Below are 55,876 nucleotides of genomic sequence, written 5' to 3'. Positions count from 1 at the left end.
GGTGTTATGCCGCCAATATTTGCCAGTTCAAAAGAAATATTGCCTGCAGAGAAATTACTCGTACCGTTTGCCAGCGATGCATTTCCGCTATTGCGTATTTGCACGGGTATAGTTTGCCATGCCGTAGATAGAATTCCCGTTAATGGTATTGCCAGTTGTCCTGTGGTGAAAGTAGCGTCATAATTCTGCGAGCCAATTACATTTGCCTCCTGCAATGTCAGCACTACCTGGCAGGCTACCCGTTGAGAGAGTACTAGAAAAAGCAGGGTGATTAATACACGATTCGGATAGACCATCACGTTTAAAATACCAGGCTTTTCTCTCCCACTTTTACATTAGATGCATCACCTATCCGCAAAATTGAAACACCCTTAAACGCGCCTTTCAAATTGCCGGGTACATCAAAATAAATGATCTGGCTGGCGCCAGGCATCATCGATATTGCGACAGGGGTAAGCTTGCTTTCCTGGCCTGTTGTTTTGTGAATAAATTCAAATTCAACCATAGCATCGCTGATAATATTGCCCGTATTTTTCACCTTAACGGCAATTCTTTTGCCTGGGTTATTATTAGGCGAGGATAGCGTATCTATAGCAACAAAATCAAGGTTCTCTGTTTTATTAGCCGCCGGTGTAAAGTATACGTGCAGCGCAAATTCAAAAAGCACTTTGATGCCCACATTATTTTGTTTCAGGTACCGGTCTTCCTGCTTGGCAATCTGGGTGAGCATCAGCATCGAATTGCTGATAGAATCATTTTTGAGGTTTTGAGGTACCTGCATGGTAGCAATCAATTCCTGCGAACCGCCTGGAGGAATATTAATAACATTGGCTGATGTCTTTATCCAGCCGGCATTGCTTCTGCTGGTGCTGTTAGGGGCAAGGTAAACTTTTTGTCCGATCGAGTCCCTGTACCAGTCGTTCATTGACACGTTGAAAGCGACAGCCTCTTTACCCGCATTGGTTATTATAATGGATTGCTTTTGTACAGAGCCGGCTCACCCGAAAAAACAACCGGGTAGGAGATACTGTGATCCCCTGTCCGTGTGTGATGGATGGCAGGCTAAGCATCAGCAGGATGATTACTGCTGATGAGTATAAATGGTTAGGCATATTATAGGGCTTAATGTTGCCTGTGTTAAAATAAGGGGCTAATAAATGTTAGGGCTGAGAGAAAGTATAAACAACCACCTGCTGATAAGTTCCCGATGGTTTCCCAAGAATGCTCGCCTGTGCTTTAGCCGCAGGAATCCGGTAGTCAACACTGATGGTTTTAATACCGGGATCAACGCCGCTTAGAATAACCTGCTCTGCATCGCTCAGTGTAACGGTTGTAGCGGTACCGCTTCCGGGTGCTGTCGGTACAATATCTACTACGCTAACAGGTATTAAGTTGGCGGGAGTAGTGGAGTGAACAAAGTCGGTTCCCATTGCCTTTACTGTAACCTGGAAGGTTTTTGTGGCAGTAACCTTCAGGTGTCCGGGCTGGTTAACTGTTTTAAGAGCCGTGTAAGATGCTGCGTCAGGGTATTCAAACAAAACTTCAGCGCCCGCACCGGGTGTTTGTCCGGCAGTGGTTCCTGCGCCGTTCTCAGTAGTGATAAAATCAGAAAGAACGATCTTGACATTGGTCGATGAGGTGGCCTGCGAAAAAGCAGAACCCGAGATAAAAACACCAGATAGGGCCAGTGCTGATAAAAGGATACATTTTTTCATTGTATTGCTTTTGGTTTTTAAATTATTGAGGACTTATTGTATAAATGATGGTATTGGAATAAACCCCGAACCTGCTTTTACCAGGTATTCCCTCGTGTGCTCAGCAGGAATACTGTAACGGATATCAATAGCGCTTTTGAACAGGGGCTTACCTTCTGAAATAAGCGGTTGATTCAGGGTGCTTAAACTGAGGACTTTTTCTATGGTTGTTCCATTTAATGTAAGGTCGGTGTTTATAATTTCTAATGTTAAAACAGACGAAGGAAAACTCTTCCTGCTCTGCTGATTATAAAATACAGGGAAAGCTGCCCGGGCAAAAAGGTTATATTCAACGGTGGACGTAACCATCAGGTTGGATTTAATTTCCTTATTGATGCCGGTTTCTATATCGTTCTCATTATTGAGTTCCAAAGTAATAATCTGCCCCTGGTTGGCCAGGTTGCTTACCTGAAAAAATCACGTATCAGCACCTGCATATCTGCTTTAGCCTCCACTTGCTGAGACGCAGCTGGCAAAACAAACAGCACACATAATATTACATGCAGAAGCTTAACCATCAGTATTAAAACTTTAAAAGTTATAATTCTAACTCGTTATTGACTACCTAATTAATTATTACAAACCGGTATTTCAAAAAAGGGACAGGCGAATTCAAGGGCTGTATATTTTGAGGGCTTAATAAGGGCTTGTTAATGCAAAGTTAACCTAGTTGGTTGTTAAATAACTACATTGACAGCAAATTTTTTTAATAAGATAGCTGTAAATCAGCAGGTTCAAACCCTTATTTTAAAGTAACTGGTTTAAAATAAATCAACTACTGGTGACAAATGAAAAGGATATAAACCTCTTGGTTTTCTTTTTTATTGATTTAAATTAACCCGGTTAAACGAGGTAGGGCAGCGTATGCAGGAACAGGATACAAAAAAGCCCGTGGAGTTTAAAACCACGGGCTTTTGCTGAATATTATCATGTTTTAGTGTGCCAGATTGGGATAACTTAACTGCTTAAGGTAAGATACGTGAGAAAGTACAGCATCTTTTACTTTTTTGTATTCGATGTATTGTACATCAAATTCTTTGCAGGTAGCCGTAATGATCTTATTGATCCTTGGATAATGTATATGAGAGATCTTAGGGAATAAATGGTGCTCTACCTGGAAATTCAATCCCCCATAAACCAGCATGCTAACCTGTTTTTAGTGGCAAAATTAGCGGTAGTTTTAAGTTGGTGTATTGCCCATTCGTCATCAATTTTATTCGTTTCCACGTTAGGAACGGGGAAGTGCGTATGCTCTACTGTGTGTGCCAGCTGAAATACGATGCTCAATACAAAGCCCGCAAATAAAGCATAGCTTACAAATCCGATAGCCCAGGGACCCACGCCTACCATTACAATAGGAATTACAACAAACAGGCAAATATGCAGTAGTTTAAAACCCCAGAAAGTAAGATGATCATTGGTCGTCATTTTTTTCAAAGGAATATCGCCTACTTTTTTCCTGAAATATTTTTTATAGTCAGAAACAAAGATCCAGAACAGGTAAAGCAATGAGTAAGCTGCCCAAAAATATAAATGCTGGTATTTATGAACTTTATAGTGCTTTTGTGTTTCGCATAACCTAAGGAAAGGTTTGGCATCCAGGTCATCATCAATACCGTCGATATTCGTATAGGCATGGTGAATAACATTATGCTTCATCTTCCACATAAAGGTATTCGCGCCAAGGAAATTAAGAGACGAAGCTGCCACTGTATTTACCCAGGGTTTGCTGCTAAAGCTGCCATGAGCACCGTCATGCATAATATTAAAGCCGATAGCCGAGGTAAAAAGGCTTAAAAGCAGGCATTCAAAAATAGCCCAACCAGCCGGGGGTGAAAAATATAACATGTACGTATAATGCCAAAAAGCCCACTACCAGAAACATAGCCTTCGAGTAAAGCCTGAAATTACCAGTGCTTGGCTTTCCTTGTTGCTTAAAATAGTCATTGATACGCGTTTTTAAAACCGTATGAAAGGAGGGAGGCGGTGGCGTAGCAAACTTTGGTACTGACATTCAATAAAAATTTCTTAGTTGTTAAGATTGCAAAGGTAATTAATTTTGCGCCGCCAATAAGGTAAAAAATGCAAAACTGACGACAATCAGGTTTCCTGTAAAATCAGCCCTTCCAGGTTGTTGAGTCCTATATGTTTTTGAGTAATATAGGCTTCAGCGTATTTAACCCCAATACGTTTGCCCATCATTCGCATTCTGGCTAAGAGACTTTCTTTAAAATCGGGTGTAGATATATAAGTTTGTGGTCCGCCGCTTCACTTTCAGTAGTATGAAACTGAGTAATATACGCATCAATCGACCTCATTTTGGTGTCCACAACATCGCTTACATCAATTAAAAGATCCGGTTCGTGATACCAGTCCTGCATATATTGTAAAAAGTAACGGGGACGCCACTTTTCCTGCGCATTTCCTTCATCGTCAAGGGTTTCTATTTTGGCAAGGCCAGAAAGAAAACAAGCATCATTGATGAGGTTGCCGGCCCGGCCGTGATCTGGATGACGATCTGTTAGTACATTCCCTAAAATAATGTCGGGACGATACTTCCTGATGGCTTTTATTAAAAGCAATTGATGATCTTCGTCATTTTTGAAGAATCCATCGCGCATCTTCAGGTTTTCCCTAACCAAAACACCCAGGACCTTTGCAGCCGCTGCAGCTTCAGTATACCTCGTTTCTATGGTGCCTCTGGTACCTAATTCTCCCTGGGTAAGATCAATAATGCCTGCTTTTTTGCCGCGCTGTATTTCCTTTACCAAAGTGCCTGCACAGCCTAACTCTACATCATCCGGGTGAACCCCGATAGCCAGAATGTCTAATTTCATGATTTAGAAAACAGTTATTTCGTACAAAAGTTTGAATGCCAGAAAAAAGCATATTAAATGCCTATCTCTACCTGCACCATAGCATTAAGCCGGTTTTCAAATGCATCGTCTAGTTCTTCCGATTCACCCTGCCGGTCATCCAGGCCAATATATCCCTGTATTTTAAATTTATGCTTATTGAAGTAATGGGAGTATCCTATAGCCTTGGTATTCAGCCGGTACTGGTAATCTTTAAGCGCTTTATGTGGACTGATAGTTGTGTAACGTATAGTGATCTCGTCTTTTTTGTAAAAAGCTTGCTGCCCTGAAGGTTAACTGCTATACCCGCAGGCATCTTTAGAAAAATGACCTGGTCGTCGGGGCGGGCGCTGAAGTCTGCAACCGAAAAATTATCCACTTTACGGTCATAGTATTCTCCCAAAAATGCCCATCCCTGGTATTTAAGCACGGCATCGGCCATAATAGTGCGTATATTGGCTAGTAGTTCTTCGTCTTCATTATAAGCGCTATACATGGGTTTACCCAGTTGGCCTCCCGTTCGGTTGGTTTTGAAGTTTTTGGTATAGGTAAAGCCCAAAGAAACTTTTGGCGTTTCTTCAAAATCCAGGTCACCTTCAAAGTAATCCCCTTTATTTTTAAAATATCCGAAAGGCATGTATTCAACACGACCTGTATAAGCCAGGCCGTGCACGGTAGCTAATTGTCCGCGTCCATCGCCTGAAGAGATAGCGGTTCTTAACTGGATGACCTGTTTGGCAACTTCAAAATCCTTGTCAATAAATAAACCAAAATCCCTATCAACTGTAAAACGGTTGTTCGCGATAGAGCGATCAGGCATTTGCAATTCTCCCGAAGAGTTGACCCTTTCGCGGTTGCCCGGCAATTTGGTTTGCCCAAACCCAAAAGACCAGGCCTTACCTGGTTTATAGTAAAAAACAGCATCCCGCACAATCTGCGGTGCGCCGCTCTCCAGGTCCATATCGCGGTTGGCAAACCCCAGTTGTAATTTATATTCCAGTTTCGGTGAAATCAGGAACCCTTCAAAGCGAAGACGCATGCGCCTTACCTGGGCTTCAAACCCCGCGCCATCTTCATCATCCAGCCGGCTTAAATAGCCCGCACGCAATTGGGCGCGAAAACGAAAGGTCATCAGGAAGTCGTCGCCTTTTCTAAACTGCAGTCCCTTTTCATTAAAAGCCACGGTTGTTTTTTCTTTCCGGGAAGTGTCCGCAACCATTTCCTGCGCATCTGCGTAAGAACTGAATAGAAGGCCACTGATCCATATTATCTTTTTATGAATTTTCATGGTGCGGCAAAGAAACGAAAGATTACTGATTGAAGTCATATATGGCAGATTTGCAAAATTGATTTTGCAAACTTTTTATTATCTTTCGCCTGATTGCGTTGTCAAAGTTTATGCATTATGAAAAAATATCAGTTTTATTAGCATTGATTGTAAGTCTATACGTTAGTGCGCAGCCTGCAGTTGACCTGAAAGCATTTAAGAGTAATGGGGCAGTAGTAAGTGCTAACAACAAATTGATTACGATAAAATGGCCTAGTGGACCAGCGGTTTTTTCAAAAGTGGTACTTGATTTACAACAGGGACAGCCGCTATTCAATATTGTTGCTGAAGAAGAAACAAAAGGAACAACGGCAGAAATAGTAAAAGGATTGGACCCTGTTTTTGTTTTGCGCCAGGGTAAAAGAACCTTAAGCCCCTCCAGCGGCGGCTGGGATGTGTTTTTGACAGGGTACCTACTCGTCCTTACACTACAGAGCTGCTTGAGCTGAACAAAAGCAATGCAAGCGTTCACACTCATGGTTCATCAACGGTGATAAGGATCAACAGCATGAAGTCGGGTGATTTTACCGGTCACCTGGAACTTACTTTTTATAATGGTAGCCCGTTGTTTAATATAGCGGCTGTAATAGCTACTGGTAAAGATTCTACCGCTATTTTATATGATGCCGGCCTGGTTAATAAAAAATCAATGTGGAAGAACGTTGCCTGGTCTGACGTAAAAAATACCATGCTCAAGATGGAGCCGGCTGCCGGCACGCCATCAACAGATATGGAAGTAAAGTACCGCACCGTGATAGGAGAGAATGCAACAGGAAGCCTGGCTGTTTTTCCGGCACCGCACCAATACTTCTACCCGCTGGATGAAGCATTCAATTTAAAATTTACCTGGTATGGAAAAAACTATCTCGATCTGGTTCCCGATTTTGGAATAGGGATCAGGCAGGAGCCTATAGGAGATAGAAGATTCGTACCCTGGTTTAATGCACCTCCGCAAACGCAGCAGCGATTGAATTTCTTTTGCCTGGCCAGTCGCAAAAATGCAAAAGCTACCTTAGAGCTGGTAAAGCAGTTCACCAATAATGATGTGTTTCCACAATTAGCAGGGTATAAAAGAATGGCTACGCATTTTCACAATGAGTTTATAATGGATGTGGTGTTGAGTGGTAAACCTGTTCCTGAAAAACCAGAGTTTGTGGATGTGCTGAAAAAGCATGGACTGGATATTGTAAAGCTCGCTGAGTTTCATGGCCCGGGGCATCCCAAAGGACCAGACTCAATAAGGTTGGTAGAGCTAAAAGCGTTATTCGATCAAACTCAACGCTTGTCTGACAGTAGTTTTCTTTTATTGCCGGGAGAAGAGGCGAATAATTTTTATGGCGGACACTGGCTGGCGTTTTTCCCAAACCCGTTTACTGGATCATGTCAAGAAAAGATCAGGCGCCTTTTCAAACACAAGACCCTAAATACGGGACCGTATACCGGGTAGGTAATAAAGAAGAAATGCTGAAGTTGCTGGAGCAGGAAAAAGGCTTAGCATGGGTAGCGCATGCCCGTACTAAAGGCTCTACTGGTTATCCTGATAAATACAAAGACGAAGCTTTTTTAAATCGGATACCTACCTGGGGGCCGCCTGGAAGTCCATACCGGCGGACCTTTCATGGCCCAAGCTGAGTGAGCGGGTATTGAAGCTGGTAGACGATATGGCCAACTGGGGGCATAGAAAACATGCAATAGCTGAGTCGGATATTTTTACTATTACGCATCAAAATGAAATGTATGCGCACTTAAACCTCATCTATTTAAAGCTGGATAAAATACCTGCTTATGAGCAAGGTTGGCAGCCTGTTTTGGACGCTATGCGCAACGGAAAGTTCTTTGTGTCGACAGGGGAAGTGCTCATACCTGATTTTACAATCAATGGAAAAGAATCGGGCGATGTATTGAAGTTGCAAGGTTCAAAAAAGGTGAATATCGAAGCAGCGTTGCATTGGAATTTCCCGATGAATTTTGCTGAAATTGTTTCGGGCGATGGAGAGAAAGTATACCGCGAACGAATCAACCTCAATCAAACAACTGCTTTTGGTAAACAACAATTTTCCTGGCCGGTAGATCTTTCTGGTAGAAAATGGGTACGCATCGAAGCCTGGGATATAGCCGCCAACGGAGCTTTTACGCCCATGATCTGGTTGGAATAATGCAATTTCAAGGTGTAAAGTTTAAGGTTGGGAAATTAACATTAAGCCTTAAACTTTAAATTTTAAACTTTTAATGCAGCTTCCCCTTAATCTCCTGTAATTTCAACAAGGCTTCTACAGGCGTCAGCCGGTTAATATCTATATCGGTTAATAACTGGCGGATCTCGTCAAAAGTCTGGCTATGTGCGTCAAAAATAGATAGCTGGAAATTAGGGTCATTTAGGTGTTTTACTTTATTTGAAAGATCGGCTGTCACCGGTTTAGGATTGGTGGATATGCTCTCTTCCGGGCTTTCCACTGGTCCTTCGTCAACATGCTGGCTTTCCAGCTGTGTTAGAATCTCATTAGCCCTTTGTATTAACGAAGCAGGCATACCTGCCATTTTTGCTACGTGGATACCAAAGCTATGTGTACTGCCGCCTCTTGCCAGTTTTCGAAGGAAGATGATCTTATTGCCTACTTCTTTATTGGTGATATGATAGTTTTTGATACGGGGAAATTTCTCTTCCAGCTCATTCAGCTCATGATAGTGAGTGGCAAATAATGTTTTAGGTTGATGGGGTGACTGATGCAGGTGCTCTACAATGCTCCAGGCAATAGAGATACCATCATAAGTAGAAGTACCACGGCCAATTTCATCCAGCAGGATCAAGCTTCGTGGTGTTATATTATTAATGATGGCTGCCGTTTCATTCATCTCCACCATAAAGGTACTTTCGCCGCCGCTTAAATTATCTGATGCGCCAACGCGGGTAAATATCTTGTCGGTTAGCGATATTTTAGCTTCCGTAGCTGGAACAAAACTGCCGATATGCGCCATTAAAGTAATCAATGCGGTTTGCCTTAACAAGGCCGACTTACCACTCATGTTAGGCCCGGTAAGGATAATGATCTGCTGATCTTTTTTATTCAGTTCGGTATCGTTGTGAATATAGCTTTCACCTGCCGGCAGGCGGCGTTCAATTACCGGGTGACGTGCTTCTTTGAGCAACCAGTCATCTCCTTCATGCAATTCCGGCTTGCGGTACTGGTAGTGTATGGCATTATGCGCAAAGCACGCCAGGCAGTCAATTACCGCCAGTAAATTACCATTGGTTTGAACAGGCTGCAGGTACTTAAATAGTTCGTTCAGCAGCTCGTCGTATAACCGTAGTTCGATCGCCAGTATTTTTTCTTCGGCACCGGTTATTTTCTCTTCGTATTCTTTTAGTTCAGGGGTAATATATCTTTCGGCATTGGCCAGGGTTTGTTTTCGGATCCAGTTTTCGGGCACCCTGTTCTTATGGCTATTGGTTACCTCCAGGTAATAGCCAAATACATTATTAAACCCGATCTTTAAAGAAGTGATGCCTGTATTCTCTGCTTCCGCAGCCTGCATTTTAGCCAGGTACGCTTTCCCGCTTTGCGAAATTTCACGTAGCTCATCCAGCTCAGGTTGAATGCTATTATTAATAAATCCTCCTTTAACTGCAGTGGCCGGAGGGTTGTCGGTAATTTCTTTAAAGATCTTTTCTGCTATCTCCGGACATGGATCCAATGCCGCACCAATGCGCTGTAAATAATCATTGCTATGGGCGGTACATAGTTCTTTTACCAGTGTAACCTGCTGTAATCCTTTGGCCAGTTGCAATACTTCCCGTGGATTAATTTTTTTAGTAGGTATTTTGGCTACCAGTCTTTCTATATCTCCACATTGTTTTATAGCCTGTACCAGTTCATTCCTCAGATCCGTATCCTTGATCAGGGTCTCCACCAGTTCCAGCCGCTCGTTGATCTTGTTCATATCGATCAACGGAAATAAAAGCCATCTTTTCAACATCCGGGCGCCCATCGGGGAAGCCGTATTGTCGAGCACTTTTAATAAAGTGTGATCGCCTTCATTATTACCATATATCAGTTCCAGGTTACGAATGGTAAAGCGATCCATCCATAAAAAATCGTTGCGTTGAATGCTTTGCAACGAAGTAATATGTTGCAGGTTGGGGTGCTCGGTATCTCTTAAATAATGTATGATGGCCCCGGCGGCTGTTAAGCCTTTTTTCTGCTCTTCAATGCCAAAACCTTTAAGAGAGTGGGTCTGGAAATGCTTTAGTAAAATATCCTGTGCGTAATTCTCGTCAAAGATCCACTCGTCCAGCGTATACACATACATTTTGCCACCAAAAAACTCTTTGAATTTCTTTTGTTGATGGCGTTGGAAAACCACTTCCGAAGGGGAAAAGCTTTGTAATAATTTATCAGCATATTCCCTGTCGCCTTCGGCTATCAAAAATTCACCGGTTGACAGATCCAGAAATGCCAGGCCAAACTGGTTATCATCTACAAAGTGTATGCCTGCCAAAAAGTTATTGCTTTTATATTCGAGCAGTTTATCGTTAATGGCAGTACCAGGCGTGATCATTTCAGTTACGCCCCTTTTTACCAGGCCTTTTGCTTGTTTGGGGTCTTCCAGCTGATCGCAGATGGCAACCCGGTAACCGGCTTTCACCAGTTTATGCAGGTAAGTGTCTAATGCATGATGTGGGAACCCCGCCAGGTCTAAAGAAGCTGCGGCGCCGTTATTTCTTTTGGTTAGGGTGATACCCAAAACCTGCGAAGCGATCACTGCGTCCTGCCCAAAAGTTTCGTAAAAATCGCCTACCCGAAATAGTAATATGGCATCAGGATATTTTTGTTTAATAGCCTTATGCTGCTGCATCATCGGGGTTTCTTCAATATTCTTTTTCGCCTTAGACATGGGCGACAAAAATAGGTGAATTGAACATCCCTGTCAATAGTTGTACCTGTTTGGTTGAAAGCTTGTGTAAAAACTAGTTGCCGCTGTTGTATTGGGAGGGGAAATCCCTATTTTTGTGCTATGTTCGTTAAAACGGAATATCCATCCAGGTATCAGTCAGCAGCCATTAAGTGCAATGGCTTGTGGAACAATATTATCCGCCGCCCTTCTTAAGTTTTATTTCCTGTTACTTTTTTATCTCCCTGGCTATTCAGTAGTCATGGATACTGTTGTCTATACGTCAAATTTCCTGACGGCATCCCGGCATATTCGTCTTATTTATATAAAAAACAATCATGAAAACAATTATAGAGCCTTTTCGCATTAAGTCGGTAGAACCCATATTTGTAACTACTCCGGAAGAAAGAAGAACAATCCTGGAGCAGGCATTTTACAATCCTTTTTTAGTGAATGCCGAGCATGTTTTAATCGACCTGCTTACGGATAGTGGCACCAGTGCGATGAGTAGCCATCAGTGGGCCGGCATCATGCAGGGCGATGAATCTTATGCAGGAAGCAGCAGCTTCTTCCATTTTGAAACTGTGGTAAACTCCATAACAAGTATGCCATTTATTATTCCTACACACCAGGGACGTGCTTCTGAAAAAATACTGTTTAGTATACTGGGCGGTAAAGGAAAGTTTTTTGTAAGCAACACTTTATTTGACACTACGAGGGCTAATATAGAATTTAGTGGTGCAACCGGTGTAGATTTATTGTGCGAAGAAGGCAAGCACCCGGCTATACCCGCGCCATTTAAGGGTAATTTGGATACAGTGGCTTTGGAGCAGTTCATCACTGAGAAAGGTGCTGAGAATATACCGGCGGTTATCCTTACCATTACCAATAACTCGGGGGCGGGCAGCCGGTAAGTATGCAAAATATCAAAGCAGTAAAAGCTATATGTACCGCCCATCAGATACCTTTTTATATCGATGCCTGCCGGTTTGCAGAAAATGCTTATTTCATTAAATTAAGGGAGGATGGCTATCAAAATGCCAGCATAGAAGACATTGCCAAAGAAATGTTTTCCTATGCGGATGGAGCTACTATGAGTGCCAAGAAAGATGCATTTGCTAATATTGGCGGTTTCCTGTCGCTGCATAATGAAGAGCTGGCGCGGGAATGCCGTAATCTTTTAATTATTACAGAGGGATTCCCGACCTATGGCGGTCTTGCAGGAAGAGACCTGGAGGCTATTGCTATCGGATTGAAAGAAGTGATGCAAGAACCCTACCTGCAATATCGTATCCGTAGTATAGAGTACCTGAGTGAAAAGCTGCATGCAGCAGGTGTTCCGGTAATGCGCCCTGCCGGCGGGCATGCTATTTACATCGATAGCAAAGCTTTTCTACCGCATATACCGGTATCACAATATCCCGGGCAGGCACTGGTTTGCGAACTGTACCTGGCGGGTGGCATCCGGTCGGTAGAGATCGGCTCCTTAATGTTTGGTAAATATGATGAATCGGGCGAGCTTATTCCGGCGGCCATGGAGCTGGTACGACTGGCGATCCCGAGAAGAGTGTATACCCAGAGTCATATTGATTATGTAGCTGAAGTAGTGATAGAAGTGTTTCAGCGCAGGCAATCTATCAGAGGCTTGCAGATTACAGAGGAAGCTCCTTTGCTCCGGCATTTTACGGCCAGGCTTCAACCAGTGATTTGATCGGGTACAAGTGGGGCAATACGAGTGTTGCGTTAATGTTGTTTGTAGCGTTATATAGATAAGGCTCAATAATTTGGGCTTATCAAAATATGCTTATGATTACATTGAGAGCCGCCATACTCGTTGTATTGTGTTTTATTGTTGTTGTAGGTACCAGGTGTTCCTGTTGCAAATGCGATGAGATAGATGTAAAATATACATCTACTTTCGAGAAAATGGAGCTGGTTAGTCTTGATAATTCGGGAAAAGATACCGTTCAAGCGATAAGTGGCACTGTGAACAGGAATGCTTATGCTATCAAAATGAACCTGTTTTCGTCTATTGGCGCTCAAATGGTTCATCAACCCTGCAGAAACCTTGACCTGTTTATCAGCAGTGCGAATGCTATGGGATGCCGCTGCCCGGGCTCAGGGAAATATATTCCTACTGATAGCATCCTTTCTATTTCAATCATCGATCTGGAGCATTTTGATACGGCTATGCCTGCCGGTTCGGATGTAACTTCCAGGTTTCGATTTTATAAAAATTATGGAGGCACTTATATAAAAATAGAGGAATTGCTTAATAGCTCTGAACACAATTTATTCTATCCTAACGTCTATTATTCGAGTGCTTTCGATCCAATGACATTACTGCAAACCAGTGCGGTTTTTATGTTGATGCAGCCTCCGGCTACGTCGGGAATACACCGGTTTAAGTGTACTGTACTTTTAAAATCGGGTTTACAAATAGAGCAAACTACTTCAATTATAACGCTGCAATAATAGCCCATGAAAACTATAACTGTTCTGTTTCTGTTTTTGTATAGTAGCCTTCTCGTATCAGGGCAGAATCTTTTCGATTTTAAAGGAAAGGTATTTGTGTATGCAGGCGCAGGTTACCGTACGCCTTTAAAAAAGTATTTTAGGGGTGAGCTCTTAGATGATATGCTTAGCTTAAAGAATAATGACATTGTTATCGACGTAACCCATTACTATTTTATTAAAAATAAATGGGGCGTATTTTTTAATATGGCATTTGCGCCTTCCAGGCCTAAGAACCGGTCGAGGAGTGATCTGCTGAGATTTGCCCGGTATGAAGATGGCTATTATTTTGATAACAGTGGAGGAAGATCCAGCGTAAGCAATGCCGATGACCGCTACGTATTCGGTGGTGCTTATCGTGTAGAAAAGGGTCGGTGGCGTTTTTTGCATCATTAGGGGCGGGTGTAACAAAGTTTCGGGCCATGGAAGATGTAAAACACCTCAAAGAGAAAAACAGTAATGTAAACTACACGGCTGAATTGCTTTGGAACCGGAAAATAAATGATCCTGATACGCACACTGCTTTCATCAGTACCGCCGGTGTTTTAACAGGTTACCGGCTTAATAAGCGCTTTACAGCAGTTCTTAATTTGAAGCTATCACATATTGCCACTAATTTTGAGTACCGGCTGCAGAGAACCAACCAATTTACAGGAGAGCAGTTCATTGATGATGCCTATAGTTATAAAAGGAGTTCGGTAGATATAACGGCTTCTGCCGGTATCATGTTTACACCGAGTGTAGACCGGCCCTTCAGGCGATAGTTAATTGATTTTATTAATTATCAGGTTTATGTTGCGTTTTGGTTTGTGGCTCCGTTTAATCAGAATAAACTAAAAATAACGCAGATGAAATCTTACTGGATTGCTTGCTTGTTGCTTACTGCATTGATGATCGACTTTGCCGGGTGCCGTAAAAAGCCTGATGATGATCCTAAGAAATGTAAAGATTGCATAGTAGTTTATAAACCCAATATTTATATCTATCCTAAACAAACCCTTAATATAAGTGTGGCGCTGGATTTTCCCAAAGGCGGCAACGTAGTGGCATCTATTCCTACTTACAGATCAGGATGGAATGTAACCGTAACCCCTGAAGGAAAAATCAATAATCAGTATGATTATTTGTTTTATGAAAGTGAGCAACCGGATGAGTGGCAATATAAAACCGGCTATACCATAGCCCGCGATAGTCTTGAGATTTTTTTAAGGGTAATATGGCGGCTTACCATTTCAAAGCCAACGAGATCAAAGACTTTATTGATTACTGGATCCCGTTATTAACCAACCATGATTATTACCATATTTATCCGCAGGAGCGACCAGTGATCGAAGAATTGATCAAAGTGCGTTTTTCATCGGCACCGGAGCATTTTTTAAGACTGTTTTATGTGGTAAGAGGTACTAACGCATCTGCGCCATTAAAGCCACATGTTATTGGTAATACGGTTCCACGAACCGGCTACCATGCAGCGGAATGGGGAGTGGTTTTATAAACTACCTTAAAGAAACAAAAATCTATCGGTCTTAGATAGACCCAGATCGTAAATAATGAGCGCCAAAAATGATGGCGTAGATCCAGCAATTGTACAGGGTAGTATAAATTAATGCAATGCCCATACTCTTAGTGAGGTTGTTTTTACATCGGGGTGAATTCAGGAATATTAACCGGTAGGCGCGGAATAGAATCCAGTAAAGCATTCCGGCAATTACAAGAACGATTGCCCATACCATAGCGCCTATAGCCCAAAGTATGACAGAACCAAAAACTGCAAGTATCAGCCATATTAAGAATGACAGGATACAACCAACTGGTTCAATGCTATCTATCTCCAGGTCCGGGATCTCCAGGTTGGGTGAGTCAGGTTTTTCCATCGGGAGAGCTTTTTCATGAAATTACCATAGCTATCTTTTAGTTTCCAACCGTTATATAAGCCGACAGTAATAAAAATAAAAAATGTTAATGAAAGAATAGTGGTGGAGATTAACGAGTTCAGATAAAGAGACCGATGACTTTGCAACCCTGCCAAATAAACAATAAGTGTGAGCACCGGGATGATAATTACAGTACTTACAAAAACAGTCCGGCTATTAATGAGTTTCAGCTTTTTCAAAATATTAAAATTACCCTAAACCTATATAATTAATCATCATGATCCCTTATTCTTACTTGAAATTTCTGCCATCATGAAACACTTTGGATGCAGCCTGAGTGTCTGTAGCTATTTTGTCTGGTTCGTGACCATAAGGCCCCAGCAGATTTCTTCCCTCCAACCGCGGCAGCACCAGGTTAGTAAATAAACCCGACAAATTATAAAAGCTACCGGCTACTACATGTATCACCTGGCCTTCTCTTTGTACGGTGCCCGATACCATCAGCAGCTTTGATCGCAGGATCTCTTTCCTGAACTGGTCAAACACCTGTTGAAAAACCACCAGGTTGGCGGTACCGGTTTCATCTTCAATAGTGATAAAGCAAATGCCGCTGGCCGTGCCGGGTCTTTGTCTTACCAATACCAGTCCGGCTACCTGTACCGCTGATCCATTTTCCATGCTATTCAGGTTGCTGGCGCTTACAATATGCAGGGAGCTTAACTTATTACGTAAAAACTTACGGGGTGCGCCTTTACCGAAAGACCGGTAACACTATAGTCCTGCATAACATGTTCGGGTAAGGCCATCAGGGGAGCTGTACTGCATGCTCATGAGGGGCGGCTGATGCTTGTCCTTTGAACATACCGGTAGCACTATCACTTAAAGAAGACACTTCCCATAGGGCCTGTCTTCTGTCCAGGCCCAGGCTTCTGAAGGCATCTGCATCAGCCAGTCTTTCTAATGCAGGTACACCGATGCCGGCATCTTTTAATGAAATAATGCTTGTGACAGCACCAGGTTTCCGGGTGTTGATGAGGAGCTGCATCTCTTCAGGGTTCAAACCTTTTACCAGCCTGAATCCCAGGCGTAATACACAGAACTTGCCTTGTTTTTCCTCCAGGGTATGATCCCAGTCAGAATGATTGATATCCACAGGTTTTACCGTAACACCATGCTTTTGCGCATCGATCACCAGCTGGGCAGGTTGATAAAATCCCATCGGTAAACTATTCAATAGTGCGCAGGCAAATACATCCGGATAATACCATTTAAGATAAGAAACATATACCAGTAAAGCAAAACTTACCGCGTGGCTTTCAGGAAATCCATAACTTCCAAATCCTTCCAGCTGCCGGAATATGCGACGGGCAAAGTCTTCGCTATAATCTTTCTTTAGCATTCCTTCAATCAGCATCTTTTCATAATCGCTTACTTTTCCTTTGGCTTTAAAAGTAGCCATACTGCGTCTTAGACCATCTGCTTGTGCTGGTGTAAACCCTGCAGCTACTATAGCGATCTCCATAGCCTGCTCCTGAAATAAGGGAACGCCCAGGGTTCTTTCAAGTATACCTTTTAATGCTTCCGAAGGATATTCAACCAATTTGGGATTTTGCCTTCTTTTTAAATAAGGATGTACCATATTGCCCTGTATAGGACCTGGTCTTACAATGGCTACTTCTATTACGAGGTCATAGAATTTTTCCGGACGTAGCCGCGGCAACATGCTCATTTGCGCCCGGCTTTCGATCTGGAATACACCAATCGTATCGGCATTGCTGATCATTTCATAAACGGGCTTATCGTCAGGTGGAATGTTGGCCAGTGTGAATTGTTCACCATGATGATCTTTGGCCAGGTCAAAAGCTTTGCGTATACAGGTAAGCATCCCCAGGGCCAGCACATCTACCTTTAAAAAGCCCAGTGCTTCAATATCGTCCTTATTCCATTCAATACAGGTGCGGTTTTCCATACGCGCATTCAGTATAGGACAAAGCTCTGCCAGGTTGCCTTGCGTAATAACAAAGCCGCCGGTATGTTGGCCCAGCTGCCGGGGAAAACCTACATACTGTTCTGTTAGTGCCAGTATTTTTTGCAGGTGCTGATCGGCAGGGTTAAAACCTTCTGAAGAAAGAGCAGTCCCTTGTCTCCATTCAGCAGTCAGTTCCCACATCGATTTGGCTAAACGGTCTACCGCATCAGCCGAAAGGCCCATGGCTTTGGCCACATCACGCACAGCGCCCTTATGATGCACTTCGGTTACCGTTGCTACAATACCTGCGCGGTTCCGCCCGTATTTCGTATAGATGTACTGGATTACTTCTTCCCGGCGCTCGTGCTCAAAGTCTACATCAATATCCGGCGGCTCATCCCTGGCATCCGACATAAACCGGGCAAAGAGCAGGTCAAACTCCTTGGGATCTACCGAAGTAATACCCAGGCAATAACAAACTACCGAGTTCGCAGCAGAGCCGCGTCCCTGGCATAAAATATCCTTGCTTCTTGCAAAGCGAACAAAATCATATACCGTTAAAAAATAGGAGGCATAGTTTTTCCGCTTCATGAATTCCAGTTCGAAATCCAGGCTGTCCTTCACCTTATCCGGAATATCATTGTTGAACTTTTCCCTGGCGCCCTGCCAGGCCAGCATTTCCAGCTCTTCCTGGGGACTACGCCCACCGGTAGTGATCTCTTCAGGATACACATATTTAAGACTGCTCAAGGAGAATTGGCAGGCATCAGTAATTTCCTGTATCCGGGCTAATGCATCAGGGTAGTGCCGGAACAGGCGATACATTTCTTTGGGTGTTTTTAAATGCCGCTCTGCATTTTGCCATAGACGATACCCTGCATTGTGTATGGTACATTTTTCGCGGGTACAGGTCAACAGATCCTGCAGCTCTCTTCGTTCCCGGTTATGATAGTATACATCATTGGTGGCTACCAGCGGCACTTTATACTCTTTGGATAATTGCGTCAGGCGGTAAAACTTTTTATCATCATTAGCCTGGTAAGATCGTATCATCGCTAAATACAGGTCGCTGCCGAGGTATTGACTATATTCCCGGAGCGCATTTTTGAAGCTGGTGTCAAAATCAAAATGCTCGTCAAGTGTATAAGGAGGGATTGCTATAAATTTTAATCCTTTGCAGTATTTATAAACATCTTTTTTATACAGTAAGCATTGCCCTTTCTCTGTTCTCAGGTTACCTTCGGATAGCATAGTAGAAAGCCGCGCATAGGCTTCTTTGTCGGTAGGATAGGCGAGCAGGTCAGGACCATCCTGCAAAACCAGGTGGCAGCCAATAATCAACCGAATGCCCACTTTTTTGCTGCTACATGGGCCCTTACTACTCCTGCTAAAGTATTGTGGTCAGTGATGGCAACACAGGGATGTCCCAAAGATGCTGCTGCCTGTACCAGCTCTTCAGGGTGTGACGCACCTCTTAAAAAACTGAAATTACTGGTCACCTGCAGGTCTGTATACAATAACATGATTGTTGTTTTAATAGCTCAGGCAAAAAAGCCATGAATAAACCATTCCGGTTGATGATGGTCGTAATGTCCTAAACGGAAGATCCAGTAACGCGCGCCTGTCTCGTTCTCTATACAGTAGTAGTCCCGGTAATGCCCCTGCTGCAACCACCATTCCTGCTCAATACGTTCTGGTCCATCGGCTTTGATCACTTTATGCAATTGCCCCTGGTAGCGGAAAGACTTGGGTGGGTAGTCGGGCAGCAACACCATTACTTCGATCAATACAGGTTTTGCCAATAAGTGCAGGGGACGTAATCCCGCAGGCCATTGTGCATTGCTGCTGTCCTGTGGCGATACTGCTAAACGCACCGATCGCTCGGGCCAGTAATGTTCATCAGGCAGGTATCTTTTAATATTTTGCTGTCCTATGCGATCTGCGATCCGGTCGAGTAATTCTGAGAGTTTCAAATCATCCTGCATTACAGTAGTGTGCCATAAAGCGTCTTGTGAAGGAGCCAGGGGCATTAGCTGGGTCACTTCCAGGGTAAACACTTCAATGCCTAAACCCGGTTCAATCGTAGGCAGCTTATGTTCAAACAATTTCGTCAGGTGCGCTACATTTACCGAAGGACGACCGGTGCCAATTTTTAGCTGCTGTTGTTGGCCGTCTACGCGGTGAGTAGTGAATATACAGGCACGGATACCCATTTCTTCTTTTTTCAACCGCTGACAGATATCTTCCAGTAATTGCTGAAGTGCTATTTCGATGGCTTTGGCCGTTCGCACCGGTTCCAGGCAAGGCAGGTGCAGGAAGTAAGGAGTGGTGGGTTGCAGGGGAGCTATAAATTCTGGAGCTAAACCCAATGCCTGGTGAAGTCTTTGTAAAAAGGTTTACCAAAACGCCTGCGAAGCGCTGACCCAGGTATGTTGATAAATGTATCAATACGTTGCATGCCTAGTTTGGAAAGTTTTTCCAACACCGCTCTTCCAGTCTCAATGCTGCTGATGGCAAAGACTGCAGGGCCATTTTTTCCTGCTGTGGAGGTACGATAAAGGTTGAGGTACTATGCCGGGCAATGCCCCACGCCGTTCCAATTGTACCGGCAATGGCAACTCTTACCTGGTAACCCATCCTGGAAAATTTTTGTACAATATCCTGCAGGTATGCCTCTTCTCCTCCCCATAAATGAGTGCATCCTGTCGTTTCAATGAGCAATCCATCCGGCAAATCAATGGCCACTACCGGACTGAACCGGATACACCATTCTCCTAGTGTTTTCAGTAGTTGATGTGCTGAGTTTTCTTCCCATTTAAAAACCTCCAGTTCAGGTAAAATTGTTTTGCAATCTGCCACCACCATATCCGTTCTAATGCCTTTGGCCCTGGCTCCGGGTGATATGGCTTTCACTACCATTTTTCCATGTGCCGGCGCTGCTATCACAAAGTCGGTATGTGCCAATGCAGGGTCTTGCCGCACTTTACGATTAGCCAGCAGACAGGGAAACCATATAGCGGCATAGCGCTTTTCCATATTATCCCGTTTGTAGTTGCCGGTAAGATGGTAGAGCGGGGCGCTGTTTTTCCAGGAGGCAGAACTGGCCTGATTTCCATTGTAACTGCCATTGCCCGGTTTGACCATTACGTACTTTAATCAGCTCTACATTCCATTGGGGAAATCCTACTCCCGGCAAATTGTCTTCTGCTATACTTGGTAAAGGTTGAATACGCCAACGTGCTGCACAAGCCACCGTTTCCTGTTGCCTGGGTGATACCCGGTGAATAAAACCCGTAACATGGCTTTGTTCTACTGCCAGCTGTAACCGCCTGGACTCAGTAAAACCCATGTGATCGATAGCACCCACCACAGCCACCAGGGTTTCACATTTTAAAGATTCTTCAATGATCCAAAGCAGATCTTTTGATTTCCGTGCTTCCACAAAAATGATCTGCTCCGGTTCAATGCCAAAGCTCTTAAGAGCCGGGGGATAAATCTGTTGCTCTTGCGAAATCCAGATGCACTTTTAGACTGATGGAGTAAATTACCCAGCAAAGCAGCGATGAACCCATTGGTGGCTGCCGCCTCGTTTTCAGTATAACTGCTTAACTCATGTATAACCCGGGTAGGGAAAACTTTGTAAGGAAAGGCCGACTCAATTGGCCCTAATCCTATTGAGGAGCGGGCCTGGACAGGAGGGGGCTTGTAACCCTGCAGAGAAAGAATTTCCTGCTGTAATGTATGTAGCACATTTGTATCCATTATCCATCATTAATACAAAGATAGTGAAATACTAAAATAATTAGTAATTAAAACTAAATATTTTGGTGATGTTTCCCACTTTTATAAAAACCTGTTGCGAAGTATTAGTTTTAATCGTTTATACATAATAAACCAAATTAATACAGGCCTATGATTACTTTAAGAGCTGCCATCCTTACGGTATTATGTTTTACCGTAGCAGTAGGTACACGTTGTTCCTGCTGCAAATGCGATGAAGTAAAAACCCAGGTATTCTATCGTTTTAAGGAGCTCCATATACAACATTTAGATAATGCTGGTGTTGATACCACGCTTTCAGCCAGTAATATTATAGATAAGGATGCTTATGCTATGCGGATAGACTTTTTATGCCTTATTAGCGGCTCACCAACCTCATCCTGCACATTCCCTTCCTTTTTTATTAGTGATGCCCGGGCTTATCAGCCGGGGTGTAGTTGCGATAACTACGAAACGATGCCTGTGCAAAAAATTAAGTCGATAAAAATAGAAGACCTGGAGAAATTTGATGAACTACCTGCAGGTGCTGATGTAACCGGCAGGTTTAAATTTTATACAGGATTTAAATCAGTAGGTAGCGAAAAAGATATATATCGCCTGTTGATTATATTCAGTCTTACTATCCCTATGTTACTAGAAGTGGAGTTTCTCTCAACAGTGTTTCTTTTACAAACGGAGTAGTATTTTTCCTGATGGAGCCACCTGCAGTTTCCGGACCTCATCGCTTTAAAGTAATCCTTACATTGGAAGATAACTCGGTTGTAGAGCAAACGACTGAAACTGTAACCCTGCAATAAAATATTATATGTATATACAGATAAGAAACATATTTTGGATAGGATTATTGCTTCTTGTTGCGGGAGTTGTCAGTGCCCAGAAAAAATGGCTTACCATGGGCGGTTATTTGTAACCACCAACTTGGGGTATCGTATGCCATTAAAGGACTTTTACCAGGGTGGGGTGTTGGATAATGATATCTCACTGGTGAAAACAGGAGGCCTGGTTGGTATTATGGTGCAATACTTTCCAACCCGTAACTGGGGCCTTTACGCCGACTTTGATTACCAATCGGGAGAAGTAAATTCTGAATGGAAAAGCTCTGGGGAGAAGCTGATAGCGGATTCCTATGAACAAGGCTATTTTTCAGAACCATTGGATGTTAAGTATGGCACATCTCATAAAAATGACTGGAGGGCTACATTGGGACCAGTGTATAGCATGGAGAAAAACAACTTTCTGATGCGTGCGGGCTTGGGACTGGGTATCACAAAATTCCGGGCAACGCGTATTTCGGGTTATTTAAAAGAAAAGAACAGTAATCGGCAATATCTGGTGGAGTTGTTGCCGGAAGGGGCAGCATTAAAACCAATGCCTTTAACAGCACAGGCACATTTGCAATTGGGCTACCGGTGGCATCGTTTATGGGCTACAACCATTACTGCCAAATACGCCAGGTTCAATCCGGGTTTTGAGTACCAGCTAAAAAGAACAGCTTTATACACCGGAAACACAATAGTGGACCAGCGTTTTGATTACAACCGTTCTGCCAGTGATCTGGTTATTGCTTTAGGAATGGTATGGATAATCGCCAATAAAAACAGGTAACACAAAATAGCCTGTACCAGGTACGGTTACCGACCCTTAAATAGTGTAACTTACGGTCATCAAAACTATTTTTATGCACCGTAGAGAATTATTAAAGCAAAGCGTCCTGGCTGTAGCTGCATTCGGTTTTAGCAGAGATCTGTTTGCCGCAGAGTCGCCAGGGCCAAAGTATAATGACCAGGTTGCTGATCTCATAAAGCTAAGCTCTAATGAAAATCCCTATGGCCCATCTCCCAAAGCACGAAAGGCGATGAGTAAGGCCGTGAATGGTTGCAATCGTTATCCGTGGGAAACCACCACTTTGTTAAGAGATAAAATCGCCACAGCTTATCAGCTAACAAAAGACCATGTAATAATAGGAGCAGGGTCTTCAGAACTGTTAGGCCTGGCTTCGGTTCTGGCCGCTTTAAAGAAAGGCAATATCGTAGCTCCCGATCCAACGTTCAGGTTATGGATGCCTGCAGCTAAGAAAATAGGAGCGCCGGTTAAACTGGTACCCCTAACACAAGAAAAAGGAGTAGATCTTCAACGTTTAAAGGAAGCGATTGATGCCAATACCCGCATGGTGTATATCTGCAATCCCAATAATCCTACAGGTACCGTTATACCGGCTGATGAGTTGGAAGGCTTTATAAAAGGCGTTTCTCCTTCCGTTACTATATTATTGGATGAGGCCTATACCGAATTTGAAGATACGCCCAGTGTTACGCACCTGGTAAAGGATCATCCCAATTTAATAGTAGCTAAAACATTCTCTAAAATTTATGGAATGGCAGGAGCGAGGGTAGGCTATGCTTTGGCTCATAAAGAGACGATTCAACAGTTGAATGACCTGCAGCCCTGGGCTAATGCAGGTGCAGGTGGCATCTCCCTGGCAGGGGCCATTGCTTCATTGGAGGATGCTTCATTTACAGCAATGTGCAAAAAGAAAATGCAAAAGCACGTAATATTTTTACCGGTCACTGGATCGTAATGGTATCCCCTACATACCGTCGGCTACCAGTTTTGTATATTTTGATACTACGAAATACCCCAAAGACTTTAAAGCTGTTTTGGAGTCAAATAATATTATCGGGGCCAGGAGCTTTGAAGAAAACTCCAGATGGCTGCGCCTGAGTATAGGCACCAGCCGCGAAATGGAACAGGTTGCAGAGGCGATTCGCCTGTAATCTTCTTATAATCGACAGGAATATTACCAATAATTCTCAGGCGCTTATCTTCAGGCGCTTGCACAGGTATTGCAATTCTTCAATATTCCTGATGCTGTTTACCTTAATATTGGTTACAAATACATTGGTTACATTATTGTCTTCCAACTGAACTTTTACGAGGCCATTTACATATTCATTTACTGAAATGGAATTGGCTTTCTGGAAACCGAGGCTGATTATTTCGTGAGTAGTCATACGATTGTTTTTCTTATGAAATTCAAAACAAATGCCATTTCGGGGAAAATAAAAGCCAATATCGGTGAATGGGGCTTATAATTCGATTGATCATAACCTGTATTCGTTCAATCAGCGGGTTGTCTTAAAACACTGATTTTTTAAGTAGCGAATTGTAAATGGTTTAAAGCGGATTGTAACTTCATTTTTTCATTATGGCGGCTATACTATTTATTTGGTGTTGAAAAGGCAATTCCTGCTCGGGAAATCTCGTTTAGCAGAATTTTGTTCAAACCCCCGTTTACCATTAAAACAAATCAAAATGAAAAAAACAAACCTTATCGCTACTGTGACCGCAGCCCTTTCTATTTCACTCTTTTCCTGTAGTAATGAATCTGTAGAAATGGCCAAAAAACTCCAAAACAGCTATGAGTATGAGGGTAAAACAATCGAACTTGTAGGAGAGTTTGATGCACCATTTTTTACGTTTAGTTCCGGGCAGTCGAAAACAATTCCTATGGCTTTCGTTGTTAAGCCAAGCGCTATGAGTTCCGAAAAGGAAAGCATTTCTGATATTGTATTGCCATTGGGAGCTGATAAAAATAGTGTGACATTGGATTTAGAACCCGATCAAAGAAATATACATTAAAGAATTTTAATGTGTATGATGGGAAAGGTGAAAAATATAACCTTGATCAGCATCAGTCATTTAAGATCAAGGGAAAGGTTCATTATGCCGAGTTTGATAAACCTGAAGCGGATAGGAGGCCAGATAATTTTGCCATGCAGATAACAGACGTCACCATTGAAAAAGACTAAAAACCAGGCATAATTATGAGTATTGAATTAGGAGGAGCTTCCGCATTTGGCTGGTTTATCATCGCTATCGCCCTTATCATGTCGGTAGGTATTATTTATACTTACAGGAAAAACCAGGCGATTAAACTGAAATACGTTTTTGCTGTAATCATCATGTTTGTGGTAGGTATTAAATGGTTGTTAGATCATTAATCCCATTTACCAGTCAAGGATATTGGATGAATAAAAACAAGCCGGAAAGTTTTTTACTATCCGGCTTGTTTGTTATAAGATGTGCTGGTTGTACCAGTAAAAGTGCGGCTGTCTACTTCTGATGCAGGTATTTCTGTACCACATCCCTGATAGAAGGGTAGGCCTGGGGTAAATATTGGTCCAGTTGACCCTCTTGCACCCATTCAATTTCATCAATATCTTCATCAGTTTGAGGAACCAGCTTTTCATCCAGGCTGCTTTTCATTAAATACCAATGAGATTCTTTCATAATATGATGGGTGCCCTGCTCATAACTATGAAAAGTGGTGGTCAGAAACCGTCCTAATTCTACGTTTTTCAAACCGGTTTCTTCCTGCACTTCACGCACGGCACATTCCTCTATGGTTTCGCCCTTATCTAAATGTCCCTTGGGCAAATCCCAGGCGCCCCGGCGAAAGATCATTAACAGTTCACCGCTTTCGTTGATCACCAATCCGCCGCCGGCTACATGCACTTCAAATTTTTTAAAAAACTGCTTTTTCAGCTCTTCCAGGTCCGGGTGCAGAAAAATACCCCGCCTGATCTCCGGCAGGTTGATTTCTTTTAGCATGGCTTTTATGGTATGGTTATCCAGCTCGTCTATAAAAATAGTGTCGGGCTGATGATGCAATTTTTCAAGATGTTCGTCCAGGATATCGCATAAATGGACAGGTTTATTGTGAATGTAAACGGTAATCTGCATAACTATGTGGATTATAATAAGTGGCGTTTCGAGGCCGGGTATCGGGAAATTTTTATTTTCGCAACCTAAAAATAGGTAGTAGGTATGAACGATGCAAAAGTTGTGGCCGAAAAATTATTGCAGGCCAACGCGGTAAAATTAAGTCCGGAGAATCCCTTCACTTGGGCCAGCGGCTGGAAAAGTCCCATTTACTGCGATAACCGCAGTATCCTGTCTTACCCCTTTATCCGCGATTTTATCAAGAGTGAAATGTGTAATGTGTTGTTCGAAGAGTTTGGCGAAGCTGACGCTTTGGCGGGTGTTGCTACCGCCGGGATCGCCTGGGGAGCCCTGGCTGCGGATCAGTTAAAGCTTCCCTTTTATATGTACGTCCAAAACCCAAAGACCATGGTTTGGGAAACCAGATCGAGGGCAGGTATGAGGCCGGGCAAAAAATTGTGGTGATCGAAGACCTGGTAAGTACCGGAAAAAGCAGCCTGCAGGCGGTAGATGCTTTGCTGGCGGCCGGACTGGAAATTGTGGGAATGGTATCTATTTTTACCTATGATTTTTCTGTAGCCAAAGAAGCTTTTGAAGCCAGGGGATTAAAATACCACCCGCTTACCAGCTACCCGATGCTCCTGGAATTAGCCCAGGAAAAAGGAATTATTCAACCGGAACAAGCCGGGCAATTATTGCAATGGAGAGAAGATCCTGCCAATTGGACAGGTGTCTAATAGCACACCAGCTTTCCTTTTGAATGCTTGAATTGACGCATTCACCTCTCTTTTATAAAAATTTATTCATCCCTGCAGGTAGTATATAAACTATAGCAGGGATTTTTTGTAGCCACTAGTTAGATAGATTTTTGTCAGTTTAAGAAAATGAATTTTTCATAACTGTATCACTTAAATACAAGCAGGAGCTGGCATTGTTGTTTATATTCTACACGGTTTAAAAATAACAGAAACACTTAAGTTCTACTAAATAAATTAGTAATTTGAATTTTGCAATTAAAAAACATGTCAACTAAATAAATTAGTATTATATATTTTATAAAACAATTTATTTTCAATTTTTTATATAGATTATATCTAATAAAATTAAATAAAAAATTGGCCTTTTTCTACTGTATTTCTGGAGTATTTTGATTGTTGGCAGTTAATAATCAATTTTATACCTATTGATTTGATAATTAATAAATTACAAAATTCTATTTGTAGTGGGACAAGCGATAAAAAGAAATGACCACAAAATCATATCTGTTGTGGCTACCTTAACCAACGGTTGAGCATGTTTTGTGTGAATTTACGAATTTTTAAGAAGGGCTTTAAAATTCAGAACGAGGGTTATCTCTAATTTAATTGTAGGTATAATGAGCCGCTTCATTTTTATACTCTGGATCTGGAGCTCCACCGTAGGATCTCCCACCCTTCTATAGTGGACCGTTTAAAGTGTTGAGAATAGTACTTGTTCTTCTATAGTTGTCCCTAATGTAAATAATAAGATAGATGTCTTTATGGCAGCTATAAAATTGGGTTCAGTGTTCCAAGCTATTGTTGAGGTAGTAATTGTTAGGAAGAATAATTCATGACTTGTAGCGCCATCATACCATTCATTTTGGCGGTTCGAATATCCTCGGATGGTGGGAGGTTACTGGTTAATTTAAAAATGTGGTAGAATCTCTATGCGGCATTTTAATTAACAATAATCACGTGGCCGGGTTAGAGGTATAAGGTATTGGGTGCTGAACACCCATCCTGGTAACCATATCCGGGGATGTTGTCTGCTGGCATCCTTAACCCCGCTATCCAGGATCCGTATTAATTCACCTCTATTTTTACCAGGGCATTTTTATCGAGCTTGAAGTTTTTCCATTTAGCTTTTTTAATAAACTCGATCGCTTTTTTGCCATAATGGCATCCGGGCTCTCTACTACTTCAAAGTCTACCGGGTCGCCGTTATCGTCTACGGTAAATTTGATCTGGAGGGTTTTGGTCTTTTTGCCTTTGTCTACTCCCAGGCTGGTGCCCAGTTCTTCATAAAAATGGCTCCAGCCTTCTTCCGGGTAAATGACCTCATTGGCACTCACAGCCAATGCTTGCGCTTTACGGGCATCTTCCAAAAATGCAGCCTTTTTCATCCGGTGTTTAACGTTATCGCCGGCGACTACTATTTCATCAAGATTGACAGGTGTTTTATTTAATACTATTTTATTGGTTTTGCCAGGGCTGAGCAATGCTGTCGCATTCTGGTAGCCAAACCTGTTTACCGACACACCAAAGCTGCTGTCGTAAACGGGTAATACAAAGCTGCCATCATTATTGGCAGTAGTTTTATTACGACCAGGTACTGAAATAGATGCGTTGGCCAGTGGCGCCCCATCTTTATCAACAACGAGCCCCTCGATATAAGCAACGGGTTGGAGGCTCGTAGCGTTACCGAACCCTGAAGTTTTTATATTAGGTGTTGGAGCGGCTGGCGGTGCAGGTGCAGCGATCATGGATGACACATAATTGTCGCTCACCTCTTTTCTTTTCAACGCCTTGAGTTCGAAATTAGATTCGTTTTTATGAGGAGCAGTGGCCTCATCTTCCATTACTTTTTGAGCTATAGGTGCTTGCAATGCTTGAGTCGGAGCCGGAGCCGAAACCTTGGCCGATATCGCCTGTTCTTTCTTTAATCCAGGTTTTACGCCGTCAGTTTCCTTGTTTTCAGCAGCGATAACCTGATCCGTTTCGGCCTTTTCTTTAACGACAGACGCGGTATGATCAGCAGAAGCTGGCCGGATCGAATCACCCAGGGTGGCGGGCACCTGCTCGTTTTTAGCCAGGGGTTGAATGGCTCCGGGTTTAATATTTTCTATAACCCACCATGTTGCGCCGGCTATAATGCCAAGGCTGCAGGCTGCGGCTACCCAACGCCACCAGGATTTTTCGGGGAAGGGGTTAAGGGAACAACCAAGGGTTTTTCCTGTAATGATAAACCCAAAATAGAAGCTTTTATAGCATTTAAATGGGTATCAGTAACTACCGGGTCTGCATTTCTGAAGCCGTCAATAGCATCAGCAAGCAGCGGATCTTTTAATGCAGCTTTTTCCATATCGTGCATTTCCTGCGCGCTCATGCTGCCACTGAGATATCTTTTGATATCTTCAGGCCCATAAAACGGATATGTAGTATTAGTTTGCTGCATTTTTTCCATACAAATTTTAAGATTGCGGCGGCCGTTCTGTATCAGGCTCCGCACTTTATTCCAGTCCATGCTGGTAGTTTCGGCTATTTCATTATAGCATTTACTCTCATAATAAAATAACTTAATGCTTTGTTGCTGTTCATCCGGAAGCTTTTCAATACATTTTTCAAGCCGTTTAAACGCTTCCTCTTTTTCAATTACACTATCCAGATGCGAGAAATCATCCGATTGCACAGGGTGCTGTTCTAAACTTACCGTAATATTTTTTTGGCGCTGCGCAACTGCATCAGGCAATGATTTTTGGTAAGCACATATACCCAGCTTTTAAAGTTCTGAATTTCATGCCGGGGCACTTTTATCAATAATTCCTGGTAGATATTCATCACAGCATCTTTGGCTTCCTCCGCATCTTCCAGGTATTTTAAGCACACACCATACAATAATTCGCTGTAGCGCAGGTATAGCTCCGCCAATGCCTGCTGATCACCTGTTTGCTTAAATTGTGCTAACAGTTGTTCGTCGGTGGCTTCTTTTAAAGATGATATTTTTACAACCAGCGCCAAATAGAGTGTTTAACCTGTAAATTTATACTAATATACTATGATTTTATTATTGTATAATTTCTCTGCACTTTTTCATACATCCATTTCGAAAAACTGCTACTTGCTATAAATTTTTGCAATTCATTTTCTCTGGCTCTTTGCAAAAAATAGAACCGATTGGCTTCTTTATCGTATTCGCTCATAGAAAAAACACGGATAAAACCTTTAATCCCCGCTTTAAATTCTTCAATATTTACCTGGTAGGGATACGAATGTTTAAAGATATGATCAGGACTTTCGTACATTAATGTCACTTTACCATCAATAACCGGCAATTCCCCGGTACTGCCGTTCACGATTTCATATTTGCCATTTATCTTTTTTAAAAACAGAAACAATTGTTGCCCTTTTGCTGCTTTCGCATAACGAACGTCGCACTCCCACTCGCTGAATTGCTGTACCGTTATCAACCCGACACTTTTTCCTTTTATTGTTTCTGCTATTTTAAATTGATAAGTACCGTTTTCAACCGAGATTATCTTCCCGGTAACAATCAGATCGGCAATGCTCGCCACATATTCGACCGGACGTATCATCTTTTTTGCCGAGCCGGCAGCCGACAGAGATAAGAAAATGGATATCAGAAATACATATTTCAACATAACAACTATTAAATATTAAAAGTGCTGGTTGTGTGTTTATATAAGTAAGATGCCTTTCTTCAGAAAAATACACACGCCATTTAAATTTTTTATTTTTTATGCATTTTACGATTTACCGTCATCTTTAACGCAACAGTACTCCTGCAACCAATAGTAAGATGTATTGACAAGGCCAGTCGATCATCTTTCCTGGGTTGTTATTAATCACCCCTTAAAAATTAAAATAATGAAATGGATAAAATGGATGGTTTTACCCTTATTAATAATAGTGTTAGTAGCTTTTACCCAAAAGCCTGTTACGATAACCGGAGTAGTTACCGACATTGCCGGTATACCTATTGCCCATGCTGCCGTGCAGGAAAAGGGCACTTCTAATTCAACCAGCGCCGATGACCAGGGGAATTTTACTATTGAAGTTAAAAGCAGGGATGCGTTATTAATTATTACATCTGTTGGTTTTAATCAGAAGGTTGTGGCAGTAAAAAATGCAACAAAGCTGAAAGTGGTGCTGGAAGCTATTAGCCAAACTTTAAATGAAGTGGTAGTGGTAGGCTATGGCCGGCAGGAGAAAAAAGCATTGGTGGGTAGTGTCGCCGGCATCGTTCGCCAATCATCACCCCAAAACATCTTAATTCGAGGAATTGCCACAACATCGGCTAATAATTATGACGTTGCATCCAGCCCATCTTTTAAATATAAAGTGTCTGCTCAATCGGAACTAAAAAAGTTGACCGGCATCGTATTGAATCAGAGGCGCGGGAAGGATATGATCACATTACCGAAAACCCCTTCCTGAAATCGACAGATAATCCTTTGTCTACCTTTTCAATTGATGTGGATGGAGCTTCTTACAGCAATATACGCAGGTTTATTAATAGCGGACAATTACCCCCTGATGGTTCGGTTCGTATTGAAGAAATGATCAATTATTTCAGCTATAGATATCCGCAACCTGCCGGAGACGCGCCTTTCAGCATTAATACAGAATATGCGGTTTGCCCCTGGAATGAAAAACACCAATTGGTATCCATAGGTTTGCAAGGCAAAAAAATAGCTACTGAAAATTTGCCGGCCGCCAATATTGTTTTTTGATCGACGTAAGTGGCAGCATGTCTTCACCCGATAAATTACCACTGGTACAGTCTTCCATGAAATTGCTGGCCGATCAGCTAAGGCCACAGGATAGAATGGCCCTGGTGGTATATGCCGGTAATGCTGGAGTGGTGTTGCCCTCCACCGAAGGAAATGAAACTATAAAAATAAAAGATGCGATAGATCGTTTACAGGCAGGTGGTTCAACAGCCGGTGGAGCCGGCATACAGCTGGCATATAAAATGGCCCAGGAAGGCTTTATTAAAAACGGGAATAACCGGATCGTGCTTTGTACAGATGGAGATTTCAATGTAGGGCAAAGCAGCGATGATGAGCTGGAAAGAATGATTGAAGAAAAACGAAAAAGCGGCATATTCCTTACAGTTTTGGGGTATGGCACGGGTAATTACCAGGATGCCAAAATGCAGAAGCTGGCGAATAAAGGAAATGGTAATCATGCCTATATTGATAATTTAAGTGAAGCCCGTAAAGTATTGATCAGCCAGTTTGGAGGCACGATGTTTACCATTGCTAAAGATGTAAAGTTGCAGGTAGAGTTTAATCCTGCCAAGGTACAGGGATACCGCCTGATCGGTTACGAAAATCGTATGCTGGCCAAAGAAGATTTTAATGATGATACCAAAGATGCCGGGGAGTTGGGTAGCGGTCATACGGTTACAGCTTTGTATGAGATTATCCCGGCAGGCATTGAAGCCGCCGAATTAAAAAAGGTAGATGGACTGAAGTATCAGAAAACCCAGGGTTCTGTATCCGGTTTTAACAATAGTAATGAAGTGATGACGGTTAAATTCAGGTATAAAAAACCAGATGGCGATAAAAGCCTGCTTTTGGAGAAGATCCTTGCCGGTACGCCTGTATCTGTAAGCAACTCCGGTGAAAATATACAGTTGGCTGCCGGTATAGCACAATTTGGTATGCTATTAAGAAATTCTGAGTACAAAGGGACGGGTGGTTATCAACTGGCAATAGATCTGGTTAATGGCGTAAAAAACAATGATAAAGAAGGATATCGTAAAGAATTGATACAGTTGATGAAATCTGCATCTGGTTTCCGCGAAAAAGAAAAACAGCAACCAGCAATATCCTACCAGCAAAAATAAGTATCGAAGAAATATGCTGTTGCAATAGTTTGGCAGACAATTGTTTTTGCGTTTTATAGTAAAAGTCTCTTTGTAAAAGGCTTTTTGGCACAGTATTTTAAGGGGTAGGGCAGAAAAACAATCTGATCCTAAGTAAACTTAAAATGAAAGATTATGAAACGTAAAATGATTATGGGAGCTGTAGCATTATTGGCTACCGCCGGCGTTGTAAACGCACAAGGCTTTGCTGAAGCAAAATTTGGTGTTAAGGGCGGATGGAACTCTGCTAATATAACTAATACAGGCAGCGGTGAAACTGACGACTCTAAACGACTGAATACATTTAATGCGGGTGTAGTAGGGGCTATTCCTTTAGGTTCTACCTTTGAAATAAGAACCGGGCTTGACCTGCAATCGAAAGGTACAGAAGTGAACTGGGACAATGCAGCCGGCAAGGGCTTTGCCAAGACAAATCCGCTCTACCTGGAGTTGCCGGTAAACCTTGCCATTATGCTGCCGTTTAATGAAAAAGTTAAAGCTTATATTGGTGCAGGTCCTTACGGCGCAGTAGGAATAGCCGGCAAAAACAAATGGGAAAATACCGTAGCTGGTGTAACAACATCTTCAGAAGATAAAATTAAATGGGGTGATGATGATTTGAATACGGAAGGAAATCGTGGGTCGGGCCAGTTTAAAAGGTTTGACTTTGGCGCTAATATTATAGGGGGTGTGGATTTCGGTAAATTCGGTGTGCACGCTCAATATGGTTTGGGATTAACCAATACAACTCCTGGTGAAGGAACGAATGATAACGCCAATAAAAGTAACCAACACCGGGCACTGGGTGTGAGCGGCGTATTTTATTTCTAAATATATTATCAGATTTTTACAAAATGAGCGCTTCTTTACGGGCGCTCATTTACTTTTGCAGCCATGAATCGTTCCTTAATTTTTACACTGTTAGGTATTATAGTATTAGTGACTGCATGTTTTATGCCCTGGATGAGAATTGAAGATCCGGCTTTGACGATAACGGGTGTGGATACTACAGGAACACGTTATGGCAAACCTGCCCTGGCTCACTTTGTATTAGCGTTCTTTATATTGATCTGCGCTTTCGTTCCAAAAATCTGGGCCAAAAGATTAGGACTTTTATTTGCAGCCTTAAACCTGGCCTGGGGTATCCGGAATTTTGGAGTAGTGCCGCATTGCGAAGCCGGTGTATGCCCCGAAAAACTGGCGGGTATTTACCTGCTCTTAATAGCAAGCATCACTTTGATGATTACAGCACTTTTTCCTAAAGAACCACCCGTTAAAATAGCAGAACCCGAAGCTTAGAATAAACCACCGGCATACCAGGCTCCTATAGCCGCTGCCATACCCGACAAAGAGATCAATAACATACCATTGACCGGCTTTTGGTTGGATAGTTTGTATTTATAGAATCCCAATATTGCCAGTAACAGAAAAGGTATCAAGAGTGCCGCATAATTGGGTAACTCCACCAGGTAATTATTGATCAGTATGATGATACCGCCAGTTAAAAATCCCCAGAATACAGACAGGGCGTATTGTTTAGGCATCAGGCTGCTGGTGGCATTACCGCCTTCCTGCCACTCTTTTTCCCACACTTTGTTTTCCTGTAAGGTGTCATCCACCATTGCCTTTTTTAAGTGGTCATCAATATCCAGGGATTGATAAATCTTCAGGATCTTGCTTTCGCCCCCGCTATTGTCCATTTCTTCTTTGCGGGTATAATAAGCGCCTACTGCCAGCAGGCCGGCAATAAATACAACGGCAATGCCGGTATAAATATATATAAGGCCCGCATCTACACCTCTCGCCAGCAAAAAACAAAAAATGGCCAGGATAACGATCAGGCCTTCAATAGCTCCCACAATAAATGCAGGCAGCGCATTATAAAAATGTTTAGGACCGCTCAAAGGATTGTAAAGTTTGTTGAATGATAACAATGCACTCTTTTAATTGTTCTTCGGTGATTACCAGCGGAGGGGCGAATCTTATTTTATCTCCATGCGTGGGTTTCGCCAGCAAACCTTTTTCTTTCAATGCCAGGCAAATTTCCCAGGCCATATTTTCATCGCTGCTGTTGATTTCTATTGCATTCAACAGTCCTTTTCCGCGTACGGTTTGTATTAAAGGAGAACCTGTCTTTTTTAATGCCTCCCTGAAATAAGCCCCCAGCTTTTCTGATCGCTCGGCCATATTTTCGTCCAGCAGTACCTGCAAGGCCGCAATAGCTGTTACGCTGGCGAGTGGATTGCCCCCATAAGTAGAACCATGTTCTCCCGGTTTGATCGTTAACATGATTTCATCATCGGCCAGCACGGCACTAACAGGCAGCATACCTCCGCTGAGCGCCTTGCCCAATAACACGATATCGGGTCTTACATTTTCATGGTCGCAGGCCAGCATTTTACCGGTCCGGCACAAACCTGTTTGTATTTCATCTGCTATAAATAAAATATTATGTGCTTCGCATAATGTTTTACACTGGCTAAGATACCCGTCTTTGGGAACAAAAACCCCTGCTTCTCCCTGTATCGGTTCTACCAGGAAACCTGCAATATTTTCTTCAGACTTCAGTACATTATTAAGCGCCGCTATATCATTATAAGGGATGCTGATAAAACCTTTGGGAAAGGGGCCGAAGTTGTTTTTTGCGGAAGGATCGCTGCTAAAAGATATCACAGTAGTAGTACGGCCATGGAAATTATTATTGCAAACAATAATTTTCGCCTCGTTTTCGGGGATCCCTTTTACTTCGTAAGCCCATTTGCGACAAAGCTTAATAGCTGTTTCTACCGCTTCTACACCCGTGTTCATCGGCAATACCTTGTCATAACCTAATAGTTGCGTGATGTATTTTTCGAATTCCCCCAACTTATCATTATAAAATGCACGACTGGTTAAGGTAAGGGTTTGGGCCTGCTCCATAAAAGCTTGCACGATCTTAGGATGGCAATGCCCCTGGTTAACGGCCGAGTAGCCGCTCAGAAAATCGAAGTATTGGCGGCCTTCTACATCCCATACATAAACGCCTTGTCCTTTGGACAAGACAACGGGTAAGGGGTGATAATTGTGGGCGCCATATTGCTCTTCCAGTTCAATAAAATAGGAGGATGCTTGCTTTGTAGCGAAAGACATATCGGTTTCTTTTTAAAAATGAGTAAACAGGTTGCGGGTAAAAAAGATCAACCGTCAGTGGTTCAGCAGATCAAGATGCTGTTGTAAAAAGAAGATATGTTGTACAAATTTTTAATAAAAATTGCTTTGTACAAAGTAACGCGAAATTGGCAGAAGTAGCAAATACCATTTAGAGCGTTAAAAAAGCCTAAGTTTGGGGCGTATTTTGAAGAATTTTCAAATGAAAACCCATCCTTATATGAAACAATTATTTGCATTTCTGATAGCCATAACAATTTTTTCCTGCGGGAAAGATGATGACTTTAAGCCAGATGAACCGAACATTACGGTAGAGGCGCAAGCACTAACAAATGTTGCTTATGGCAGTGATAATTTACAGAAGATGGATTTTTATCTCCCAGCTAACCGTTCCACAGCCTCAACAAAAGTTATGATTTTATTACATGGAGGCGCCTGGGCAGAAGGCGATAAAGCAGATTTGAATAGCATTATCGATTCGCTACGCAGACGCATGCCTGATTGGGCTTTTTTAATTTAAATTACAGGTTAGCAGGTTTTTCAAGTAATAAGTTTCCAACACAGGAAGAAGATGTAAAGTCTGCTGTCAAATATATTTACGATCGACGCCAGAGCTTTAATATATCAGACAAATGGGTAATAGGCGGAGCCAGTGCCGGAGCTCACTTAGCAATGTTGCAGGCATATAAAAATAATCAAACCATTACTCCCAAAGCAGTGGTGGATTTTTTTGGTCCTGTTGACATGGTATCGTTGTATAATTTTTATGCAAGCACTGATCCCGGTACAGGGCTTCTGGTAAGCGTTTTGATGGGTGGGTCTCCAACTTCAAATGCTTCTATGTATCAAGCCAGTAGTCCCATTAATTTTGTTTCGGCTCAATCACCACCTACTATTATTTTGCAGGGGGCTAGATGATGTGGTTCCTGAAGAGCAGTCTTATGCGCTGGAAGCAAAATTGAAAAGTGTTAATGTGAAGAATCAGCTGGTATATTATGCTAATCAAACGCATGGATGGTCTGATCCAGCTATCTGGAATGATTGTCTTAACAAAATTCAAAACTTTCTTACTGTAAATGTGCCATAAATTCGTGGCATGATTCCTTTAGCTGAACGAATAAGACCCCGCAGCCTGGATGATGTTGTTGGTCAGCAACATTTAATAGGGAAGGGAAGTGTATTGCGTAAATCGGTAGAAAACAAATCCCTGGGCTCTGTTATTTTCTGGGGGCACCCGGAACGGGTAAAACTACCCTGGCCAATATTATTGCGCAGGAGCTTTCCATGTCTTTTTTGCATTGAGTGCGGTAAATGCCGGTGTAAAAGAAGTACGTGAGGTAATAGAAAAAGCAAAGCACGAATACCAGAGTATTTTATTTATAGATGAGATCCATCGCTTTAATAAAAGCCAGCAGGATGCCTTACTGCATGCTGTGGAGAAAGGTATTATCACGCTGATTGGTGCAACTACGGAAAACCCGTCTTTTGAGGTTAACAGCGCTTTGCTCAGCCGTAGCCAGGTATACGTGTTGAAGTCGCTCGAAGAGAAAGACCTGATAGCCTTACTTAATAAGGCTATAAAAGAAGATGAGGTACTCAAAAAGAAAAAGATCAGCTTAAAGGAAACAGCTGCTTTAATAAATATCAGCGGCGGCGATGCGCGCAAGCTGCTGAACTTACTCGAACTGGTTTGCAATACTTCGAGAGATAAAATAGAAGTAACGGATGCGCTGGTGATGGATATAGCCCAGAAAAAGTAGCTTTGTATGATAAAAGCGGGGAGCAGCATTATGATATTATATCAGCCTTCATTAAATCAATGCGAGGCAGCGACCCTAACGGCGCCGTGTATTGGCTGGCCCGTATGATCGAGGGAGGAGAAGATGTAAAGTTTATTGCGCGAAGAATGTTGATACTGGCCAGCGAAGATATTGGAAATGCCAACCCTAACGCGTTGTTGCTCGCCAATGCCACATTCGATGCGGTTAATAAAATAGGCCATCCTGAGTCGAGGATCATATTGTCGCAATGTGCGGTTTACTTAGCTACTTCTCCCAAAAGCAATGCTTCCTACGCAGCTATTAATGATGCAATGGCATTGGTAAGCCGAACCGGGGATCTGCCAGTCCCTTTGCATATCAGGAACGCGCCAACCAAACTCATGAAGAACCTGGATTACGGAAAGGGCTATCAATATGCCCATAGCTATGACAATAATTTTTCGCAGCAGGAATATTTACCCGAAGCTATTGCAGGAACCAAAATCTATGATCCTGGAAATAATCCACGCGAGCATGAACTACGCAATTACCTGAAAAAGCTGTGGAAGGATAAGTATGGATATTGAGGTGAATAGTGAATGGTGAATAGTAAGTAGTGAATAGGGCTTAGAGTTTATCGAAGTGTAGGAAGAAGTGTGAAGTTGCGATTCCATTCGAAATATTACATGAATTCTGCGATTGTTGGCGTTTTGAATGCATGAGTATACGTCTTAATGTTTCTTCCCGTCTTAATGGTTCAAAAAACTGATTGATGGTAAATAGTTACCCATGAGTTTTAAGTAAATCATGAAGGAGTTAACGGTAGTTAAGGGTCTGCTTGCCTTCAGCATTCAAAATGTTATAGGAGCGGAAGCGACCAGAACTGTCTTTTTCTGTAAGCTTGTTATTAGAGATTTGTCTTAATGTTTCTTGCCTTAATGGTTCAGAATACTAGCCGATAGTAAATAGTTACCCATGAGTTTTAAGTAAATCAAGAAGGAGTTAACGGTAGTTAAGAGTCTGCTAGCCTTCAGCATTCAAAACGTTATAGGAACGGAAGCGACCAGGACTGTCTGTTTCTGTAAGCTTGTTATTAGAGATTTGTCTTAATGTTTTACCCAACCCCAACTAATTAGCCAGATCTACTTGTGCATAGCCTCTATTAGGTATTGTTACACCCAGGTTGGTTAGGGTATATTTGTATGTACAAAATTCCCGGAGTAAACATCATACTCTAAACATAAAAACACCCTATATGGCAACCGTTAAAATACCGGTGCAGTTTGAGAAATCACTGCAGGAGCCGGTAAATCTTTCTGTAATCCTTGCCGATGCGCAGGGAAATATTTTCCAGCAGTCTCCTGTAGATGAAAAAGGAGATGCCAGCTTTGATGAAGCTTTTTTGAAAAGAGGCAACCTGCAGGTGATAGTGCTTCCTAATGTGGAAGACAGCCTGGATGGCGTCACGCATCTGCAACAATTAGAGCGCTTCCGGCCCTACGTTTCATCTATCGACTGGCGCGATGGTAACCGCCCCCTTATTAAACCTATTCCTCCGATATTCACGGAGTATTGGTTGCTTCGCTTTTGCAGGGTATTAGGGCGTTTAACCAAAACATACCTTATTGGTAATAATCAGCTGCAGTTGCCTGTTTGTAAAGCAAGGGTAAATATTTGTGAAGTAGATAAAATATTCTGGCTGATCAGGAAAATTCCCGATCCCATTATTCTGAGGATACCAGAACTTTTCAGGATAGCTCCCAAACTCAATATTCCTAAACCTAATGTATTTACTACCACTTCCATCATCAGGCCCAATATCTTAGTGAGGCCTACTAATACAGCGCCTGCCGCTGAGCCGATCATTAAGCTGGATCCTGCCATAGCAGCTAAGTTCAATACCACTAATATCCCGGTATTGAGAAATGAATTGGTCAATAATTTTAAACTCCTCATACCTCATTTTTGTCGTATTCCCTGGTTATGGCCTTATTTTTATCGCTGCGATAAAATAAAGACCACCTATACCGATGAGAATGGTCGCTTCGATACCAATATTATTTATTTTACCAATGGAGATAAGCCGGATATTTATATCTGGGTAGAATGTTTGATCAATGGGGTTTGGGAAACCGTGTATCGTCCGGCTATAGCCTGCAATACCCGTTGGGACTATGTTTGCGGATCGGAGATCAATATCAGTATTACAGATCCTCGGGTAACACCCAACTGCGGCCCGGTACTGGGTGGTGAAGCGGTATGGATACGAACTATAGGGAATTTTTCGGTAAGAGATGTATTACAAACTTCTAATAATACACCTATACAGGGTGTGTCTTTTGAAAGAAAAGGTTTGTTCCGGTATGGCGCTGATCATCGCTCTCCCTTTGCAACAACCGCTACCAGTGCAAAGCTGAATTTTTCTATCATTTTTGGAAGTGGACTTCCTTTATCGGGTGCCAAATATTTTAGATGGATGTGTAGAAAAACGCATAATGAAGCTATGGTGCCCGAATCGGGTGCTGATATTGCTTTGACAGCGGATATACATCGTCCTTACCTGGTGGAACGGATGGAAGGTTTGACCAAACATTTTGATGTACGTTCGGTACTGCTGGGACCTTTTACAGTTAATAGTAAAGCATTGTACCTGATCCCGCCAATTAATCCTGTAGGCTTTGAAGGGATCACCGATTCTGTAGGATGGATGAGCATGGGTGTATTTACTACCGACCTGGATACCAGGACGCTTGCCGGAGATGGGTTGTATGAGTTTTGGCTGGAGATATTCGACCAGGCAGGAAACCGGGTGAATCCACCACAGGCTTTCTTCCAGATCCCTACCGTTGCCAACTTTAATAGCAGTGAAACCGCTTCTGCTGAATATTTTGGTATTCAGAATGGCATGAATGCGTTCAAAATGCTAGTAAGGGTGGATAGCCTGAATAATAAAACAGTAGCTGAGATATATCCTGTAAGACTCACCACTGGTCCTGGAGGCCCCTACAGGGTATCCAATCCATGTGGCTTCCTGGATTATTCAAACGGCGGAGAGAAAAACATATCCATTCCGTTTAAGGCTTACCAGGCGAATAATTTTGCAGATTTTTCGTTCAGTGTGGGCAGGGGTAATGCAGGTACAGGCGCGTTCCCAACTGTAGCCAGCATTAGTGGTATGGTGATAGGAGATGCCGGGCGGTATGTAAGAGATGTAGACGGTGTATACATGCCGGATGATTCACCAGACCTGGAATTTAGTCCTGATGAGTTAATGCAAACATGCGCTGCCGGTGGCAGAGCTGCTTTTACCGAGAGCCTCTATGTAAATGCGCTGCATGTGGATGGTTACCGGCAACTGGATGAGCTGGATTCCAGCGCCAGCGCTGCTTTTGCTTTAAGCAGGCTGACCTGAGACAAGCCGGCCTTCGGTTTCTTAGACATATCCTTTTAATAATAGCCAGTGGTTTGAACCACTGGCTATTATGGTAGCAGAAACATTCTTAGCAAGCCAACGGTTTAAACCTTTGGCTTGTGTTTTATATAAGAGCCTCTACCATGCTATTTCTTCAGCACCGTTTCAAATAATTTAAAAATTCTTTTATACTCGTCGGTCCAGCTGCTGGGCTCTACAAATCCATGATCTTCCATAGGGTAGCCTGCCAGCTCCCAATTATCTTTGCCTAGCTCTATCAGGCGCTGTGCCAGTTTTACCGCATCCTGGTAATGTACGTTTACATCTACCATACCATGACAAATCAATAGATCACCTTTTAATCCCTTGGCAAAATATAAAGGCGAACTGCGATAATAAGCCAGGCTATCGTTGTAAGGCTCGTTTAATATATTAGAAGTGTAGCCATGATTGTAATTGGCCCAGTCCGTAACTGGTCTTAAAGCGGCTCCTGCTTTAAAAACTTCCGGTTGGGTAAACATGGCCATTAATGCCATAAAGCCTCCGTAAGATCCTCCATACAAACCTACATGCTGTGGATTTACTCCATAACTATCTACCAGATATTTTACTGCATCTACATGATCACTCAGGTCTTTACCTCCCATGTGCCTATAGATCCCGGTACGCCAGTCGCGGCCATAGCCGCGCTACCCCGGTAGTCAATATCCATAACATAATAGCCATTGTCAGCCAGCATATTGTTAAACATAAACTCCCTGAAATAACTGCTCCACCATTTATGCGCATTTTGTAAATAACCTGCACCATGTACAAATAAAACAGCAGGTTTATTGGGATGTGGATTGGAGGGTTTATAAACTCTTGCATATACCAGGGCACCATCGGCAGCTTTAAAAGAAATAACCTCCGGCTCTCTCCAGGCATAAGATTTAAATTCTTCACTCTGAGATTTAAAGGTGATTTGTTGAGCAGCAGTGCCAGCTTTAACCGGTTGCAGGTAGAGCTCCCAGGGTTGGTTGGAGTAAGAATGTAATACCGCAACATTTTTCTCGTCCGGCGCAAGGCTGGTTTCATTAGCGCCTGTCATATTGGTGATACGTTCTTTTGTACCTGTTGCAATATGGAGTTTGTAAAAATGCTTTTCGCCCGGGTGCACTTCGTTTGTGGTAAGGTAGAAAGATTTTTTATCTTCTGAAAGAATGGCTTCCTGTACTTCATACTTACCGGAGGTGAGTGCTTTCTTTTCACCGTTTTGCAGGTTAACGGTATACAAATGAGCATAACCCGTAGCTTCAGATTGAAACCAGAACAGATCTTCATTGATCCAACCCATACTGCTGCTATTGATGCCCGGGCCGCCGATCCAGGCTTCATCCCGCTGGCGATCGAGTAGGCTGAGCTTGTTCAGGTTGATGTCCCATTGCATGAGCCAACGGTCTTTATTATCATCAGAATGAATCTCCAATACCAGGTGTTTTCCTTTGGGCGACCAGGATACACCATAAACAGAAACAGCTCTTTGTGCGCTGTCTTTTTCTTTTATCAAAAGCTTTAGGATAATCCTTTAAATAATCAGGTAAATCCCTGATGCCCGGGATGGAACCAATGGGCAATGTCAATACGCTGTCACGTTCTCTGTCATACACATAAAATGCGGAGCTCCCCTGTTCGGCGCCTACTTTATTTCTTCCGGAGATATCGGTGGTATAGCCACTTTCAGTTACATAATCGGGTATAATAGTATTTTTGGTAGTAACGGGTTTAAACGTACGGTAACTTACAAACCGGCCATCGGGACTAATGTTCAGGCCTCTTACCGAACCCTCACGCACCAGCAAATAACGTAGTTCTTTTTCTTTGGGCAAGGCCTTACGGTATGCATCGCTGGTGTCATTTTTAGTTTTTCTTTCCCGCAGCACATCAAAGTTTACGAGCTGGTCATTCTTTAACCAATCTTCTTCTTTGCCTGCAGATGGCTTGCTGCCGAAATTGTTATTGTTAGCGCCGATATTGGTAAGTTGCTGGGTTTCGCCGCTAATAATATCCCAGGCGTATAAGTTGCTGTTTCGGGTATAGACAATCTTTTTCTCTCCAAAACTAAATTGCGGAGTTGTTTCAGTTTCGATGGTGTTGGTGATGCGCCTGGTAGTACGGCTGGGTATGTCTGTAAAGAAAATGTCACCATTCTTTTCAAAAACGTAACGGGTACGGCCAAGGTTATATACATAGCTGCCTGGTCTTGATAATAGCTGTCTTTGTGCTACAGGAGCTTTTTGGGGTGTACGATTTTTGAGGGTAATGAAGTAAAGAGAATCTGCCGGCTTGTGATCGGGGTTCCATAGGAAATATAAAGTGTCCCCGGTTCGGTTCCATTGTGGTTGTGAAGGCGAACTGCCCATCCACTTTGGATCACGCATTATTTTTGCACCGTTAAGGGTGCCAGCTTGTTTTGGGCCTGAATACTTACTGCGAAACAGGAAAAAAGAGAAAGAAAAAATATTTTTTGCATCAAATACACTTTAGGGTATAAATTTACTCGTTTGCGATTTATTTTTTATGTTGCCAGCAGACAATTAAAAAGTCAACCTGAATTTATGATCAATTGGATTTGCAAGTCGTTTAATGAGCTTACGCTGGAAGAGTTGTACCTGGCTCTGCAATTGCGTAGCGAAGTTTTTGTGGTAGAGCAGCATTGTTATTACCAGGACGTGGATAACAAAGATGTTAAGAGCTACCATCTGATGGGATGGCAAGATGGCGTGTTATTAGCCTACGCTCGGTTGTTGCCTCCCGGTGTAAGTTATGCCGAACAATCTATAGGAAGAGTGGTGTTGAAGAAAGAGGCTCGCAAATCCGGAACAGGTAAGTTGTTGATGAACGAAAGTATCGGGCGAAGCTACCAGATATTCGGAAAGGCGCCTATAAAAATAGGAGCGCAATATCATTTGAAGAAATTTTATGAGCTGCTGGGCTTTGAACAATGCAGTGATATTTATGATGACGCAGGTATTGATCATATTGAAATGGTAACTTCCTGAAAAGTCTTCTTGAACCAGGTTAAGTAGTGTAGTTAATCTACCTTATTTCATAGCCACTGTTATTGTCTCAATTTTGTGGAACAATTAAAGACAGTAATTATGGACAATAAAATATTAGGACTGCATCACATAACTGCGATAGCAGGCAACGCACAGGAGAATTTTAATTTTTATACACAGGTTTTAGGATTGAGGTTGGTGAAAAAAACTGTCAACTTCGATGATCCGGGAACTTATCACTTTTATTATGGTAATGAAGAAGGTGCTCCCGGTACCATTCTTACCTTTTTCCCATGGCAGGGAATACCTAAAGGCAGGACAGGGGCAGGTATGGCAACAGAGATCGCTTATTCCGTTCCCGAAGGAAGCCTGGAGTTCTGGAAAGAAAGACTGAACCGTTACCAGGTAGCAACCGGTGAGGTGGTTGAGCGCTTTGGAGTACAGTACTTACCTTTTACCGATCCTGATGGACTTAATCTGAGTCTTTTAACACCGAAATCTGAGGATAACCGTAAAGGGTATGCAACATCTGCCATAACACAAGATGTAGCTACTAAGGGTTTCTATAATACCACGCTTACGTTAAACAGGTTGGAGCCAACGGCTAAAATTCTTACGGATATATTCGGCTATCAACAAACTGAGCAGGAAGGGAATCGTTACCGGTTTGTAACTGAGGCGGTGAATGAAGCAAACGTTATAGACATACTGTTAGATGAATCGGCTAAACCTGGCTACAATGCAGGCGGTACCAATCACCATATCGCATTCAGGGTGAAAGATGACGAAGTGCAAATGAATTTTCGCGAAAAGATCTTGAGTGCAGGTCACCAGATCACACCTAAAATAGACCGCGACTATTTTTATTCCCTTTACTTCCGTGAGCCAGGTGGAGTACTTTTTGAAATAGCTACCGATAACCCTGGCTTTACAGTAGATGAACCTCTTACAGAATTAGGGTCAGCACTGAAATTACCTAAACAGTATGAGCCTTCCAGAAGCGAGATAGAGAAAGTATTACCGGTGTTGAGTTAGTATTTAACCGTCAGGACGCCACGGCGCAACGAACAGTGCGGAGATCTTTTAGCATGACTTGGCGCAATCAGTTTATAGTACCAACGCTGATTTTTCCAGTTAGTTCAATAAATTTTTAAAAATGGAGTATATTATGCATTTAGAAAACATCATAACATCGGGCAATATTAATAATCCATCAAAGGCGTTGATACTCTTACACGGCAGGGGCGCCAGGGCGGAAGATATCTTGTCACTGGCCAATCATCTCCATGTAAAAGATTATTTGCTGCTCGCGCCACAGGCTACTAATAACAGCTGGTATCCACAGTCATTTATAGCTCCTCTTGGGCAAAACCAACCCTGGCTGGATAACGCTTTGTTGTTGGTGGAAGATACAGTGGCTACGGCTATGGCTAGGGGTATAGCGAAGGAGCATATCTATTTTGCAGGATTCTCCCAGGGAGCCTGTTTGACATTGAATATATAACACGCAACGCTACAAGGTATGGTGGCGCGGTGGCTTTTACCGGCGGACTGATCGGTGACCGTATTTATAGCGATCACTATAAAGGCAACTTTGCTCAAACGCCTGTTTTTATTGGTACCAGCGATCCCGATTTTCATGTGCCGGTGGAGCGGGTTCACGACTCGGCTACAATACTTAAATCAATGGGCGCTGAGGTGACGGAGAAAATATATCCCGACATGGGACATACGATCAATAGCGACGAGATCAGCCTGGCAAATAGCCTGGTTTTTAAATAGGTTGGCCGTGGCCTGTTTTATTAACGACTTAAAAACTTCAAAAAATAATTATGCAAACAATTCAATACCCTTTAGCAGATCGTGGTACCAAAGATATCGGTTGGTTACGCAGCAATTTTGTTTTCAGCTTCAGTAATTACTATAACCCGGTAAAAAGCAGTTTTGGAACTTTATTCGCTTTTAACGATGATTACCTGGAAACAGGTAAGGGATTTGGTATTCACCCTCATATTAATATGGAAATTATATCCATACTACTAAAGGGAAAGATGAATCATAAAGATACCATGGGATATAGTACCGTAATTGAAGAAGGTGGTGTGCAAATTATGAGCGCGGCAGCGGGCTGAAGCATGAGGAGTACAATATAGGAGAAGAAGAAGTGAACTTCCTTCAGATATGGATCTATCCTAAACAGCAAAATATTAACCCACGTTACCAAACCCGTAGTTTCCCGAAAGCGCAACGAAAAAATCAACTCGTTACCATAATCTCCGGAGAGGAAGGTTTAGCTCATTGCTGGATCAATCAGAATGCTAAATTGTCTTTAGGTTATTTTGAAAAAGGTAAGCAGGTTAATTACCAGTTCCGACCTGAAAATATGTGCCTGTTTGTATTTAATATTTCGGGCAGTATTACCGTGAATGGTCAGCAGGTGCCCGAGCGTGATGCTATCGGCATCTGGGATACTGACAATGTATCTATTGACAGTAACGAGGAAAGTGAGTTTCTGATTATTGAAACGGTGATCAACCAAAAATAGTGGCTGTGGGGCTGTTTATACAAATAGCCCCCAGTCATCTGTATACTCATCTTTTTCAAAAGTGCTGATCCATGCTTTAAACAGTTCTCTGAACTGATCAATCTCAACCCTTATTAAATCTACATATTGCTCTTCCGTTTCGTCTTCAGCGCCTAATGTAAGCAGGGAGCTGGCTACATGTTGCGCATTCTTGCGAATGATAGCTGCATTCTCCATGCGAAGTACATACATGCTGCCTACTTCCGAGCTCCTGATCTTTACACCTACTTCGTAGGCATCACCCAGCACCATGTATTTCAAATCGTCGGTATAGGAAATGTTTTCCGCTTCTTCAGATTTAGTAGTGTCTAAAGCCCCTTTGAGCATCAGCATAATCTCCTTCCATTTCTGGTAAAGTGCTTTACATGCCTCACGGGTGGGATTAGGTTTCCACTCTTCACCTTCTTCATCATCCAGCGGAAGTCTGTCGTCATCCCAGTCGGGCAGGTCGCTTAGGTTGTCGATATGCATAGTGTTTAATTAAGTTCGGTTTTAAGAAAATGGCCGGTATAGCTCTCTTTACAGTCTACCAGTCCTTCAGGTGTGCCTTCAAATAATATCTGTCCGCCGCCATCACCGCCTTCAGGTCCCAGGTCGATAATATGATCTGCAATTTTTATTACATCCATATTGTGCTCAATGATCAGTACCGTATTGCCCCTGTCTGCCAGCTTATCCAAAACGTCAATGAGATGTTTGATGTCTTGGAAATGCAAGCCCGTAGTCGGCTCATCTAAGATATAGAAAGTTTTACCAGTATCTTTTTTAGAAAGCTCAGTACTGAGTTTTACTCTTTGTGCTTCACCTCCGCTTAGCGTTACAGCACTTTGCCCCAGGGTGATATATCCCAAACCTACGTCCTGTAAGGTTTTTATTTTCCTGAATATATTGGGCACTGCCTGGAAGAATACGACAGCGTCATCCACCGTCATGTCTAATACATCAGAAATGGATTTGCCTTTATAGCGTATCTCCAGGGTTTCACGGTTATATCTCTTACCGTTACACTTTTCGCAGGGCACATAAACATCGGGTAAAAAGTTCATTTCAATAACACGCATACCACCGCCTTCACAAACATCACAGCGACCGGTTTTTACATTGAACGAAAAACGTCCTGCATTATAGCCACGGATCTTAGCTTCGGGTACTGAGGCAAACAAAGTCCTGATATCTGTAAAGAATCCACAATAAGTAGATGGGTTACTACGTGGAGTACGTCCTATAGGGGATTGATCAATTTCTACCACCTTATCAATATGCTCTAACCCTTTGACCGACTTATGTGGCATAGGGTGCATTTTGCTGGCAGGAAAACAATGGTTGCTTAAAATGGGGTACAGGGTTTCATTAATTAACGTAGACTTACCACTGCCACTAACGCCTGTAACAACAATCATTTTACCTAGCGGAAATTTCACACTTACGCCTTGCAGGTTATTGCCTGTAACGCCTTTCAACTCTACAAACTTACCATTGCCCTTACGCCGTTCTTTGGGTGTTTCAATTTTTAGATGACCATTAAGGTATCCGGCTGTGATGGTATCCAGCTTCAAAATTTCTTTAGGAGTACCCTGCGCCACTACACGTCCGCCATGGTGGCCTGCACGCGGACCAATATCGATCAGGTAGTCGGCGGCCAACATAATATCTTTATCATGTTCCACTACCAAAACGCTGTTGCCTATATCGCGCAGGTTCTGCAGTGAATGAATCAGTCGCTGGTTGTCTCTTTGATGTAAACCAATCGAAGGTTCATCCAGGATATAAGTAATACCTTGTAATTGCGATCCTATCTGTGTGGCCAACCTTATTCTTTGTGACTCGCCGCCGCTCAGCGTGCGGCTGGGACGGTTAAGCGATAGGTAGGTGAGGCCAACGTCCAGCAAAAAGCCCAAACGTTCTCTTATTTCTTTAAGGATATCTTTAGCAATAGCATTTTGCTTTTTGCTTAAACGAAGTTCAATGCCATCGAGCCATGCGGCAAGATTGTCAAGATTAAGATTACTGAGGTAAGCAATATTTTTATTGTCGATCTTAAACCAAAGGCTTTCTTTCTTTAAGCGTTCGCCATTGCAGGATGGGCAGGGTTGCAACTCCATAAATTTCTCTACCCATTCTCTTAGCCCCTCATTGCTTTGCGTAGAAAGATACCAGCGTTTCAGCATGGGGATAATACCCTCGTAGCTGCCCGTGTAATAATCAGGAATCGATTCATCCGTGCCGTCCAGGTGCAATGACTGGGTGGCTTCGCCATCTCCATACAATAGCAGGTCAAGCTGTGCCTGTGGTATATCTTTAATGGCTTTGTTCAGATTGATTTTGTGCTTGCGTGCAAAAGCTTCCACCTGTTTATAAACACTGGCTTCTCTCTCTTCTCCCAGGGGCGCTATTCCTCCCTCCTTAATAGTTTTAGAAGGGTCAGGCAACACCAGGCCGATATTAATTACTGAGCTGGTACCCAAACCACGGCAATAGGGGCAGGCACCGTAAGGTGAGTTAAATGAAAACGAATTAGAGAGAGGGTTCTTCGTAACTGATGCCGGTATCTTCACACATCAGCATTTTAGAGTATTGGGTGATTGTGGCTTCACCATTTACCAATACAAACATGAGGTCCTTACCTAATTTTAAACCCTGCTGAACGCTTTGGCTTAATCTTGCCTTAAGATCGTCTGTCACCTGCAATCGGTCAACAACCAATTCAATATCGTGAATTTTATATCTATCTACCTGCATTTTAGCAGTAATATCTTTTATTTCCCCGTCTACCCGAACCTTTAAAAAGCCTTTCTTTCGTACATCCTCAAACAGTTCGCGATAATGGCCTTTGCGTCCTCTAACCAGCGGAGCCAGCAGGTTTATTTTTTACCCTGGAACCGCTCAAAAATGTTTTCCACGATTTCTTCCTCACTCCATTTTACCATCTTTTTGCCCGTGTTGTAGGAGTAAGCTTCGCCTACACGTGCATAAAACAGCCGGAAGAAATCATACACTTCTGTAACAGTACCCACCGTAGACCTTGGGTTTTTATTGGTGGTCTTTTGTTCTATGGATATCACAGGGGAGAGTCCTGTTATCTGGTCTACATCGGGACGCTCCATATCGCCTATGAACTGGCGTGCGTAGGCTCCAAATGTTTCCATATAGCGACGTTGTCCCTCAGAATAAATAGTGTCAAAAGCCAGAGAGGATTTTCCGCTACCACTAATTCCGGTGATAACCACTAACTCGTTTTTGGGTATAGATATATCAATGTTTTTCAGGTTATGCACCCTTGCTCCGGTTACATCTATCGTATTTAAGTCTTTATTTTTCAATTTGTTTCCCCTGTTTTTTGTGGATTCAGTGTGTGCAAAGTTAGTGCGGATCTAAATCATAACTAAAATCTAAAATAAAGGTTTAATCAACGGTAAATAAATTTTGGCATAATAATTTCTTTTTAGAAGCATTGATTCCGGTAGGGGTGTACAATAATGAACTACTTCAATTGGATTTTATATTTATCAAACACCGGATCCTGTTTAAAGGCAGGGTTTTAGGGTGTGACCATTAAAACAGTAAAAAAATCTACAAATGAAAAAGAATTTTCTTTTAATGGTGGTGCTCTCTTTATCTATAGCTACCACTTCTTTTGCCCAGTCATCTGCCACGCCAGAAGTTCCTAAAAATTATAAGCCTCAGCCAAAGGAGTTGGCGCCAATGCCAGGGGAATTAACAGACGAAATGATTTTTCCGGTTTTAGGAAAGTATGATTATGTAAATCAGGAAGGTGAAGTAGCCAGCGTAACAGTGAGTAGAGATGCAGAAAATAAAGGTGTGGTATGGATTAACGGTATGCCTCAAGGTAAGTTTAAGGCAGACCTCAAACAATCTCCGTGCACCTATAAAATACCGGTTCAGAAAACTTTGCAAAATGATGTAGACGTTGTTGCAACAGAAGATACACAATCAGGAGCAGAAAAGGTAGCACCCAGATACTCAGGTAAGTCTTTGAAAGAAGGCACCCTGATCTTTGACTCGGCCAGCCAAAAGTTATACGTTAATGTAGGTGCTAAGTTTGACGAAGAAAATCCTGCAGCGATTTTCCCGGAAATGACAGCGGCGGATGAAAGCCTTGCTACGGCTACGCCTGTAGAAGAAGTTGATGCCACTCAGGAAAATGTAAAAAAGCAGAAAAAAAGATAAGAAAAAAACTTCTCTTGCGAAAGGCACCAATTATGTGCTCACAAAAGTTGTAGAAGTAGCTGCAGCACCTGTTAGCACACAGCAGTAAAACATGTCCTATTAAAATTTATGTAAAAGGTTGCCTTTAAGGCAACCTTTTTATATGTTCATTTGTCTATATTCAAAATTCGCTGGCACGTAGTTTGTTAACTGCCTGTTAGCAATCTGAGAGGTTAAGGTTAGGTAGAAATAAATATATATATGTTTGGTCTTACATTTATTTTTGTGCCTTAATATTTTAAAATTTAAAAACTTATTCTGATGAAAATCGTTAAAACAACATTATTCGCTACTGCTTTTGCAGGTTTAACATTGGCAGGTTGCGAAAGTGCAACCAGAACTCAAAAAGGTGCAGCCATTGGTGTTGGTGGGGGTGCCGCTATAGGAGCAGTTATTGGTAAAGCAACAGGAAATACAGCTTTGGGAGCTATTATCGGTGCTGCTGTGGGTGGTACAGCTGGTGCCATCATTGGCAAAAAAATGGATAAACAGGCCGAAGAGATCAAGCAGGAAGTTCCGGGCGCTAAGGTGGAAAGGGTAGAAGAAGGTATAGTTGTAGAGTTTAGTAGTGCTGTACTATTCGGCTTTGATCAGGCTGCAATAACAAGTGCATCTAAATCTACATTAGATGACCTGATCAAAATTCTTAACAAATATCCTGATACAGACGTGGAAATACAAGGGCATACAGACAATACGGGGACTGAAAAGTATAACCAGGCTTTGTCTGAGAGAAGAGCATCTGTTGTATCCAATTATTTAGCCGATAAAGGAATTGGTCTTCAGAGATTAAGTACGATCGGGTATGGTTTAAGAAATCCAAAATACTCAAACGATACGCCGGATGGACGTTCACAAAATCGTCGGGTGGAGTTCCTGATCACAGCAAATGATAAGATGAAATCTGACGCTGCTAAAGAAGCCGGCACAAAATAATCAGAAAACTTTAAGGTAAACGGGTTGGTTATCCGTTTACCATATAAATCAATTCGCATTTTTAATCCGTATCTTATGGAACTACATTTACGAAGAGTATATACAGTTCCGTCAGATTATTTAGTACATAAAATTTTATACTGATGAAACTCAAAAAATTATTATTTGGAGGTTTGTTATTCACAGCTTTTAGTTTAACAGCTTTACAATCGAATGCGCAGGCTGGCCGTTTTGGTATCAATGCAGGCGCTAATTTTTCAAATATTACAGGAAAAGACGCCCCCGATGCGTATAAATTGAAAACAGGATTTCAAGCCGGCGTTACTTATGACATTGGTATTGCTGACGACTTTGTAATTCAGCCAGGGTTAAGCTACGTTCAAAATGGAGCTAAAATTGATGGTTTTGATGCCAAAGTTCAGTTGAACTATCTGCAGTTGCCGGTTACCTTTCAGTACCAGCCGGAATTGGGATCAGGTCACCTTTTGCTGGGCGTAGGACCTTATGTTGGAATGGGTATTGGCCAGGTTAAAGGCACTGGTGGAGACTTAACGTTGAAAAGAGATTGGGATGAAGCTGGTTTAAAGAAAATCGATGCTGGTGGAAAACTGTTAGCAGGTTACCAGTTAAGTAATGGTTTGTCTTTAAACCTGAATGCAAACCTTGGATTGCTTAAATTGTATGATGTAGATAATCCTCCAACGGTTAACAACACTTCTTTTGGTGTTACCGTAGGATATAAATTCTAAAAAAGAAAATATACCATGAGTCGCCTCCACAAACCCTGTGGGGGCGATTTTTATTAAGTAACTGTTGCGTTTATGGAGCATGTCACGTCTTATGTGGGAACATGAACTATATTTGCGTTTAATTTAAAAACAAAAAGCTTATGAGATTAAGACCTTTTTTGGCGGCCGGAATGGTAGCTGGCCTTTTATGTAACCTAAACCAGGCTGAAGCACAGGTTCAGTTTGGTGTGAGAGCAGGTGCCAACTTTTCAAACGTTATTTCAAAAGACCCTGATGGTAATAAAGCTGATTTTACTTTAAATCCGGGTTTTCATGTGGGTGCAACCGTTGATATTGCTATTGCCGACGAATTTGCCTTACAGCCCGGACTGTTATTTACGCAGAAAGGGTTTCAGTCGGAAGTAATTACGCCCATTGTTACAACAGCAAGTACTGCAACATCTCACCATATAGAAGTTCCGGTAAATTTGATTTTTAAGCCAGAATTAGGTGGGGGCAAGCTCCTTTTAGGAGCCGGACCTTATGTAGCGTATGGCGTAGGAGGAAGGTTTATCAGGACTCGTAAGGAATGGTATAAGCCAGTGGAGGATGCAGATCCTGTTATTTTAACTAATAAGGAAAATATAAGGTTGCAGTTTCTTGAAGATGTAAACGACCAGGATGCTAATAAAATCAGATATAGCAAGCCTTTTGACTATGGAGCGAGTCTTTTGGCTGGTTATGAATTGAAAGGAAAGTATTCGGCTCAATTAAATGCACAGCTGGGATTAGCAAACCTAGAACCCACTTCTAATGGTAGCAAATTAGGAAGTAAATTTAAAAATGTAGGCTTTGGTATCTCTTTAGGGTATAAATTTTAATAGGAAAGACAATTGTTAGAGCCGCATCTTTTATGATGCGGTTTTTTTGTTGGCGTTGGCTTATTGATCAGGAATAATCCTCTATAATAAAGAGATGTATTACTATCAACTTTTTTATTTGTCAAATCTAACCTATATTTGCGCTTCGTTCTTTTATATACTTATCAAGAAAGGCAGAGGGTATGGCCCTGTGAAGCCTTGGCAACCTGTTCCGGCTCTAATGGAACAAGGTGCCAATTCCAACTCCGGAAAGTTTTCGGAGAAAGATAAGCCGGTAGTTTCAGATCAACACATCTCATTTATATATGAAGCCCGCCTGCCTATCTGGCGGGCTTTTTTATTGTCCTTTCTTGCTGAATATATTCGTGAATCGAAAGCCAAAATGAATTTTATTTTGTAATAACAAAAAATGGAAATATTTTAGAGGAGATGTTTCAACACCCGCATATCAATTCTTGTGCCATTGCCACTGCAATGTGTTATTGTATGCGTTGTATGCCCCCGCGGGCATAATATATCTTCCAGGGCTCCGGCCTTTCCAATTTTTTTACGGTTATTTCATTTTATTACTTCATTCTTATAAACATTTTTATGAGTCAGAAACTACATTTCGACACTTTACAATTGCATGCAGGTCAGCAACCCGATCCCACTACCGGAAGCCGGGCTTTGCCGATTTACCAAACAACTTCTTACCAGTTTAAAAACGCCGAACATGCTGCCAATCTTTTCGGATTAAGAGAATTTGGGAACATCTACACCCGTATTATGAACCCTACCACGGATGTATTTGAACAAAGGCTGGCTGCCCTAGAAGGCGGGGTGGCTGCTGTAGCTACTTCATCAGGACAGGCAGCTCAATTTTTAGCTATTACCAATATCCTGGAGGCGGGAGATAACTTTGTTAGTACTTCTTTCGTATATGGCGGCACTTATAACCAGTTTAAAGTTGCCTTTAAAAGATTAGGCATTGAAGCCCGGTTCGCCGAAGGCGATAATGTTGATAGCTTCCGCACTAAAATCGACGGTAAAACCAAAGCTATTTACCTGGAAACAATTGGTAACCCCAAACTCAATATCCCCGATTTTGAAAAGTTTGTAGCGTTAGCAAAAGAGTTTGAGATTCCCTTGATTGTGGACAACACATTCGGTGCTGGCGGTTACTTATTTAAACCTATTGAGCATGGAGCCAATATTGTAGTGAACTCTGCTACCAAATGGATTGGCGGACATGGAACCAGCATTGGTGGTGTGATTATAGACGGCGGTAATTTTAATTGGGGTAATGGAAAATTTCCTCATTTTACAGAGCCGTCGGAAGGCTATCATGGCCTGAAGTTCTGGGATGTGTTTGGAGAAGGTAATCCCTTGGGCTTGCCTAATATAGCTTTTGCTATACGGGCGCGTGTAGAAGGTTTGAGAGATTTCGGTCCCGCTCTTAGCCCCTTTAACTCCTTCCTGCTATTGCAAGGTATTGAAACCTTATCACTACGGGTACAACGCACGGTAGATAATGCATTGGCTTTAGCTAAATGGTTAGAGGCGCACGATCAGGTCGAATTTGTATGGTATCCTGGTTTGGAAAGTAGCGAGTATCATGAACTGGCAAAAAATACCTGACCAACGGTTTCGGAGGTGTGTTACAGTTCGGTATTAAAGGCGGCATCGAAAACGGAAAGAAATTTATTGACAGTTTGAAATTGGTGAGTCACCTGGCTAATGTGGGTGATGCCAAAACACTGGCCATACATCCGGCATCTACCACGCACGAACAATTAAGTGATGAAGAAAGAAAAGGAGCTGGTGTATTAGACAATCTGATACGCATCAGCGCCGGTATTGAATATATAGATGATATAAAAGCGGATTTTGAGCAGGCTTTTGCTGCCGTATTCGCATAAATAAAATTAAAACTGTCTCAGGTATTGATTGGCTTGAGACAGTTTTTTATCAATATGAAGCAAGAGGTTTTTAAGTATAACGGGTTATTTGTATTGGAGAGTGGGGCAGTTTTGAAAAATCTGCACCTGGCTTATACTACGTATGGAACGTTGAGTAAAGAACGCGATAATATTGTATGGATATTTCATGCTTTAACAGCTAATAGCTGTCCACACGAGTGGTGGCCTGAAATGATAGGTGAGGGACGAGTATTTGACCCTGCAAAGCATTTTATTATTTGTGTGAATATGCCGGGTAGCTGCTACGGCAGTATTAGTCCGCTGGATGTTAATCCTGAAACAGAAGCCGCATACTATCATCAGTTTCCCTTTTTTACTATCAGGGATATGGTGCATGCTTATCGCCTATTACAATCGAATCTTGGCATTACGAAGATCAGAGTAGGAATAGGCGGAAGTACAGGTGGGCAGCAGTTAATGGAATGGGCTGTTCAGGATCCCGGGCTATTTGAATACATTTTCCCGATAGCCACCAATGCTGTGCATTCGGCATGGGGAAAGGCTTTTAATGCTTCGCAGAGATTGGCTATAGAGGCCGATGCTAGCTGGTTGAACCAGGCTGATGATGCAGGGAAAAAGGCCTGGAGGTTGCCAGAAGCATAGCATTACTGTCTTATAGGACTGACATGGCTTATAATAAAACCCAGTCTGAAGCCAGTGATGACCTGATCGAAGGATTTAAAAGCGAAAGCTACCAGCGCTACCAGGGATCGAAACTTTCGGCAAGGTTTAATGCCTTTAGCTACTATGCCCTGACTAAAAGTATGGATTCTCATAACCTGGGCAGGGGAAGAGGCGGCGTAGTTGCGGCCTTAAACAGTATTAAAGCAAAAACGCTGGCGTTAAGCATGGAAGGCGATATTTTGTTTCCTCCCTACGAGCAG

At 42.4% G+C, this 55,876-nt stretch carries 70 protein-coding genes, 3 pseudogenes and 1 riboswitch (2 of these 74 running past the window's edge); of the genes and pseudogenes, 42 read left to right on the top strand and 31 right to left on the bottom strand.

Annotated elements, in window-relative coordinates; genetic code table 11:
• From MKP07_RS33335 to MKP07_RS33305, 7 genes and pseudogenes are all read right to left on the bottom strand, one after another.
• Positions 1-296, bottom strand: the beginning of a protein-coding gene (locus MKP07_RS33335) for an autotransporter outer membrane beta-barrel domain-containing protein (RefSeq protein WP_240852375.1). 1,162 nt of this gene lie to the left of the window's left edge; the window shows 296 of its 1,458 coding nt (coding positions 1-296); its start codon is at positions 294-296; its stop codon lies beyond the left edge, outside the window.
• A 5-nt stretch (positions 297-301) separates the two neighbouring features.
• Complete coding sequence (locus MKP07_RS33330; RefSeq protein WP_240852374.1) at positions 302-925, bottom strand: hypothetical protein; 624 nt, start codon at positions 923-925, stop codon at positions 302-304.
• 235 nt (positions 926-1,160) lie between these two features.
• Positions 1,161-1,715 (bottom strand): hypothetical protein, encoded by a 555-nt coding sequence (locus tag MKP07_RS33325; protein WP_240852373.1) that lies wholly within the window; start codon positions 1,713-1,715, stop codon positions 1,161-1,163.
• 33 nt (positions 1,716-1,748) lie between these two features.
• Positions 1,749-2,126: a hypothetical protein gene (locus tag MKP07_RS33320; RefSeq protein ID WP_240852372.1), complete on the bottom strand. Its 378-nt coding sequence runs from the start codon at positions 2,124-2,126 to the stop codon at positions 1,749-1,751.
• Between the two features lie 562 nt (positions 2,127-2,688).
• A pseudogene (locus MKP07_RS33315) lies at positions 2,689-3,515 on the bottom strand (fatty acid desaturase family protein).
• A gap of 452 nt (positions 3,516-3,967) precedes the next feature.
• Complete coding sequence (gene bshB1 / locus MKP07_RS33310; RefSeq protein ID WP_240852371.1) at positions 3,968-4,591, bottom strand: bacillithiol biosynthesis deacetylase BshB1; 624 nt, start codon at positions 4,589-4,591, stop codon at positions 3,968-3,970.
• A gap of 211 nt (positions 4,592-4,802) precedes the next feature.
• The gene (locus MKP07_RS33305) at positions 4,803-5,936 is read right to left on the bottom strand and encodes a porin (protein ID WP_240852370.1); all 1,134 of its coding nucleotides are present in this window, start codon (positions 5,934-5,936) and stop codon (positions 4,803-4,805) included.
• Between the two features lie 71 nt (positions 5,937-6,007).
• Here MKP07_RS33305 and MKP07_RS33300 point away from each other — a divergent pair, with 71 nt between their 5' ends.
• The 4 genes from MKP07_RS33300 to MKP07_RS33285 are packed head-to-tail and all read left to right on the top strand — an operon-like array spanning position 6,008 to position 8,092.
• A complete protein-coding gene (locus tag MKP07_RS33300; protein WP_240852369.1) occupies positions 6,008-6,385 on the top strand; it encodes a hypothetical protein in 378 nt (125 codons plus the stop codon).
• A gap of 59 nt (positions 6,386-6,444) precedes the next feature.
• On the top strand, positions 6,445-7,383 hold the full coding sequence (locus MKP07_RS33295) for a hypothetical protein (protein ID WP_240852368.1): 939 nt from the start codon (positions 6,445-6,447) through the stop codon (positions 7,381-7,383).
• Positions 7,384-7,397: 14 nt separating this feature from the next.
• Positions 7,398-7,568: a hypothetical protein gene (locus MKP07_RS33290; protein WP_240852367.1), complete on the top strand. Its 171-nt coding sequence runs from the start codon at positions 7,398-7,400 to the stop codon at positions 7,566-7,568.
• 11 nt (positions 7,569-7,579) lie between these two features.
• Positions 7,580-8,092 (top strand): CehA/McbA family metallohydrolase domain-containing protein, encoded by a 513-nt coding sequence (locus MKP07_RS33285; protein WP_240852366.1) that lies wholly within the window; start codon positions 7,580-7,582, stop codon positions 8,090-8,092.
• Positions 8,093-8,162: 70 nt separating this feature from the next.
• On the opposite strand, the gene mutS is transcribed toward MKP07_RS33285, so the two are convergent.
• Positions 8,163-10,829: a DNA mismatch repair protein MutS gene (mutS, locus tag MKP07_RS33280; protein ID WP_240852365.1), complete on the bottom strand. Its 2,667-nt coding sequence runs from the start codon at positions 10,827-10,829 to the stop codon at positions 8,163-8,165.
• 335 nt (positions 10,830-11,164) lie between these two features.
• Between mutS and MKP07_RS43325 the strand changes: the two are divergent.
• The 6 genes and pseudogenes from MKP07_RS43325 (at position 11,165) to MKP07_RS33245 (ending at position 14,835) form a co-directional block, all read left to right on the top strand.
• Positions 11,165-12,537: pseudogene (locus MKP07_RS43325) on the top strand (tryptophanase).
• A gap of 95 nt (positions 12,538-12,632) precedes the next feature.
• On the top strand, positions 12,633-13,301 hold the full coding sequence (locus MKP07_RS33265) for a DUF5034 domain-containing protein (RefSeq protein ID WP_240852362.1): 669 nt from the start codon (positions 12,633-12,635) through the stop codon (positions 13,299-13,301).
• Positions 13,302-13,307: 6 nt separating this feature from the next.
• Complete coding sequence (locus MKP07_RS33260) at positions 13,308-13,736, top strand: hypothetical protein (RefSeq protein ID WP_240852361.1); 429 nt, start codon at positions 13,308-13,310, stop codon at positions 13,734-13,736.
• Positions 13,715-14,104, top strand: a complete 390-nt coding sequence (locus tag MKP07_RS33255) for a hypothetical protein (RefSeq protein ID WP_240852360.1) — start codon at positions 13,715-13,717, stop codon at positions 14,102-14,104. Before MKP07_RS33260 ends, MKP07_RS33255 begins: the two co-directional genes overlap by 22 nt.
• 84 nt (positions 14,105-14,188) lie before the next feature.
• Positions 14,189-14,623, top strand: coding sequence for a hypothetical protein (locus MKP07_RS33250; protein ID WP_240852359.1), 435 nt, complete (start codon positions 14,189-14,191; stop codon positions 14,621-14,623).
• On the top strand, positions 14,557-14,835 hold the full coding sequence (locus tag MKP07_RS33245) for a hypothetical protein (protein ID WP_240852358.1): 279 nt from the start codon (positions 14,557-14,559) through the stop codon (positions 14,833-14,835). Before MKP07_RS33250 ends, MKP07_RS33245 begins: the two co-directional genes overlap by 67 nt.
• A 31-nt stretch (positions 14,836-14,866) precedes the next feature.
• Here MKP07_RS33245 and MKP07_RS33240 read toward each other — a convergent pair whose 3' ends face one another.
• The 8 genes from MKP07_RS33240 to MKP07_RS33205 all read right to left on the bottom strand — a co-directional run bounded on the left by MKP07_RS33240 (position 14,867) and on the right by MKP07_RS33205 (position 20,945).
• Positions 14,867-15,214 carry a hypothetical protein gene (locus tag MKP07_RS33240; protein ID WP_240852357.1) on the bottom strand — a complete coding sequence of 116 codons (348 nt, stop codon included), beginning with the start codon at positions 15,212-15,214 and terminating at the stop codon, positions 14,867-14,869.
• A 291-nt stretch (positions 15,215-15,505) separates the two neighbouring features.
• Entirely contained in the window at positions 15,506-15,892 is a 387-nt protein-coding gene (locus tag MKP07_RS33235) for an OB-fold nucleic acid binding domain-containing protein (RefSeq protein WP_240852356.1), read from the bottom strand.
• Between the two features lie 127 nt (positions 15,893-16,019).
• Positions 16,020-18,524, bottom strand: coding sequence for an error-prone DNA polymerase (locus tag MKP07_RS33230; RefSeq protein WP_240852355.1), 2,505 nt, complete (start codon positions 18,522-18,524; stop codon positions 16,020-16,022).
• Positions 18,521-18,706 (bottom strand): PHP domain-containing protein, encoded by a 186-nt coding sequence (locus MKP07_RS33225; protein WP_240852354.1) that lies wholly within the window; start codon positions 18,704-18,706, stop codon positions 18,521-18,523. The genes MKP07_RS33230 and MKP07_RS33225 overlap by 4 nt, the downstream gene beginning before the upstream one ends.
• 18 nt (positions 18,707-18,724) lie before the next feature.
• Positions 18,725-19,552 (bottom strand): hypothetical protein, encoded by an 828-nt coding sequence (locus MKP07_RS33220; RefSeq protein ID WP_240852353.1) that lies wholly within the window; start codon positions 19,550-19,552, stop codon positions 18,725-18,727.
• A 91-nt stretch (positions 19,553-19,643) separates the two neighbouring features.
• Positions 19,644-20,219: a Y-family DNA polymerase gene (locus MKP07_RS33215; RefSeq protein WP_240852352.1), complete on the bottom strand. Its 576-nt coding sequence runs from the start codon at positions 20,217-20,219 to the stop codon at positions 19,644-19,646.
• A 1-nt stretch (position 20,220) separates the two neighbouring features.
• Positions 20,221-20,625 carry an ImuA family protein gene (locus MKP07_RS33210; protein WP_240852351.1) on the bottom strand — a complete coding sequence of 135 codons (405 nt, stop codon included), beginning with the start codon at positions 20,623-20,625 and terminating at the stop codon, positions 20,221-20,223.
• Complete coding sequence (locus MKP07_RS33205; protein WP_240852350.1) at positions 20,574-20,945, bottom strand: hypothetical protein; 372 nt, start codon at positions 20,943-20,945, stop codon at positions 20,574-20,576. The genes MKP07_RS33210 and MKP07_RS33205 overlap by 52 nt, the downstream gene beginning before the upstream one ends.
• 150 nt (positions 20,946-21,095) lie before the next feature.
• Between MKP07_RS33205 and MKP07_RS33200 the strand changes: the two genes are divergently transcribed.
• The 3 genes from MKP07_RS33200 (at position 21,096) to MKP07_RS33190 (ending at position 23,541) form a co-directional block, all read left to right on the top strand.
• Entirely contained in the window at positions 21,096-21,644 is a 549-nt protein-coding gene (locus tag MKP07_RS33200) for a DUF5034 domain-containing protein (protein WP_240852349.1), read from the top strand.
• Positions 21,645-21,845: 201 nt separating this feature from the next.
• Positions 21,846-22,568, top strand: coding sequence for a hypothetical protein (locus MKP07_RS33195; RefSeq protein ID WP_240852348.1), 723 nt, complete (start codon positions 21,846-21,848; stop codon positions 22,566-22,568).
• Between the two features lie 73 nt (positions 22,569-22,641).
• Positions 22,642-23,541, top strand: coding sequence for a pyridoxal phosphate-dependent aminotransferase (locus MKP07_RS33190; RefSeq protein WP_240852347.1), 900 nt, complete (start codon positions 22,642-22,644; stop codon positions 23,539-23,541).
• A 232-nt stretch (positions 23,542-23,773) separates the two neighbouring features.
• On the opposite strand, the gene MKP07_RS33185 is transcribed toward MKP07_RS33190, so the two are convergent.
• Positions 23,774-23,974, bottom strand: a complete 201-nt coding sequence (locus MKP07_RS33185; protein WP_240852346.1) for a hypothetical protein — start codon at positions 23,972-23,974, stop codon at positions 23,774-23,776.
• Positions 23,975-24,275: 301 nt separating this feature from the next.
• Here MKP07_RS33185 and MKP07_RS33180 point away from each other — a divergent pair, with 301 nt between their 5' ends.
• The 3 genes from MKP07_RS33180 to MKP07_RS33170 are packed head-to-tail and all read left to right on the top strand — an operon-like array spanning position 24,276 to position 24,964.
• Positions 24,276-24,602: a hypothetical protein gene (locus MKP07_RS33180; protein WP_240852345.1), complete on the top strand. Its 327-nt coding sequence runs from the start codon at positions 24,276-24,278 to the stop codon at positions 24,600-24,602.
• An 11-nt stretch (positions 24,603-24,613) separates the two neighbouring features.
• Positions 24,614-24,772 (top strand): hypothetical protein, encoded by a 159-nt coding sequence (locus MKP07_RS33175; RefSeq protein WP_240852344.1) that lies wholly within the window; start codon positions 24,614-24,616, stop codon positions 24,770-24,772.
• 15 nt (positions 24,773-24,787) lie between these two features.
• Positions 24,788-24,964: a hypothetical protein gene (locus tag MKP07_RS33170; protein ID WP_240852343.1), complete on the top strand. Its 177-nt coding sequence runs from the start codon at positions 24,788-24,790 to the stop codon at positions 24,962-24,964.
• A 112-nt stretch (positions 24,965-25,076) separates the two neighbouring features.
• Here MKP07_RS33170 and MKP07_RS33165 read toward each other — a convergent pair whose 3' ends face one another.
• The gene (locus MKP07_RS33165) at positions 25,077-25,706 is read right to left on the bottom strand and encodes an NUDIX hydrolase (RefSeq protein WP_317236199.1); all 630 of its coding nucleotides are present in this window, start codon (positions 25,704-25,706) and stop codon (positions 25,077-25,079) included.
• Between the two features lie 84 nt (positions 25,707-25,790).
• Between MKP07_RS33165 and MKP07_RS33160 the strand changes: the two genes are divergently transcribed.
• Together MKP07_RS33160 and MKP07_RS33155 are read left to right on the top strand one after the other, a co-directional pair.
• Positions 25,791-26,150, top strand: a complete 360-nt coding sequence (locus MKP07_RS33160; protein ID WP_240852342.1) for an orotate phosphoribosyltransferase — start codon at positions 25,791-25,793, stop codon at positions 26,148-26,150.
• Positions 26,144-26,422 (top strand): orotate phosphoribosyltransferase, encoded by a 279-nt coding sequence (locus MKP07_RS33155; protein ID WP_240852341.1) that lies wholly within the window; start codon positions 26,144-26,146, stop codon positions 26,420-26,422. The genes MKP07_RS33160 and MKP07_RS33155 overlap by 7 nt, the downstream gene beginning before the upstream one ends.
• 1,103 nt (positions 26,423-27,525) lie before the next feature.
• Here MKP07_RS33155 and MKP07_RS33150 read toward each other — a convergent pair.
• The 4 genes from MKP07_RS33150 to MKP07_RS33135 all read right to left on the bottom strand — a co-directional run bounded on the left by MKP07_RS33150 (position 27,526) and on the right by MKP07_RS33135 (position 30,018).
• Positions 27,526-28,500, bottom strand: a complete 975-nt coding sequence (locus tag MKP07_RS33150; protein ID WP_240852340.1) for a carboxypeptidase-like regulatory domain-containing protein — start codon at positions 28,498-28,500, stop codon at positions 27,526-27,528.
• A 98-nt stretch (positions 28,501-28,598) separates the two neighbouring features.
• Positions 28,599-29,114 carry a sigma-70 family RNA polymerase sigma factor gene (locus MKP07_RS33145; RefSeq protein ID WP_240852339.1) on the bottom strand — a complete coding sequence of 172 codons (516 nt, stop codon included), beginning with the start codon at positions 29,112-29,114 and terminating at the stop codon, positions 28,599-28,601.
• A gap of 17 nt (positions 29,115-29,131) precedes the next feature.
• Positions 29,132-29,443: an RNA polymerase sigma factor gene (locus MKP07_RS33140; RefSeq protein ID WP_240852338.1), complete on the bottom strand. Its 312-nt coding sequence runs from the start codon at positions 29,441-29,443 to the stop codon at positions 29,132-29,134.
• 35 nt (positions 29,444-29,478) lie between these two features.
• On the bottom strand, positions 29,479-30,018 hold the full coding sequence (locus MKP07_RS33135) for a hypothetical protein (RefSeq protein WP_240852337.1): 540 nt from the start codon (positions 30,016-30,018) through the stop codon (positions 29,479-29,481).
• Between the two features lie 292 nt (positions 30,019-30,310).
• On the opposite strand from MKP07_RS33135, the gene MKP07_RS33130 reads away from it, so the two are divergent.
• From MKP07_RS33130 to MKP07_RS33110, 5 genes are all read left to right on the top strand, one after another.
• Positions 30,311-30,880 carry a carboxypeptidase-like regulatory domain-containing protein gene (locus MKP07_RS33130; protein WP_240852336.1) on the top strand — a complete coding sequence of 190 codons (570 nt, stop codon included), beginning with the start codon at positions 30,311-30,313 and terminating at the stop codon, positions 30,878-30,880.
• A gap of 17 nt (positions 30,881-30,897) precedes the next feature.
• Entirely contained in the window at positions 30,898-31,176 is a 279-nt protein-coding gene (locus MKP07_RS33125) for a von Willebrand factor type A domain-containing protein (protein ID WP_240852335.1), read from the top strand.
• A complete protein-coding gene (locus tag MKP07_RS33120; protein ID WP_240852334.1) occupies positions 31,173-32,297 on the top strand; it encodes a YfbK domain-containing protein in 1,125 nt (374 codons plus the stop codon). Before MKP07_RS33125 ends, MKP07_RS33120 begins: the two co-directional genes overlap by 4 nt.
• A gap of 153 nt (positions 32,298-32,450) precedes the next feature.
• Positions 32,451-33,146: a porin family protein gene (locus MKP07_RS33115; protein WP_240852333.1), complete on the top strand. Its 696-nt coding sequence runs from the start codon at positions 32,451-32,453 to the stop codon at positions 33,144-33,146.
• 63 nt (positions 33,147-33,209) lie between these two features.
• Positions 33,210-33,614 carry a hypothetical protein gene (locus tag MKP07_RS33110; protein ID WP_240852332.1) on the top strand — a complete coding sequence of 135 codons (405 nt, stop codon included), beginning with the start codon at positions 33,210-33,212 and terminating at the stop codon, positions 33,612-33,614.
• Here the strand turns inward: MKP07_RS33110 and MKP07_RS33105 are convergent.
• Together MKP07_RS33105 and rocD are read right to left on the bottom strand one after the other, a co-directional pair.
• Positions 33,611-34,219: a VIT1/CCC1 transporter family protein gene (locus tag MKP07_RS33105; protein WP_240852331.1), complete on the bottom strand. Its 609-nt coding sequence runs from the start codon at positions 34,217-34,219 to the stop codon at positions 33,611-33,613. The genes MKP07_RS33110 and MKP07_RS33105 overlap by 4 nt on opposite strands.
• Positions 34,206-35,444 (bottom strand): ornithine--oxo-acid transaminase, encoded by a 1,239-nt coding sequence (gene rocD / locus MKP07_RS33100; protein ID WP_240852330.1) that lies wholly within the window; start codon positions 35,442-35,444, stop codon positions 34,206-34,208. Before rocD ends, MKP07_RS33105 begins: the two co-directional genes overlap by 14 nt.
• A gap of 238 nt (positions 35,445-35,682) precedes the next feature.
• On the opposite strand from rocD, the gene MKP07_RS33095 reads away from it, so the two are divergent.
• From MKP07_RS33095 to MKP07_RS33075, 6 genes are all read left to right on the top strand, one after another.
• Positions 35,683-35,982 carry a hypothetical protein gene (locus MKP07_RS33095; protein ID WP_240852329.1) on the top strand — a complete coding sequence of 100 codons (300 nt, stop codon included), beginning with the start codon at positions 35,683-35,685 and terminating at the stop codon, positions 35,980-35,982.
• Positions 35,964-36,380, top strand: coding sequence for an alpha/beta hydrolase (locus tag MKP07_RS33090; RefSeq protein ID WP_240852328.1), 417 nt, complete (start codon positions 35,964-35,966; stop codon positions 36,378-36,380). Before MKP07_RS33095 ends, MKP07_RS33090 begins: the two co-directional genes overlap by 19 nt.
• 270 nt (positions 36,381-36,650) lie before the next feature.
• Positions 36,651-36,764, top strand: coding sequence for an AAA family ATPase (locus MKP07_RS41695; protein WP_317236229.1), 114 nt, complete (start codon positions 36,651-36,653; stop codon positions 36,762-36,764).
• The gene (locus tag MKP07_RS33085; protein ID WP_262920114.1) at positions 36,761-37,222 is read left to right on the top strand and encodes an AAA family ATPase; all 462 of its coding nucleotides are present in this window, start codon (positions 36,761-36,763) and stop codon (positions 37,220-37,222) included. Before MKP07_RS41695 ends, MKP07_RS33085 begins: the two co-directional genes overlap by 4 nt.
• A 2-nt stretch (positions 37,223-37,224) precedes the next feature.
• Complete coding sequence (locus MKP07_RS33080) at positions 37,225-37,809, top strand: AAA family ATPase (protein ID WP_240852327.1); 585 nt, start codon at positions 37,225-37,227, stop codon at positions 37,807-37,809.
• Positions 37,810-38,477: 668 nt separating this feature from the next.
• A complete protein-coding gene (locus MKP07_RS33075) occupies positions 38,478-40,634 on the top strand; it encodes a hypothetical protein (protein WP_240852326.1) in 2,157 nt (718 codons plus the stop codon).
• Positions 40,635-40,780: 146 nt separating this feature from the next.
• Here MKP07_RS33075 and MKP07_RS33070 read toward each other — a convergent pair whose 3' ends face one another.
• The 3 genes from MKP07_RS33070 to MKP07_RS33060 are packed head-to-tail and all read right to left on the bottom strand — an operon-like array spanning position 40,781 to position 43,054.
• Positions 40,781-41,281 (bottom strand): alpha/beta hydrolase family protein, encoded by a 501-nt coding sequence (locus MKP07_RS33070; RefSeq protein ID WP_240852325.1) that lies wholly within the window; start codon positions 41,279-41,281, stop codon positions 40,781-40,783.
• Positions 41,263-42,102, bottom strand: a complete 840-nt coding sequence (locus tag MKP07_RS33065) for a S9 family peptidase (RefSeq protein ID WP_240852324.1) — start codon at positions 42,100-42,102, stop codon at positions 41,263-41,265. The genes MKP07_RS33070 and MKP07_RS33065 overlap by 19 nt, the downstream gene beginning before the upstream one ends.
• Entirely contained in the window at positions 42,086-43,054 is a 969-nt protein-coding gene (locus tag MKP07_RS33060) for a DPP IV N-terminal domain-containing protein (protein WP_240852323.1), read from the bottom strand. The genes MKP07_RS33065 and MKP07_RS33060 overlap by 17 nt, the downstream gene beginning before the upstream one ends.
• Positions 43,055-43,231: 177 nt before the next feature.
• On the opposite strand from MKP07_RS33060, the gene MKP07_RS33055 reads away from it, so the two are divergent.
• From MKP07_RS33055 to MKP07_RS41680, 5 genes and pseudogenes are all read left to right on the top strand, one after another.
• On the top strand, positions 43,232-43,675 hold the full coding sequence (locus tag MKP07_RS33055) for a GNAT family N-acetyltransferase (protein WP_240852322.1): 444 nt from the start codon (positions 43,232-43,234) through the stop codon (positions 43,673-43,675).
• Between the two features lie 99 nt (positions 43,676-43,774).
• Positions 43,775-44,710: a ring-cleaving dioxygenase gene (locus tag MKP07_RS33050; protein ID WP_240852321.1), complete on the top strand. Its 936-nt coding sequence runs from the start codon at positions 43,775-43,777 to the stop codon at positions 44,708-44,710.
• Positions 44,711-44,831: 121 nt separating this feature from the next.
• Positions 44,832-45,457, top strand: a pseudogene (locus MKP07_RS43320) (alpha/beta hydrolase).
• A gap of 50 nt (positions 45,458-45,507) precedes the next feature.
• Complete coding sequence (locus tag MKP07_RS33040; RefSeq protein ID WP_240852320.1) at positions 45,508-45,807, top strand: pirin family protein; 300 nt, start codon at positions 45,508-45,510, stop codon at positions 45,805-45,807.
• A gap of 32 nt (positions 45,808-45,839) precedes the next feature.
• Positions 45,840-46,220 (top strand): pirin family protein, encoded by a 381-nt coding sequence (locus MKP07_RS41680; RefSeq protein ID WP_240852319.1) that lies wholly within the window; start codon positions 45,840-45,842, stop codon positions 46,218-46,220.
• 15 nt (positions 46,221-46,235) lie between these two features.
• Here MKP07_RS41680 and MKP07_RS33030 read toward each other — a convergent pair whose 3' ends face one another.
• From MKP07_RS33030 to MKP07_RS43910, 4 genes are read right to left on the bottom strand one after another with little or no spacing between them, the layout of a single operon-like run.
• On the bottom strand, positions 46,236-46,730 hold the full coding sequence (locus tag MKP07_RS33030; protein WP_240852318.1) for a hypothetical protein: 495 nt from the start codon (positions 46,728-46,730) through the stop codon (positions 46,236-46,238).
• A 5-nt stretch (positions 46,731-46,735) separates the two neighbouring features.
• Positions 46,736-48,814, bottom strand: a complete 2,079-nt coding sequence (uvrA, locus tag MKP07_RS33025) for an excinuclease ABC subunit UvrA (protein ID WP_240852317.1) — start codon at positions 48,812-48,814, stop codon at positions 46,736-46,738.
• Positions 48,774-49,073 (bottom strand): hypothetical protein, encoded by a 300-nt coding sequence (locus MKP07_RS43915; protein ID WP_240852760.1) that lies wholly within the window; start codon positions 49,071-49,073, stop codon positions 48,774-48,776. Before MKP07_RS43915 ends, uvrA begins: the two co-directional genes overlap by 41 nt.
• A 47-nt stretch (positions 49,074-49,120) precedes the next feature.
• Positions 49,121-49,579, bottom strand: coding sequence for a hypothetical protein (locus MKP07_RS43910; RefSeq protein ID WP_240852316.1), 459 nt, complete (start codon positions 49,577-49,579; stop codon positions 49,121-49,123).
• Positions 49,580-49,835: 256 nt separating this feature from the next.
• Between MKP07_RS43910 and MKP07_RS33010 the strand changes: the two genes are divergently transcribed.
• The 8 genes from MKP07_RS33010 to MKP07_RS40400 form a co-directional block, all read left to right on the top strand.
• Positions 49,836-50,447, top strand: a complete 612-nt coding sequence (locus MKP07_RS33010; protein ID WP_240852315.1) for a hypothetical protein — start codon at positions 49,836-49,838, stop codon at positions 50,445-50,447.
• A 300-nt stretch (positions 50,448-50,747) separates the two neighbouring features.
• Positions 50,748-51,422: an OmpA family protein gene (locus tag MKP07_RS33005; protein ID WP_240852314.1), complete on the top strand. Its 675-nt coding sequence runs from the start codon at positions 50,748-50,750 to the stop codon at positions 51,420-51,422.
• A 143-nt stretch (positions 51,423-51,565) separates the two neighbouring features.
• On the top strand, positions 51,566-52,171 hold the full coding sequence (locus MKP07_RS33000) for an outer membrane beta-barrel protein (RefSeq protein ID WP_240852313.1): 606 nt from the start codon (positions 51,566-51,568) through the stop codon (positions 52,169-52,171).
• A gap of 140 nt (positions 52,172-52,311) precedes the next feature.
• Positions 52,312-53,031, top strand: coding sequence for an outer membrane beta-barrel protein (locus MKP07_RS32995; RefSeq protein ID WP_240852312.1), 720 nt, complete (start codon positions 52,312-52,314; stop codon positions 53,029-53,031).
• Positions 53,032-53,189: 158 nt separating this feature from the next.
• A riboswitch (SAM riboswitch) is annotated at positions 53,190-53,304 on the top strand.
• A gap of 318 nt (positions 53,305-53,622) precedes the next feature.
• Entirely contained in the window at positions 53,623-54,651 is a 1,029-nt protein-coding gene (locus MKP07_RS32990) for an O-acetylhomoserine aminocarboxypropyltransferase/cysteine synthase family protein (RefSeq protein WP_262920113.1), read from the top strand.
• A 17-nt stretch (positions 54,652-54,668) separates the two neighbouring features.
• Positions 54,669-54,932 carry a PLP-dependent transferase gene (locus tag MKP07_RS40410; protein WP_317236196.1) on the top strand — a complete coding sequence of 88 codons (264 nt, stop codon included), beginning with the start codon at positions 54,669-54,671 and terminating at the stop codon, positions 54,930-54,932.
• A gap of 54 nt (positions 54,933-54,986) precedes the next feature.
• Entirely contained in the window at positions 54,987-55,595 is a 609-nt protein-coding gene (locus tag MKP07_RS40405) for an alpha/beta fold hydrolase (protein WP_262920112.1), read from the top strand.
• A gap of 23 nt (positions 55,596-55,618) precedes the next feature.
• A protein-coding gene (locus tag MKP07_RS40400) for an alpha/beta fold hydrolase (RefSeq protein ID WP_262920111.1) crosses the window boundary here: on the top strand, positions 55,619-55,876 show its 5' portion. Its footprint extends 150 nt past the window's final position; only the first 258 of its 408 coding nucleotides appear in the window; the start codon lies at positions 55,619-55,621; its stop codon lies off the right edge, out of view.

Source organism: Paraniabella hibiscisoli, assembly GCF_022512515.1.
GTDB lineage: Bacteria > Bacteroidota > Bacteroidia > Chitinophagales > Chitinophagaceae > Niabella > Niabella hibiscisoli.
The sequence above is the reverse complement of the archived record's forward strand: the minus strand, read 5'-3'. Positions and strand labels throughout refer to the sequence as shown.

Excerpts from the sequence above, each read along its gene's own strand:
- MKP07_RS33330 (WP_240852374.1), bottom strand. The coding sequence starts at position 925 with ATGAACGACTGGTACAGGGACTCGATCGGACAAAAAGTTTACCTTGCC.
- MKP07_RS33325 (WP_240852373.1), bottom strand. The coding sequence starts at position 1,715 with ATGAAAAAATGTATCCTTTTATCAGCACTGGCCCTATCTGGTGTTTTT.
- bshB1 (WP_240852371.1), bottom strand. The coding sequence starts at position 4,591 with ATGAAATTAGACATTCTGGCTATCGGGGTTCACCCGGATGATGTAGAG.
- MKP07_RS33305 (WP_240852370.1), bottom strand. The coding sequence starts at position 5,936 with ATGACTTCAATCAGTAATCTTTCGTTTCTTTGCCGCACCATGAAAATT.
- MKP07_RS33300 (WP_240852369.1), top strand. The coding sequence starts at position 6,008 with ATGCATTATGAAAAAATATCAGTTTTATTAGCATTGATTGTAAGTCTA.
- MKP07_RS33295 (WP_240852368.1), top strand. The coding sequence starts at position 6,445 with ATGAAGTCGGGTGATTTTACCGGTCACCTGGAACTTACTTTTTATAAT.
- MKP07_RS33290 (WP_240852367.1), top strand. The coding sequence starts at position 7,398 with ATGCTGAAGTTGCTGGAGCAGGAAAAAGGCTTAGCATGGGTAGCGCAT.
- mutS (WP_240852365.1), bottom strand. The coding sequence starts at position 10,829 with ATGTCTAAGGCGAAAAAGAATATTGAAGAAACCCCGATGATGCAGCAG.
- MKP07_RS33265 (WP_240852362.1), top strand. The coding sequence starts at position 12,633 with ATGATTACATTGAGAGCCGCCATACTCGTTGTATTGTGTTTTATTGTT.
- MKP07_RS33260 (WP_240852361.1), top strand. The coding sequence starts at position 13,308 with ATGAAAACTATAACTGTTCTGTTTCTGTTTTTGTATAGTAGCCTTCTC.
- MKP07_RS33250 (WP_240852359.1), top strand. The coding sequence starts at position 14,189 with ATGAAATCTTACTGGATTGCTTGCTTGTTGCTTACTGCATTGATGATC.
- MKP07_RS33245 (WP_240852358.1), top strand. The coding sequence starts at position 14,557 with ATGGCGGCTTACCATTTCAAAGCCAACGAGATCAAAGACTTTATTGAT.
- MKP07_RS33240 (WP_240852357.1), bottom strand. The coding sequence starts at position 15,214 with ATGGAAAAACCTGACTCACCCAACCTGGAGATCCCGGACCTGGAGATA.
- MKP07_RS33235 (WP_240852356.1), bottom strand. The coding sequence starts at position 15,892 with ATGGAAAATGGATCAGCGGTACAGGTAGCCGGACTGGTATTGGTAAGA.
- MKP07_RS33225 (WP_240852354.1), bottom strand. The coding sequence starts at position 18,706 with ATGTTATTGTATACAGACCTGCAGGTGACCAGTAATTTCAGTTTTTTA.
- MKP07_RS33215 (WP_240852352.1), bottom strand. The coding sequence starts at position 20,219 with ATGGAAAAGCGCTATGCCGCTATATGGTTTCCCTGTCTGCTGGCTAAT.
- MKP07_RS33205 (WP_240852350.1), bottom strand. The coding sequence starts at position 20,945 with ATGGATACAAATGTGCTACATACATTACAGCAGGAAATTCTTTCTCTG.
- MKP07_RS33200 (WP_240852349.1), top strand. The coding sequence starts at position 21,096 with ATGATTACTTTAAGAGCTGCCATCCTTACGGTATTATGTTTTACCGTA.
- MKP07_RS33195 (WP_240852348.1), top strand. The coding sequence starts at position 21,846 with ATGGCTTACCATGGGCGGTTATTTGTAACCACCAACTTGGGGTATCGT.
- MKP07_RS33190 (WP_240852347.1), top strand. The coding sequence starts at position 22,642 with ATGCACCGTAGAGAATTATTAAAGCAAAGCGTCCTGGCTGTAGCTGCA.
- MKP07_RS33185 (WP_240852346.1), bottom strand. The coding sequence starts at position 23,974 with ATGACTACTCACGAAATAATCAGCCTCGGTTTCCAGAAAGCCAATTCC.
- MKP07_RS33180 (WP_240852345.1), top strand. The coding sequence starts at position 24,276 with ATGAAAAAAACAAACCTTATCGCTACTGTGACCGCAGCCCTTTCTATT.
- MKP07_RS33170 (WP_240852343.1), top strand. The coding sequence starts at position 24,788 with ATGAGTATTGAATTAGGAGGAGCTTCCGCATTTGGCTGGTTTATCATC.
- MKP07_RS33165 (WP_317236199.1), bottom strand. The coding sequence starts at position 25,706 with ATGCAGATTACCGTTTACATTCACAATAAACCTGTCCATTTATGCGAT.
- MKP07_RS33160 (WP_240852342.1), top strand. The coding sequence starts at position 25,791 with ATGAACGATGCAAAAGTTGTGGCCGAAAAATTATTGCAGGCCAACGCG.
- MKP07_RS33135 (WP_240852337.1), bottom strand. The coding sequence starts at position 30,018 with ATGATACGTCCGGTCGAATATGTGGCGAGCATTGCCGATCTGATTGTT.
- MKP07_RS33130 (WP_240852336.1), top strand. The coding sequence starts at position 30,311 with ATGAAATGGATAAAATGGATGGTTTTACCCTTATTAATAATAGTGTTA.
- MKP07_RS33115 (WP_240852333.1), top strand. The coding sequence starts at position 32,451 with ATGAAACGTAAAATGATTATGGGAGCTGTAGCATTATTGGCTACCGCC.
- MKP07_RS33110 (WP_240852332.1), top strand. The coding sequence starts at position 33,210 with ATGAATCGTTCCTTAATTTTTACACTGTTAGGTATTATAGTATTAGTG.
- rocD (WP_240852330.1), bottom strand. The coding sequence starts at position 35,444 with ATGTCTTTCGCTACAAAGCAAGCATCCTCCTATTTTATTGAACTGGAA.
- MKP07_RS33095 (WP_240852329.1), top strand. The coding sequence starts at position 35,683 with ATGAAACAATTATTTGCATTTCTGATAGCCATAACAATTTTTTCCTGC.
- MKP07_RS33075 (WP_240852326.1), top strand. The coding sequence starts at position 38,478 with ATGGCAACCGTTAAAATACCGGTGCAGTTTGAGAAATCACTGCAGGAG.
- MKP07_RS33070 (WP_240852325.1), bottom strand. The coding sequence starts at position 41,281 with ATGGGAGGTAAAGACCTGAGTGATCATGTAGATGCAGTAAAATATCTG.
- MKP07_RS33060 (WP_240852323.1), bottom strand. The coding sequence starts at position 43,054 with ATGCGTGATCCAAAGTGGATGGGCAGTTCGCCTTCACAACCACAATGG.
- MKP07_RS33055 (WP_240852322.1), top strand. The coding sequence starts at position 43,232 with ATGATCAATTGGATTTGCAAGTCGTTTAATGAGCTTACGCTGGAAGAG.
- MKP07_RS33050 (WP_240852321.1), top strand. The coding sequence starts at position 43,775 with ATGGACAATAAAATATTAGGACTGCATCACATAACTGCGATAGCAGGC.
- MKP07_RS33040 (WP_240852320.1), top strand. The coding sequence starts at position 45,508 with ATGCAAACAATTCAATACCCTTTAGCAGATCGTGGTACCAAAGATATC.
- MKP07_RS33030 (WP_240852318.1), bottom strand. The coding sequence starts at position 46,730 with ATGCATATCGACAACCTAAGCGACCTGCCCGACTGGGATGACGACAGA.
- MKP07_RS33010 (WP_240852315.1), top strand. The coding sequence starts at position 49,836 with ATGAAAAAGAATTTTCTTTTAATGGTGGTGCTCTCTTTATCTATAGCT.
- MKP07_RS33005 (WP_240852314.1), top strand. The coding sequence starts at position 50,748 with ATGAAAATCGTTAAAACAACATTATTCGCTACTGCTTTTGCAGGTTTA.
- MKP07_RS33000 (WP_240852313.1), top strand. The coding sequence starts at position 51,566 with ATGAAACTCAAAAAATTATTATTTGGAGGTTTGTTATTCACAGCTTTT.
- MKP07_RS32995 (WP_240852312.1), top strand. The coding sequence starts at position 52,312 with ATGAGATTAAGACCTTTTTTGGCGGCCGGAATGGTAGCTGGCCTTTTA.
- MKP07_RS32990 (WP_262920113.1), top strand. The coding sequence starts at position 53,623 with ATGAGTCAGAAACTACATTTCGACACTTTACAATTGCATGCAGGTCAG.
- MKP07_RS40405 (WP_262920112.1), top strand. The coding sequence starts at position 54,987 with ATGAAGCAAGAGGTTTTTAAGTATAACGGGTTATTTGTATTGGAGAGT.